This is a genomic window from Streptomyces sp. NPDC058231 (assembly GCF_042882275.1).
Lineage (GTDB): Bacteria > Actinomycetota > Actinomycetes > Streptomycetales > Streptomycetaceae > Streptomyces.
The window spans coordinates 1-46,967 of the sequence record NZ_JBHVWN010000058.1 but is presented as its reverse complement, the minus strand read 5'-3'; the positions used below and the strand labels follow the sequence as shown (position 1 = coordinate 46,967).

Below are 46,967 nucleotides of genomic sequence, written 5' to 3'. Positions count from 1 at the left end.
ACCTGCCACAACAGACACCCACTACCTCAGTCAGACCGAAGCAATCTGCCGCCCGAAGCACCAAGAAGCCTCCCTTGCGGGACGAAACGCTCTTTTACTGATCGTTTCAGAATGAGGTTCCGAGTCGTCTCAAGCAGTTGATGCTGCAGGCGGGTTGGAGCAGGCCTTGGTGGAGGTCGGCGCGTACCTCGTAGCTGATGCGCAGACGCTTGAACTGGTGGAGCCAGGCGAAGGTCCGCTCGACCACCCAGCGGGTCTTGCCCAGGCCCGAGCCGTGGGCGACGCCGCGACGGGCGATGAGCGGCTTGATCCCGCGCTTCCACAGCAGGCGGCGATACTTGTCGAAGTCGTAGCCCCGGTCGGTAAACAGCCTTCGTGGCCGTGTGCGCGGGCGTCCGCGCAGGCCCCGGATCGGTGGGTTCGCGTCAAGGAGCGGCAGGAGCTGTGTGACGTGGTGGCGGTTGCCGCCGGTCAGCGTGACGGCGAGCGGGGTGCCCTGCCGGTCAACGATCAGGTGGTGCTTGCTGCCCGACCTACCCCGGTCGACGGGCGAAGGGCCGCTGTGAGCCCCCCTTTCAACGCCCTGACGTGCGAACCGTCAATCGCGGCCTCGTCCATGTCCAGCAGGTCGGCCTCTCGCAACTCGGCGAGGAGGACCTCGTGCAAGCGGGGCCAGACGCCGGCCTCAGTCCAGTCCCGGAGCCGACGCCACGCGGTCACCCCTGAACAGCCAACGACCTGGATGGGCACATCGCGCCAGGCCACGCCCTTACGGAGCACGTAGACGATGCCAGCCAGTACGGCGCGGTCCGATACCGGCAGTCGTCCGGGGTGGTGATGGCGTCGGGCAGGCCGGGCTGGGAGAAGCGGAACTATGCGATCCCAGAGATCATCGGGAACAAGGTCGGAAGACACGTTGGAGAGTCTGCCCGACGCGTTGTCAGAAATTGCCCGGAATACCAGCGTCGATGCGACTGGCAGCAGCGGCCGGTCAAATTCAGCGCCAGCCACCGTGGCGAGGCTCCACGTGCTCGCCGAACGGTGGGTCGAACGTCTGCCCGTCGTCGTCGGTCACGACGTAGTCCGGTTCGGTCTTCGAGGCGGCTGCTTGCAACCGGATCACGAGGTCGGTGACCGGCACGATACGCAGCGACAGGGCTGCCGCCACCCGGGCAGCTTCGTTGTCGATGTCCGGGTTGTACTTGCCGCGGGACCGTTCAAGGTGTTGAGCGGAGACCTGCATGACCTCCACATCGCCACCGCCCGAGAATGAGAGGCAGTCCCGCCACTCCAGCCCGATGATGATCTCCAGCGCGTCCGCCAGGTCATCAGCGAGCAGACCGCCTTCTCCTTCGGAACTCGCGAACACCACCGGCCGGCGACCGTTCTCCTCGGCACACAGAAAGTACGCCCCACCAGCGAACTCCCCGGCGATCACCTCCAGCGGCGCACCCGAGGCAAGCCTCAAGCCATCGCCATTGTGCTTCCGGTGGATGTCGAAGCCGAACGATGACCGCAGCAGCAGATCAATCTCCGGGGTGGTCTGGATAAGGTCAAGCAGACGATCACTTGAGATCATGGCACGGACAATAGCGAGTGCCGCTGACGTGTCAGTGGCAGGGCGAACAGCCGCCCGTGTCCGGCGGTGGCGCGACCCCGGGATGGAGCACTCCAGGCTCAAGCCACACAACTCATTCTGAAACGATCAGTTACTCGACTGGCACGGCATCGACTGGGCCCCTTGCGAGGAGAACGTACGGTGGCTGAGGCAGAGGATCTTCAAGACGACGCAGCAAAACTGCGCAGCCAGCTCACCTACAAGACTTCCTGGTACGGCTCCCACCTCGCGGTCCTGGACCGCTGTGGCCGTCCAGCAAGACCTGATCGACGCAGGGGAGAAGGACGGCGGTCTGTGATGACGATCGCTCAGAAGTAGCGCAGACGAGCAGAGTTCCCGTCGATGAGCAACAGGCAGTCCTTGAGTGCGCGCAACGGCGACTCGTGGCCATGCACGGGCACGAGCATCAACTCCAGATCCTGCAATGGTTTGGCAACGCGAAACAAATTGGCTTCCGTCGGGATCGGGACCCCCGAGACACGATCCCGGCTCGCGACCCCGGGCCCCGAGGGACCGTCCGAGGCATAACCCTCACCGAAGCCGCCTTCGCGTCCCGCAGCATGGATCGATCTCGGCTGCCGCGCCACAGAGGCTGCGCAGCAGATTGCCCGGGTGCCACGCCGTGTCCAGCGCCCGGTCCGGGGAGGGGACAGGCGCCGCGGCAATATTTTGGAGGGCCTCGCGGGGCGGAAGCTGGGTCAGGGCGCGGGGAGGGACCAGACGTCGCGTGCCGGTCACCCCGCGCCCGTGCCCGTGGCGGCGTCGGGTGAAGGCCAACCCTCCTGCGCGGCGAGCGCCGCGTCGACGCCCCTGGGTGGGAGAACCATACGAACGGCTCGCCCGGTCCCGCAGAACAACGCAGGGAAGCTTGATCCCGATCATTTGCAACTGAACCTGGCGGGGGGGTTGGTCGTGCTGACGCCGTGCGGACTCGTCGGCAAGCAGGGCACGGAAGACCCGGTCCGAGATGCGGCGTTTGAGTACGCGGAGAGCCTCTTTGGCGGTCTTTCCGGCCGCAATCAGCTTGGCGTAGTAAGCGGCTCCCTCACCTGTTCCACGAACCTGCGTGACCGCGATCATGTGGAGGGCGTTGTTGATCGTCCGATTGCCCCCTCGGTTGAGTCGAACCCTGACCTTGTTCGAGGACCAGACCGGGATCGGCGCGGTGCCGTTGAAGCGCGCGAACGCGTCCTTCGATTTGAAACGGGCGGCGCCGGCGGTCTCGCCGAGGATTGCTGCGGCCCCGATCACCCCGCAGCCCGGGACATCCAGAAGGGCAGGCGCGAGATCGCGCACCAGGCGCCGCAGCCGCCCTTCCAGGGCATTGATCCGCTCAGTGAGCCCTCGACACTCCGCGATCAAGTCGATGGCAATCTCGACGACTACCGCCGCCCGACCAAGCAAGGTTGCCTCCAGCACGTCGAAGACACACAGGCGGCGCAGGCCACGCGAGGGGACGGGCAACTCGGGGTCGATCTCGTGAAGGAACCAGCGAAGCTTGTTGGCCGCGGCGGTCCGCCGGCGGACCAGCAGGCGACGGTGGTCGACTATGAGCTTCGCGTCACGGTAGGGGCCGTCCAGGCAGGCCTTCGGCAGGTCAGGCTCTCGCAGGGCGACCCGGGCCACCGCCGCGGCATCGATCGGATCCGACTTCCCGCGCTCGCGGGCCGAGCGACGCGCACCGGCCATCAGCCTCGTGTGCACGCGGACGACGGAGTGGCGGGCGGCCAGGAGGTCGACCTCGAAGCGACGGGTGAGGTGTCGGCAGTCCTCCACCGCAACCAGGACGTGGCCGAACTGCTGCATCCGCTCGCATCCTTGCTGATGACCAGTGGTGGTTGCGGCGATTGTGAGCTGGGCCAGCCTCCGTCCGAGCGGGTCGACAGCGACCAGGGTGTGGGTCTTCCTGTGAGCGTCGACGCCGACCACGATCACGAAGGTGCCTCCAACAGCGGGCGCGGGGATCCGATGCCGGGTCCACCGCGGGGGCACGCCTCAATCGGGCCGAGAGCACGCTCCTATCAAGCCACTCCACGGGGACGCCAGGGCCGGCGGGGCGGCACATCAAGGACAAGCCACCGCGAACGGGGCAGCGAAAAAGAGAGCCAACCCCGCCGGTCCTGCCACTCTGACACCACCCGGATGCCGGTGACCCTTACTTTGGCATTGACGCGAAGAAAGCTGTGGCCCGCTTGAGGACGTCGACATCCTCGCGCAGCCGGCGGTTCTCCTGCCGCAACGCGGCCAGTTCCTCGCGCTCACTGCTGGTCTGCCCGCTTCGCTCGCCCGCGTCGACCTCGGCCTGCTTGACCCAGTCCCGCACCGCGGTCTCGGTCAGTTCGAAGTCTCTGGCGACCTGCCCGACCGAGCGGTCACCCCGTCGGCACAGACCGACGATCTCGGCCTTGAACTCCGGCGTGAACGAACGGCGAGGGCGGCGAGGTTTCTTCTTCTTCCCCATGCTCTCCATGATGGACATCCTCCCGGGGCTGAGCCCCTGATCTCGAATGTCCGTCAAAGCGGATCGAGCTCAGGCGCCACCTCCTACGAAGCAGCGGTCAGTCTGGCGCCGTTCCTGCTCTGGGCAAGATCCGTTTGAAGACGGGCCCTGGAGCACGGGCCGGTGGCGAACTGCCCGTCGCCGGGGGGTGGGGCCGGCCGTGACGTCACCGGTCCCCGGACTCCGGGCTGTTAGCGGTTCAGGTGGGCGAGGAGGAGGTTGGGGTCAGTGGCCGGTACGTAGGCGGCGCTGTCGACGTAGACGGTGTTGCCGCGCAGGGCGATGGAGGTGGGGTTCTGGAGGCCGTCGGCTGCGGTCAGGACGATGGCGTGGTGGCCGTTCGGTTGGACGAGCGCGACCTCGCTGGGGCCGTTGAGGGCGGCCAGCAGCTGGTCGCCGTGGCCGGTGAAGGCGAAGTCGTCGATTCCGGACAGTCCGGCTGCCCGGGTCCGGACCGATCCGGCGCGTCCGTCCGGGAGGATGGGGATGCGCAGGACGGTGCCCTGGTCGAGGTTGGTGGCCCACACCGCCCCGCCGTGGACCTTCAGGCCGTTGGCGCCGAGGAATCCGGTGGAGGCCAGTTCGGGGGCGGTGGACCAGGCGACGGCGGTGCCGCCGGTGACGGGCATGCTCCAGATCGTGCCGAGGACGGAGTCGGTCGCGTAGAGGGTCCCGGTCCGGGCGTCCAGGGCCAGGCCGTTGGGGAGGCCGGTCGCCGGCAGCGCGGCGATGCGCTGCGGTTCGCCGCCGGGGCGCAGCCGCCACACGCCCGTCAGGTCGGCGGTGCCGGTGGCGTACAGGAAGTACAGGGTGCCGTCGTCCGCACGGACGATGCCGACGGTCAACGGGAAACGCAGCGCCGGGGTGTGCACGCCGCCGTCGGCGGGCAGCGGCAGGGTGGCAAGGACCCGGATGGTGCCGGTGGGGGAGATCAGGGCCACCTGGCGGGCGTCGGCGAAGGTGACGTAGGCACCTCCGCCGGGGGCCGGCGTGATGTTCTCCGGCCTCTGGCCCTTGGCCGGGTCGAAGTGCCGGGCGATCCGGGCGTTGCTCAGCGGGTCGGAGACAGCCGACGCCGGGGCCGGGCTGATCGTCGTGATCACTGCCGCGGACAGGGCGGCAGCCACAGCAGTGGTCCTGGACAGCTTCTTGAACATGATGCCTTCACTGTTTTCGGGCATGCGGCAGCGATGCGCCGACGCACGGGTTGGGCGGATGGCTCTGACCCGGGGCGCGGTGCGCCGAGGGCCGTTTCGGGCACGGTAGGTTGTCGGCCGTGCCCGGGTCCTTGTGGGTGTCGAGCCCGGTGGCGTGCCTGGTCAGCCGACGGCGGCCGGGGCCACGGGTCGCGCCGGATGGGCCTGGGCGACGGCCTGGTCGAGCAGGGCCAGCGCGGTCCGCGCGGGGGAACCGGCCTCGGTGGTGACGACCACGATGTTCTGGCCGGGCCCCTGGCTCCAGGTCTGCTGGGAGACGGTCAGCGGGCCGACCAGCGGATGCCGCATCTCGTAGTCGGCGACGGCGCATGGCCTGACCCGGTGATCGGCCCACATCGCGCCGAACTCCGGGCTCTTGGAGCTTAGTTCACCCACCAGCGCGTGGAGGGCGGCGTCGTCCGGGTACTGGCCCGCCACCAGGCGCAGATTCCCCACCACGGCCCTGGCTTTGCTCGGCCAGTCCGCGTACAGATCGCGGGTGTGGGCATCGAGGAACACCAGTCGGGCCATGTTGGGACGCGTGGCCGGGCGGTCGGTGGCACCGGGGTCCAGTTGTGAGGCGAACAGTGCGTGGCCCAGCCGGTTCCACGCCAGGACGTCGCTGCGGCGGCCCAGTACGATCGCCGGAACGTCTGCCAGCGCCTCCAGCAGTTGGCCGGTCGCCGCCGTCACGCGCTCCGGCGCAGGCCGTCGGGCCCGGCCGGCGGCCTTGGTCGACCGCGCCAGGTTGTGCAGGTGGAGGCGCTCGTCCTCGTCCAGCCGCAGCGCCCGGGCGATTGCGTCCAGCACCTCCGCCGAGGCGTTCAGTGACTGCCCCTGTTCCAGCCGTGTGTAGTAGGAGGCGCTCACGCCCGCCAGCAGCGCCAGCTCCTCGCGCCGCAGGCCCGGTACCCGCCGACGCTCCCCGTAGGTGGGCACGCCGAGATCCTCCGGACGCAGTTGGGCGCGCCGTGTCTGTAAGAAGTCCCCGAGCTGCACTTTGGCGTTCATGGATCCGAGTATGGGCTGAGCCGCGACCCGCAGCCTGCCCCTGGCGGGGATAGGCACCAACGGGTGTGGCTGCCCGGCGGAACCGGTGATGGCCTGGGCGTCGTCGAACCGGTACCGCACATCCAGGAGGACGCCTTGAGCGCCAGCATCAGCGACCACGACCCCATCGGGGCTCTGGACCCGTCAGCCTTCGCCTTCAGCCGACGCGCATGGGTCGACGCCACACCAGCCGGGGTATACGACCTGATCAGTGATGTCTCCGCGATTGCCCGTTGGAGCCCCGACGCCACCGAGGTGACGTACGACGAGGGTGCCGGGCCACAGGTCGGCGCCTGGTTCAGCGGCCGCAATCAGGGACGGGCGACAGTGGAGCAGCCGCTCCCAGGTCGTACGGGCCGAACCCGGCTTCTCCTTCGCCTTCGTGGTCGGCGGCGCCGAGGGCGGCATCGTCCGCTGGACCTGGACCCTGCGCCCGTGCGGGCGCGGGACCGTCGTCGAGCAGTCCTGGCAACTCCTCCGCCTTGACCCGGTGTTGGGCTCCACCCGGGCCGACCTTGAGGTACTGCGCGACTACATGGCGGACAGTGTTGAAACCACCCTGGTCTCGCTCGCCCGGTGGATCACCGCACCGGTGTCACCAGGTGGTGGTGTCGTCGGATCCGTGGCGGGTGAGATGAGAGCGGGCTGATTCGAAGAAGGCCGTGACCAGGCCGCTGTTTTCGCCGCCCCGGGTCGCGATCGCAACATTGCACGGCTCGATCCCTTCGACGGGAATGGCCGTGAGGTCACGCCTGAGCGTGCTGTTCCCACCGATTGTGCTGTTGGCAGGCGCAAAGGCGAGGGCCCGACCACCGGCGATGGCTTCGAGCTTGTCCTCGTGCGCCTCGACCAGCGGGCCGTCGGGCGCTGGGCGTCCGTCCGGCCGCGGGTCGATGCTCCAGAAGGCGTCGTAGGTGGCGTCCGCATAACGGACCAGTGGTTCGTCAGCGAAGTCGTCAAGAGTGATCGACTCCTTGCCCGCAAGACGGTGCGTCTTCGGCACCAGGAGCACCCGGGGCTCCTGGTACAGGACCGCCACGCGCAGTTGGTCGGTCGGGAAGGGTTCGCGGGCGATGACCACGTCCACGCGGTGGTCCAGTAGCCCCGGATGCACATCGTTCCAGTCCAGATGCAGGGTGCGCACCTCTGCCTCGGGACATCGGCGGCGCAGCTCGCGCACCGCGGGAGTGACGATGAGACCGCCCGCGTACCCAATCGTGACAGCGCCAGGCACGGCGACGGCCCGAGCCTGTGCTGCGGCCGACTCGGCGCAGCGCACCAGCGCTTCTGCCTGCGGCAGGAATACCCGTCCCGCCTCGGTGAGGGTGCTGCCTTGGCTCGTGCGATCGAGCAGACGGACGCCCAGCCGGTCCTCGAGGCGCTGGATCTGTCGGCTCAGCGACGGTTGCGCGACATGCAACGCGGCAGCTGCACGGTGGAAGTTGCCGTGCTCGGCCACGACCGTGAAATACCGCACCAGGCGAAGATCGAGGTCCACCGGGGACGAGGGGTTGCCGGGCACATCAGCATGCTACTCGCGATACTCGTTCCGTATCACGCGGTGCGAAATGGGTCTTGGACGCGGCACGCCTCCGGTTCCTAACGTCAAGACACGAGCCCGCAGCCTCCCAGCCCCGGGCCGACTCGCAACAACCAGGGGGACTTCCACCATGCGCATATTCGTCGCAGGAGCAACTGGATACGTCGGATCGTCCGTCGTCCAGGAGTTGCTCGAAGCCGGACACCAGGTCGTGGGCCTCGCCCGCTCCGACACCGCTGCCGCTGCTTTGACCAGGGTCGGCGTCGACATACACCGTGGTGACATCGATGACCTCGGCAGTCTGCGCGCCGCAGCCGCAGCCGCGGACGGTGTGGTGTACGCCGCCAACAAGCACATCTCCGAATCCACCGACTCGGCCGCGCGAGCGCAGGTCGAACTCAACGCGGTCGAGGCGATCGGTTCAGCGCTGGAAGGAACCGGCAAACCCTTCGCGGTCACCTCGGGAGTCATCGGCCGCACGCCAGGGCACGTGCTCACCGAGGACACCCTTGCCGCCGCCGACCCCATCCACGCCCTGCGGCTCCCGGTTGAGACGTCCGTCCTCGCCATGGGCGAGCGCGGCGTGCGTTCGTCCTCGATACGGCTGGCGCCGACCGTGCACGGCCACGGGGACGCACGCGGATTCATCTCGACCCTGATCGGCATCGCCCGCGCGACGGGCGTGTCCGCCTTCGTCGGCGACGGATCGAACCGCTGGCCATCGGCGCACCGACGCGACGTGGCGAACCTGTTCCGCCTGGCCGTGGAATCCGCCCCGGCCGGCACACCGCTGCACGCTGTCGCCGAGGAGGGAGTGCCGTTCCGCGACATCGCCGAGGCCATCGGCCGCGGCCTGGGTCTCCCAGCCGTCAGCCTCGCGACCAGGGATGCGAGTGAACACTTCAGCCTTCTCGCCCCGCTGGTCTCGCTCGACAGTCCAGCCTCCAGTGCACTGACCCAGCAGCGCTTCGACTGGCAGCCGACCCACCTCACACTGATCGCGGACATCGAAGAAGGGCACTACTTCAAGCATTGAGCACTTTCTGTCCTGAAGTCGCAGGTCACTGGGCTGGTGTGAGGTGAGGCGGGAAGGCTCGGGCTGGTCGGGCCTTCGACCTCACCCACTTCACCATCGACTGGGAGAAGCAGCGCGCCACCTGCCCCAACGGGGCAGTGAGCAGAAACTGGCGCCAGGCCCGGAGCAAGGAAGGCCTGCCGATCATCCACGTGACGTTCCGCCTGCCGGACTGCGCCCCCTGCCCGGTCAGAGCCCGGTGCACCCGCTCCACGCCCGGCGCCCGCGGGGCTCACCGACCACGAGCGACCTTCTCCGCCAGGAGCTTCGCTGGCGATCTCCTTGCCGTCGATGTAGGGCACGCCTGTCGGCTCGACGAGGAGCTGGAGGCATTCGTTGATGTGTGACGGCCTGGACTGCAGCACGAGCAGCGCCCTCCGCCCAGTTGCTCGCCCCCTCAGCCAGGGCCTGCATCTGCTGCAGCACGGACCGGTAGGCATGGTCCGTAGGCGTGTTGAACAGCGATGAATGACGCAGTCCGCCATCGATGAACGCGTGGTCCGTGCCGTTCAGGACCGCTTGCACGAGTGCGGGCAGTCGGGCCTCGGCCAGGTGTACGGCCTCGGAGTCCCGGGCGGCTGCGTTCACTTCCGCGTCACGGCATCGCTGTTCCAGCGCACCGAGCCCGCGGGCCTGCCGCCCGATCGTGCGCCGCGTACGCATCATTGCGACGGAGACTGCGATGGTCGACGCCACCCCGGCCGAGGCCACGACCATGGCGGCACTCTCTATCAGAGCGGACATCAGCCGGAGATGCGCGTGGTGTTGACCCACGCCACCTTGTCGTTGCCCGGCGTCGCAGACACGACGTACTTCGGGATGGCGTTCATCCGGTCGGCGAACGGGTCACCGGCTCGCTCGGGCCACGCCGCTGCCACCGTCTGCCAGGTGCGGCGCCCGAACAGCAGCGCCTCGGCCTTGGTCAACGCGTCGTCGAAGGCGCCGCCCACCACCTCCGGATCGAAGAAGGGGGGTGACCAGCCGCCCGGGGGCACAGCCGCCGGCCGTGTCCCCGTCGGATTCGCCCGGCGCCTGCACGATGCCGTCCAAGCTCATGAACTGACTGATCACGATGCGTATGGGCTCGCTCCCCGCGCTGTTCGGGCGCGCAACGGATACCGTCGCGCCGCCCGAAAATCATCGCGCGTGTTCGGCATCGGCGAGCGATGACTCCACGAACAAGTGGGCACTGCCCGAGTCGGCGCTCCGGCGGCCCGTCTCGACCGTGGTGAGCGAGAGGTGGCAGAAGCGTCCGGACCTCCCCGGCCGCATCAGTCCAGCAGCAGCTCAGGATCGTAGATATCGAGCCAGACAGCCAGGTCCAGGGTGCGCTCCAGCCCGCGCCGCGACGCCTGGGTGATCTGCGGGAGCTCACGGTGCGCGGCCCGCTTCAGCCGGTCCCGGTCCACGAGTTCGAAGACCCGGTGAGAAGGGCTGGCCAGCAGATCCTTGGCCTGCTCCTGCAGGGCGATCGCGTACTTCGGATCCTGTGTCGACGGATACGGGCTCTTCACCCGGTCGTACACCGACTGGGGGAGTACATCGCGAGTGGCCTCCCGAAGCAGACTCTTCTCCCGTCCGTCGAACGACTTCAGCGACCATGGCGCGTTGTACACGAACTCGACGAGCCGGTGGTCGCAGTAAGGCACTCGAACCTCAAGGCCGACGGCCATGCTCGTCCGGTCCTTGCGGTCCAGGAGTACCCGCACGAAGCGGGTCAGGTGCAGATGGCAGATCCGCCGCATCCGGTACTCGAAGTCGGACTCGCCGTCCAGGCGGCGGATCCCGGCTGTGGCGACCGCGTAACTGTGGCGGATGTACCCGGGCAGGTCGAGCGCGTCCGTCAGGTCGGGGCGCAGGACATCGGCGTCGTCCCCGAAGTGCTCCGCGAACTTCACCAGCCACGGGAAGGTGTCGGCGGCGCGGGCCTCCTCGTCGAAGAACTGGAGGTAGCCGCCGAACACCTCGTCGGCGGACTCGCCGGAGAGGGCCACCGTGGAATGCTCGCGAATCGCCTTGAACAGCAGGTACAGCGACGAGTCCATGTCGCCGAAGCCCATCGGCAGGTCACGGGCCCGGATCACCCGCGCTCGCACGTCGGGATCGGCGAGTGCCTGGGAGTCGAGCACGATGTCGAGATGCTCGGTACCGGCCGCCCGGGCCACGTCGTGCACGTACGGGGTGTCGGGCGTGGCGCGAAGCTCGTCCGCGACGAAGTTGTCGGCTTGCCCCACGAAGTCCACGGCGAAGCTGCGCACCGTCTCGCCGCGTTCCGCGAGATGCCGGGCGGCGATGGCGGTCATGGCGGACGAATCCAGACCGCCCGACAGGAGTGTGCAGCGCGGTACGTCGGAGACCAGCTGGCGGCGCACGATGTCGTCGAGCAGCTCGCGCACGGTGGCGATCGAGGTGGCCTGGTCGGCAGTGTGGGGCCGCGTCTCCAGGGTCCAGTAGGTGTGCCGGTGCAGCCCGTCACGGTCGACGGTGACGACCGTGCCGGGCTCGACCTCGTGCATCCCGTCCCACACGGCGTGCCCCGGGGTCTTCACGAAGGCGAACAGCTCACGCAGCCCGTCCCGGGTGACCGCGCGCCGGGCGAGAGGGTTGGCGAGGATCGCCTTCGGCTCGGAGCCGAACAGCACGCCGTCCGTCGTGGGGGCGTAGTAGAAGGGCTTGATGCCCATGCGGTCGCGGATCATCACCAGTTTCTGTGTGCGGGCATCCCACACGGCGAAGGCGTACATCCCGTTGAGCCGATCGGCCACCGCGTCCCCCCACTCCAGGTAGCCGTGGAGCACGACCTCGGTGTCGGAGTCGGTCGTGAACCGGTGTCCGAGACCGGCCAGTTCGACTCTGAGCTCGGGGTAGTTGTACGCCTCGCCGGAGTACACCATCGCCACGTCGCCCTGCGGGGTCCGGGCCGTCATCGGCTGACGTCCGCCCGGCAGGTCGATGATGGCGAGCCTGCGGTGCCCCAGGCCGGCCGGGCCGTCGAAGAATGTGCCGCTGTCGTCGGGGCCCCGGCACGCCATCGTCGCAGTCATCGCGTCCAGTACGGCGGACTCGGACCGCAGATCGCGGTCGAAGGAGATCCAGCCGGTGATGCCGCACATAGATGCCTCCTGCCTATGGCTCGACCTCGCGAGGCATCGCCGCGGATCTTCGCGTGCGCATCTTTCGCGACAGTCGAACAACGTGTATCGCGCACTTATGTGACGAGTGTGCGCCTCCCCGTTGCAATCATCAACGCGACGACACCCCGACGCCTCCGGGAGTCCCGCCGTCCAGACCTGGCGACCGTACGGCGAGCAGATCAATCGATTCCGTATGTCTGTGCTGCGCAGGGATTGCGTACGACCGGGTTGAGGCCCGTACGCGCCCGTTCGGCCATCGGCACACTCTTGATCAGCCCTGATGCCGACCGTGCTCTGCCTGGAGCACCTGCTGAAGTTCGCCGGTGTGCTGCTCCGCAAGATCCGGACGGTGGTGATACGCCGCCGGAGTGTTCTGGAACAGGGCCACGCCCCATGATCCGGAGCCGTATTCGGCGAGCAGGGTCGGCCCCTGCTCGCGCGAGATGGCCGCAGTCATTTAACCGCTGGAGTGAGAATCGCACCGGTTTGCCACTGTTCTGTGCCAAGCCGAGGGTGCTACCGGGGCCCGGCGGATGCTGAGGTTGGCGTCCCGCCCCATGAGCCACCTTCCTCCCGCTGCGTACTACGCCTCCCTGCCCAAGCACATCGCCGGTGCCGGAGTCATCTTCCACGACGCGGCGGGCCGCATTCTGCTGGTCCAGCCGTCCTACCGCACCGATGCCTGGGAGATCCCCGGGGGCGGACCGGACACGGGAGGCCTTAGGGGAGCACGAACCCGAATACGGACAGCAGAGCGAGCCCGGCGAAGACCAGCCCAAGCACGGCGGCGAGGAGCAGCAGGAGCGTGTGGGTGTGGTCCTGGGGGCCTGTCGGGTTCATCGGGTGTCCTTGGATTTGGGCCGGGAGGGTGGTGCGCGGCGAGCACCAGTGTGGTCAGACGGCCTGCTGCTGGCAAGCAGAGCGGTGTCAGCAGCGAAGACCACGAAGATCATCTTGTGCACTTCCAGTGCAACATGCAGTACCCACGGTCGAGGAAGCCATGGGCATCCAGGCCAAAGCCCTGCTGGTCCAGCGGCGTTGGAGGCTCTGAGGCAGAGGGCCTTCGGGGCGCAGGACTACTACTAGGGATTCGTGGGGCGAAGGCGACACCGACGAGGTCAGGGTGCGACCGTCGACGCTCGACCAGCTGTGGGAAGACGAGCAGGCTCAGGAAGAAGGGACACACTCGATCCTGCACATGCACAGGATGTTGCGGCCAGGTGAGGATCCTGACTACGGCACCGTGCAGCCCGTTCGGCCTGTCGAGGCTTACCGGATGGCCGGCACCGATCGCCTCACGCGGGCACACGTGAAGGCCGTAGAACCGCTTGCCAGTCGACGTTGGTTCGGCAGATGCACGGTTCTGCACGACGTTCATGGGTCTGGAGGAAATCTACTTCTGGGGCTTCTCCGGTGATTGAAAAGGGCCTAGCCGAGGTGTCTTTCCACGCGATAGCCGTGGGAGAGGTTGAGTGTGTCCGGCGGGCGGCGGTCTTCGACATCTTCCTGGCACCGATCATTGCTCTTGTTCTGGTCGGGCGCCGAGCTTGTCTCTGCGTGTGGGTGGAGCCCTGAACTACCCCTTTAGGGCGTGCAGATCTTTAACTCGTCCTTTTGACCTTGGTCTGGGTGGAGTCGGGAGCGAGGAACGTCGCGACATCGGCTGGTGTGCGAAGGCGGGCGGTAGAAGTGTTGATGTGGTGGCCGCGTACTTCCAGGAGTGGGCGGACCTCCTGGCCCTGACGGGTCAACTGCTCGGCGAGCTTGCGGGTGGAATTGGTGGTCCAGCGCAGCGGCGACATGGGATCTCCCCGGACGTCGGGCTCGACCGGCGTGAGGAGAGTGCCCCCCGAACGGCTGGGTGTGGTCACTGCGCTCGTCTCCCAGATTACGGCGCCGCAGCGGAGCTGGCCGGACTCGCTGAACACCTCCTGATACTCCGGGAGCATCGATACGCCGACCGGCCATAGGCACGAGGAGCCCGGTTCCTTACACCGGTCCAGAGAGCGGGTCTCCCCGTGCGCCCCACCCGGGTACGGATGCGGGCTGGAAGCGCGCGACGGGAGTTGTCTCGGCAGTTGCGCGGTGCGCCGCCGCGGCCGGCGAAGCACTGCGAGCAGGGGTGCCCGGGAACGCAATGAGCAGGCCCCGGTCAGCGGGGGCACTCGATGAGCTGCTCGGACCAGATCGTCTTGCGGTTCTGGCCATGGCGGCAGCCCCAGCGCTGGCCGAGTTGGGCAACGAGGAACAAACCGCGTCCTCCCTCGTCGGTGGTGTGGGCGCGCCGCAGGCGAGGCTGGGTGCCGCTGGAGTCGGTGACCTCGCACACCAGGACGTCGTGGCGAATGAGACGGAGGTCCATCGGCGCACGACCGTAGCGGATGGCGTTGGTGACCAGTTCGCTGACGATGAGTTCGGTGGTGAAGAGGAGGTCCTCGAGGCCCCACGTGGTGAGTTGGTGGGTTGTCCATTCTCGGGCTTTGGAGACGGCTGCAGGGTCGGCCGGGATTTCCCAGTGGGCGGTGTTCTCTGCCGGGATGGCGCGGGTGCGTGCGAGGAGCAGCGTCGCATCGTCGCGCGGCGCTTGGTCTGTTAGGTCGGCGAGGAGAACCCGGGCGGTTTCGTCCAGAGCGCGATCCGGACGGCAGGACGCGGCGAGGGCATCTGTCAGGCGCTGCAGGCCTTGGTCGATGTCGCGGTCGCGCTGTTCGACCAGGCCGTCGGTGCAGAGGGCGAGGACGCTGCCCGGCTCGAGGTCGATCACGGTGGTCTCGTACGGCATGCCGCAGACGGCGAGTGGTGGCCCCGGGGAGATCGCGACGACTTCGGCGGTTCCGTCGGGCCGGACCAGGACGGGGGGCGGGTGCCCGGCACTGGCTATGGCGCATCGTTGGGTGACCGGGTCGTAGACCGCGTACAGGCATGTGCCGCCGATGATGTCGTGGTCGCCGAGTGGGGCTTCGGCCGCGAGGCGCTGGACCAGGTCCGCGATCCGGGTGAGCAACTCGTCCGGTTCGAGTTCCAGGTCCGCGAGCGTCTGGATGGCGGCGCGCAGGCGGCCCATGGTGGCGCTTGCGGGCATGCCGTGGCCGACGACGTCTCCGGCCACAAGAGCCAGCCGAAGAGAAGGGAGAGCAATGGCGTCGTACCAGTCGCCGCTGATTTCGGCTCCGCCGCCTGCGGGCAGGTAGGCGCTGGCGGTCTCGGCTGCAGGGCTGTCGGTCGTGGCCGGGGGAAGGAGGCGCTGCTGCAGCACTACGGCCGCCCTGTGCTCCCGCGTGTAACGGCGGGCGTTGTCGATGGCGAGCGCACCCCGTGAAGCGATCTGTCTCATGAGATCCGCCTCGTCCTCGGTGAAGGGGTCGGATCGGCCGCATCGCCAGGCCGATATGGCGCCGAGTGTGAGCCCGCGGGCATGCAACGGTGCCACCATCACCGAATGGGCGTCCTTCGGGACGAGATACTCGACCAGTTGCGGGTCGCTGACCATGGCGATGAAGTCGTCACGGCCGAAGACGACTGTGTCGCCGTGTCGGAAGCTGCGCAGGAGGGGGTGGTCGGGAAGGGGCGGGACGGAGTCGCCGCGCTTGATGTCGGCCGGCCACACTGCGGTGGTCGGCGCAAGGGCCGCGTTGTCCATGTCTCCACCTCCCAGCTGCTTCGAGGGTTCTTCCCCGTCGAAAACGGAGTGCGCAAGGTCGACTGCGGCGAGATCCCCGAACGCGGGTACGAGAACGTCTGCAAGGTCCTGCGCAGTGCGCACGACGTCCAGGGAGCCGCCCACCTGCTCGGCCACCTCGCGGGCGAGATCCAGATGACGGCGGGCACGCAGATCGTCGGCGCTGTCGATGTACAGGGCTGCGACCCCTGCGGCGCGTCGTCGCGCGTCCTCCGGACGGAATGCGGACAGAGACAGCGCGTGCTGCCGGGCCGGATCGTGCCGCCAGCTCACTTGCGGGTTTCTGCGGACCACTGGGACACCGATTTCGAGCACCTGGCGCAGCACTGCCTCGAGGCTCTCGGCGTCCTCGGCGCCTAGCACGTCGCACAGCCGAGTGCCGGGTGCCACTGGACGGCCGCCGAAGATCCGGTTCTGTGCGGACAGTGCGTGAAGGAGCGTTGCGCCCTGCTCGTGGGCGGCGACGTGGTGTGTGGGTGAGACCAGGACGAGGACCTCCGCCGAGCCCTCCACCTTTGTGGCCCTGAAAGTGACATCGATGGTGTTGCCGCACTGGTGCCACAGTCGTACCCGGCCGGATTCCGGCATCTCCTTGGCGCCGCGCAGGTCGTCCGGGAGGTCGGCCACCAGTTCCTGCACGGGGCGGCCGCAGACCTCCTCTGCGCGGAACCCCGTCAGGTCTTCTGCCGTCCCGGTCCACCCCACGACCGCGCCTCGATCGTCGAGCACGGCGGCTGCCAGGCGGTCAAAGGCGTATCGACTGCCGCCGGGACCGGTACCGGAGGCGTTCGTCGCTCCTTGGGCAACGCCTGTCGAGTCGGTGTTTTCAACATTGGCTGTATTCATTCTTTGACTTCCCTTGCGAGAGCCTGTGGCTGCGAGAGATCGGCATTCGGTGGCGGCCGCGCCCTGGGAAGGCAGCGCGTCATACGGCGCCGGCCGTGAAGGGCAGCTCTTGCTCGGCCAGACGACCTTGCGGTCCGCCCCGAGCGGGCCCCACCTGCGCGGCAGCTGAGCGGATGGCCGTCGCGGCGGCGGACCGCCACGGTGCCGGACCAGCCACCCCGGGCACGGAACTCCTCGGCGTACGCGGAAGCCCGCGGGGCGTCGTCGGAGGCCTGCCCCCTCGGCATCGATCATTGCTATCGCCGCGTCGGGTATCTCCCTGGGGGCTCACCGGCTCGGCGAGTGGCGTGTGATCGGTGTTCGTCATCCGGTTCGTCCCATCGGGTGTAGAGGGGCTGAGAGCGTCGAACCAACGCGGGAGAGGTACACTTTCTTCATTCCTGATGAAATCATCAAATACGATCGCTTAGTCGTCAAGCCTGCTGAAGAGTGATGAAACCCTCAAGCATGAGTGAAGTGGACATATGGTCTTAAATCGCGCGTCGATCAGGGTCGCGTCGAACAGGTCCGGCTTGGACGTGGGGTGTTTGTAGAAGGAGCCGGCGGCTCAGCGCACACGTCGACGAGTCGGACCCTGAGAGCATGCGGCGCGAAACGCGGCGTCTGGGGAGGCGACCGTGAGGCATGGGACTGGCTCAGGTCCTTCCTCACCGCCGACGAACTGCGACGCCTCCTTCCCGAAATGCACTGACTGGAGGAGGACTGCTCGGAACCGGCGTCACCTCGACACTGAGGCTGGACCCACAGGCCAAAGCACACGGGGAACGGCTGCGCTTACGCAGCACCAAGAAGGTGCCACGATCTCCGGTGCGATCTGACGAGCCATGACCTCACATCACAGTTGGACGGGCAGGTGGCGCGGCCCGCGGAGCATGGCGTTCTGCCGGTAAGGCGGCGGGTCCTGGACCAGGCGCGCCGTGCCGAGGTGGGGGAGCAGCGCGCCCAGTGCGGCCTGAGCTTCGAGGCGGGCGAGGGGTGCGCCGTAGCAGAGGTGGATGCCGCTGCCGAAGCCGAGATGCTGGTTGTCCGGGCGGGTGGGGTCGAACCGGTCGGGCTCGTGGAACCGCCTGGGGTCGCGGTTGCCTGAGGCCAGCGCCAGAACGATGGGGGTACCTTGGGCGATCGTCGTGCCGGCGATGTCGATGTCGGCGAGCGGGATGCGCTCGCGCATGTGGACCGGGGGTTCGTAGCGCAGTAGTTCCTCCACCGCTTGCGGCAGCAGGTCGGGGTCGCGGCGCAGCTGGTCCAGTTGTTCGGGTTGGCGCAGCAGGGTGAGCACCCCGTTGGCGATCAGGTTGACCGTGGTCTCGTGTCCCGCGATGAAGAGCAGTACGGCGGTTTCCGCGAGTTCCTCCTGGGTGAGCCGCAGGGCAGGGTCCAGCTCGTTGACGAATGCGGAGAGCATGTCGTCGCTCGACTTGCCACGGCGCTGCTCGGCGAGGTTCACCAGGTACCCGCCCATCTCGATCCGCGCCTGGTCACCGGTTTGATTCGTCTCGGTGGTGTCATCTCCGGGCCTCACGTCGGCGGCTGCGACCAGAGCGTCGGACCAGGCCCGGAGCAGCGGCTCGTCCTCGCGGGGTACGCCGAGCAGGCGGCAGATCACCGTGATGGGCAGCGGGTAGGCGAAATCGTCGACGACGTCGAGCTGCCGGCCCGCCTCGAAGGGTGCCACCAATTCCTCGGTGATCTGGTCGATCTCGCCGCGCATGGCATCGACTCGGCCCGGGCTGTGCGGCGGGCCGAAGGGCCGCATGGCCAGCGTGCGCAGCCTGTGGTGCTCGGGGTCGTCGAGTCGCAGGAACGGCGGCTTGTGTGTCACCTCGTCACGGGTGCGGGGATCGACGCTCATCCGCGGGTCGTGGAGCAGAGCGGCGATCTCGTGGTAGTTGCCGACCAGGTAGCTGCCGTCTGCCTGCAGCACCACGGGACCGGCCTCGCGGAGTTCCGCGTACAGCGGATAGGGGTTGTGGCGGTTGGCGTAGTCAGTGATCCGTGCCAGGAGGGTGTCGGCGGTCATGCGTACGGCTCCTCGGGGTGAGGCGGGAGGTGAGTCAGCCGGTGGGTTGCACCACGGTCAGTCGACGGTCGGGCAGGTAACCGGTGAGCGCCACGGTGGGGCCGTGGGACAGCCCCTTGGGATCCGGCACGTCGGAGGGAAGCGTGATGTCGGCCGCGATCGCACGGTCCGCCGAGCCGGGCGGGGGTGGGAACGGAGCAGCCGTCTCGATCAGGTGCTTGTAGTAGTCGAGCGACTTGGCCATGTCGACGGTGACCGCGGCGGTGACCCGGCCCTGGTAGCCGTAGACCATCGCCAGACGGCGGGCCTCCAGGGAGCCCTGGGCGATGACCACGTGGTCGGAGAACGTGGGCACACCCACCGACTTGATGTTGAGCCCGAACTGGGTCGACCAGAACGACGGGATGGCCAGGTGCGGGCGCTGCAGGGGCCCCGGGTTGACCATGTTGTGGGCCGCCACCTTGGCCTGCTCGACCGCGTTGCCCCAGTGTTCCAGGGAGAGCATCTGGTAGCCGAACAGAGGGTGGGGGAAGCGGGAGACGTCGCCGGCCACGAAGACGTCGTCGGTGACGATTCCGTACATGTTGAAGGCCCGGCACCCGGCGTCGCAGGCGATCCCGCGCGGGCCTGCCGCCAGCCCGGACTCCGCCAGCCACTCGACGTTGCGGACCGCCCCCAACGCCACAACGCACACATCTGCGTCGACACGGCTACCGTCGGACAGCTCCGCACCGGTGAAGCTACCGTTCCCGCGCAGGGCGGTGACCGTCACCCCGCAGCGCAGGTCCACGCCGTGGTTACGCTGCATGACAGCCGCGAGCTTCGACAGGGTGCCACCGAGCGCGCCCACCAGGGGTGCGGGGCCGCGTTCGGCGACTGTGACCTCCAGTCCCCGTTCCCGGCAGGCTGAGGCGATCTCCGAGCCTGTGAAGCCGCCGCCGATCACCAGCACGCGCTCCGGCCCAGCGGCCAGCCGCTGGGCCAGCCCCCCGGCGTCCTCGCGGGTACGCAGGGTGAACACCCCGTTCAGGGCGGCTTCCTCCGGGTTGGGCCAGGGCCGCGCGCGGGTCCCGGTGGCGATCAGCAGCCGGTCGTACGGCAGTGACTCGCCGCCGTCCAGCAGCACCTGTTTCGCGAGCAGGTTCACACCGATGGCGCGCACACCCAGCCGCCAATCGGCGTTCGGGTCCTGGCGCATGGGCAGCCCGGTGGCGTCCGCCGTCGCCTGGCCGAGCAGCACCTGCTTGGACAGCGGCGGCCGGTCGTAGGGTGGGTGGGGCTCGTCTCCGACCACGGTGAGTGAGCCGGTGAAGCCCTCCTCGCGCAGCGCCTCCGCGGCCCTGAGCCCGGCCAGCGACGCGCCGACGATGACGATGCGGCCGTCCTTGAGGTCACCGGGCACCGGCGCTCACCTCCTCACCGAGGAGGATCGCCTGCACCGGGCACGCCGCCGCGGCCTGGCGCACGCGCTCGGCCTGGTCGTCGGGAACGGCTGTGGCGTACAGCAACCCTTCTTCACCGTGCAGCTCGAATACCTCTGGCGCGAGGAATACGCACTGCGCATAGCCCTGGCAGCGCGTGAGGTCCACAACGGTCTGCATCTCCACCACTCCCTCCGTTGCCGCACCCCCCTCGTTTCCAGCATGGGGCCGGACACGGGCCCCCGCATGCGAGGTGGCTGGTGCGGGTGAGCATCTTCTCGAAGGCCGGGCGGACTTGGTCCAGGCAGCCGACGCGGTCTGGGAGAGACGTCGACCTGTTCATGCCGCTGTCGGCCGTGCGGGCCATTTCTCGCAGCCTCGACAGTTCCATACGTTGTATGGTAAACCTGGGAAGGCACTTCCGTACGTCGTATGGAAGGGCTTGTCGGATCACGCCAGGCGCCGCACGTCGCCTACATGCGGCCGATGGTGCAGATCGCTCCAATCAGGAAGGAATGGTCATGAAAAATCTCACGAGGTGCGTTGCTGCCGTCACCGCTTCCTCCGTGGCGTTCGTGAGTGCCGCCGTTCTTGGCGCCGGCCTCACCACGTCGGCCGAGACTTCTGCATCCGCGCACGTCCAGCGCCCGACCGTCGGCGTCAGCGCCGCCGACTACCGCTGGGACCACCGAGTCGGCTACCTGCTCGAGCAGCGCTACTCCCGGGACGAGATCCGTGGCTGGCGCCACGACGGCCGGGATGAGATCAGCCGCGCAGCCGAGGTGGAGACGCCTTGGAGCGAAAGGCGATGGAGTCTTTGAAGACCGTGATACAGGGGGTGGCCGTGCAGCTTGTCATCTCGTGCAGCTACTCGCTGTCCATGTGCATGAGCCTGCGTTACGAGCCCACCGATCCCTACGTCGTCCGTGCCGCCTTTTTCACCGACACTGAGGAGCTGGCCGAATGGGTCCTGGGGCGTGATCTTCTGGCCGACGGCCTGAGAGGTTCCGCAGGCAGTGGGGGCATCCGGATCTGGCCGGCCGTCGGTCGTGGTGACGAAGCGATGTACATCGCCCTCGGGTCTCCCGCGGACGCCGCCTTGCTCGAGGTTCCCGTGCAGGACGTCAGGACCTTCCTGGAGCACACGGAGGCGCTGGTGCCACGGGGTACTGAGTCCGGACACATCGACTGGAACCGCGAACTGGCGAACCTGTTCACGAAAGGCTGAGGGAAGCCTCCCAACTGGCTTACGGATGGGGGGCTTTGTCCCGCTTCACAGAAGAGAAGGATTGAGAGCTCATGTCCCAGTACCAGCTTCGTGTCTACACACTGCGCAGCCCTGAGGCGCTCGTCGCCTACGAGAACATCTGGTCCAAGCACATTCCCGGTATGGCCAAGCACAGGATCGCCACACACGGCGTCTGGACGGTGCCCGCGGGTCCCGGTAGCGAGACGCCCCAGCTGTACGCCCTCGTTTCCTACCGGGAAGCCGACGACGTTCAGGAGCGACTGACGGCGTACCTGGACAGCCCCGAATTCCGCGCGGACATGGAGGGCTTCGACATCAGCCAGATCGTCGGGGTCGCCGAGTCCGTGCTGACGCCCACCGCCGCCTCACCCTTGCGGTGACGGGTATCGAGCCGCTCGAAGTCTCGGCGACCTTCTCGTTCGTGTCACAACGCTGTGCAACTCCGCCAAGGTGCTCGCCGGACGGCAACGGGCATGGACGAGACCGGCGAGGTCGGGGGGACGGCTGCAGTTGTCGAAGTTCCGGTTGAGTGCCCGTCATTACGGACGGCCGACGCCCGGTGACATGGCGGCCCGGCCGACCCGGGGTGAACACGTAACGGCATCACCGTGCGCCAGGCTGCTGCCGCGTCTGCAGATCGGCCCACCCAGTCATGCGCAAGGGTCGTCGTCCGCAGTGCGAGCGAGCCGCACGGCAGCGTCCAGGGCCCTGGTCACTGCCGGACGCTGCGGTTCCTGGGGCCGCACGAGGCCACGGATCACGCACACCATCTAGGCGCGAACCAGCAGCAAGACCGAGCGCGAGGTGGCGTAGGGCAGGGTGTGCCCATAGAGCGCGCACGCGGATCCGCCGACGGTATAGCAGCCATCAGGTCGTCACCCACAGATCGGTCGCCCGGCCCAGCCGCAGCACACCGCGCATCTGCAGCGGCCGCGTGGAGAAGGCCATCTCGGTATCTGATGGGCGCCTCCTCGTGCGCGGCAGGCTGCGCCTGCCCGACCACGGACCGTCCCCAGGCCGCAACGCTTCAGGACTGCAGATCAATGGCCGGCGACCTGCCGTCACCAGCGGCAGCGAGTCGGCTCTCCAGACCCGTGATGATCGTGTCCAGCGCCAGGCGGAAGACGCGGTTCTCGTCATGGTCTGGATCGGTGAGCCCGTCGTCGCCGGCAATGGGGGGTTTGAGGCTCGACCACTGGTGGAGCGCACCGTTGAGCTCGGCGGTGAGGACACCGGTGATGACGGCGCATACGAGAGCGGCGATCTGCGGGAGCTCGGAGTGCGGCACCCCAGCGGCGTCCAGGATCGCGGCGAGCGAAACCCAGAACGGGTCTTCGGGCTGGATGAAGTCCGCCTGGTGGCTGAATGAGTAGGCCATGAGCTTCGGGTGGCGGTGCGCCAGCGTCCGGAAATCCGTGGCGAGCAGGCGGATGCGCTCCTGCCAGGGAGCGTCCTCCAGTGTCACGGTGCGGAACCGGGTGCCGACCATTCTCGCCACGCCGCGCAGTACGGCGTCCTTGTTCGGCACGTGGTGGTACAGCGACATCGGGTTCGCATCAAGCGCGGTCGCGAGTTTGCGCATGGTGAGCGCATCGACCCCGTCCGCGTCGATGAGCCGCACGGCGGCGGCATAGATCCCGGCCTCGGTCAGAGGCACCTCTCTCTTCCTGGTTCCCCGCGGGGCACGCTTCACCTTTTCCATACTCCGTACGGTACCAGTTTCGTACAGCGTATGCGCACATGCGGCGGCATGGCGGTCGCTTCACCAGGCTGGCTGCAGTCGACTTTCCATACGTCGTATGGTACTACTTCCATACGGCGTATGTTTCTGTGATGCACCGCGGCATCGATTGGCGCCCCTGCCCATCCCATCCCTGCCTTAAGGAGCAAGCCATGACCACACATCCCAAGTACGACCTGCGACCCATCCGGTCTCCGCGCGGGGTCCCCTTCCTCGGCCACACGCCGCAGATCCCCAGCACCAATCCGGTGGAGTACTTCGGCGAGCTGTCCAAGCAGTTCCCCGAGGGGCTCTACGGTCTGGAGATCGCCGGCATCGAGCAGGTCTTCGTCTGGGACCCGGACCTGGTGGCCGAGGTCTGCGACGAGACGCGGTTCTTCAAGCAGATCGACAAGACGCCGCTGGCCCATGTCCGGGACTACACGGGAGCCGGTCTGTTCACGGCCCACCAGCACGAGGAGGAATGGGGCATGGCGCACCGAGTCCTCCTCCCGGCCTTCAGCCAGCGGGCCATGAAGGGCTACTACGGGCAGATGCTGGAGATCGCCCAGAACCTGGTGGGCAAGTGGGAGCGTAAGGAGGGCCGGCCGGTCAACATCACCGACGACTACACCCGGCTGACCCTGGACACCATCGCCCTGTCGGGGTTCGGTTACCGGTTCGACTCCTTCGCCAAGGAGGATCTGCACCCCTTCCTCAAAGCGCTGCTGGAGGCGCTGGTCGAGTCGCTGCGGCGCTCGCAGGAGCTGCCGATGATGACCAAGATGCGCAAGGCCGATGACAAGAAGTACCGCGCGAACATCCAGCTGATGCGGGACCTGGTCGAGAGTGTGATCAAGGAGCGCCGTGAGGGGAAGGGCACCGCTGAGGACGACCTGCTGGGTCTGATGCTGGAGGCCACCGACCCGGAGACCGGCAAGGGGCTGGACGACGACAACGTCCGTGACCAGGTGGTGACGTTCCTGATCGCCGGTCACGAGACCACCAGTGGTCTGTTGTCATTCGCCACGTACTCGCTGATGCGTAATCCGCAGGTGCTGGCCCAGGCCTACGCCGAGGTGGACCGGCTGCTGCCGGGCGACACGGTCCCGGACTACGACACGATCATGCAGATGGACGTGATCCCGCGGATCCTGGAGGAGACCCTGCGCCTGTGGGCTCCCATCCCGATGATCGGCAAGTCGCCGATCGAGGACACCGTCATCGGCGGCTGCTACGAGCTGAAGAAGGGAACGCAGGTCAACCTCCTCGAGGGCCCGCTGCACACCCACCCCAAGGCGTGGGACCGGCCGGAGGAGTTCGACATCGAGCGGTGGCTGCCGGAGAACCGGGTCAACCACCATCCGCACGCCTACAAGCCGTTCGGTAACGGCGTGCGTGCCTGCATCGGCCGGCAGTTCGCGCTCACCGAGGCCCGTCTGGCCCTCGCACTGGTGCTGCAGAAGTTCAAGTTCGCCGACACCGACGACTACAAGATGGACGTCAAGGAGGCGCTGACGCGCAAGCCCGGCGGCTTCGAACTGAAAGTGCGGTCCCGTCGGGAGCACGAGCGGACCGTCTTCGGCGCAGTGGACCTGCAGACCGACGACACGCAGGCGCAGGCCGCGGTCAGCGGTGTCGGGGTGAACCTGACCGTCGCCTACGGCTCCAGCCTCGGCTCGTGCGAGGACCTGGCGCGCACCATCGCAGACCGCAGCGAGCGCTCCGGGTTCGGCACCACCTTGGTCGGCCTGGACGAGCTGGGCGACAACCTGCCCACCGAGGGCCTGCTCGTGGTCGTGGCCTCCAGCTACAACGGCAAGGCCCCGGACAACGCGCAGCGTTTCGACGAGCTGCTCGCTGCCGGACTCCCGGAGGGCTCGCTGTCCAACGTGCAGTTCGCGCTGCTGGGTGCCGGCAACACCCAGTGGGTGGCCACCTACCAGGGTTTCCCCAAGCGGATCGAGGCAGGCCTGCTGGCTGCCGGCGCCACCCCCGTCATCGAGCGCGGCATCGCGGATGCCGCCGGTGACTTCGACGGCATGGCCACCCGCTGGATGGACACCCTGTGGACCACCCTGGCCGAGGAGTACGCGGCCGACACCTCCCAGGCCGGCGGCCCGCGCTACCAGGTGCAGCTGCTGACCGAGGCCGACGTGCGCCCCGCGATCGTCTCCGAGCAGGCCTACTCGCTGACCGTCGTCGCCGACGAGGAACTCGTGGCCGACGCGACCGGGCTGTGGGACTTCAGCATCGAGCCGCCGCGTCCGGCCGCGAAGTCCATCACCATCGAACTGCCGGAAGGTGTCACCTACGACACCGGCAACCACCTCGCCGTCTTCGCCAAGAACGAACCGGCCCTGGTCAACCGTGCGCTGACGCGGCTCGGCGTCGAGTCCAACCAGGTGCTGCGCCTGGACCAGCCCGCCGGTGGCCGCACGCACCTGCCGGTCGGCGTCCCCGTCACCGCAGGGATCCTACTCACCGAGTTCGTGGAACTGCAGGACGTGGCCACCCGCTCCCAGATCCAGACCCTGGCCGAGCACACCGAGTGCCCGTGGACCCGGCCGCAGCTGCAGGCCTACACGGCTGACACCGAGGAGGCCGAGGAGCGGTACCAGCGCGAGATCCTGGGCAAGCGGGTCTCGGTGCTGGGCCTGCTGGAGCGCTTCCCGGCGGTCGAGCTGCCTCTGGCGGTCTTCCTGGAGATGATGGGGCCGATCCGTCCCCGCTTCTACTCCATCTCCTCGGCCCCGCAGGCCAACCCGCGCCAGGTGCGGCTGACCGTGGGTCTGCTGGAAGGCCCGGCCCTGTCCGGCGACGGCCAGTACCGCGGCACCTGCTCCTCCTACATCGCAGGCCTCAAGCCCGGAGACGTCTTCTACGGCTACGTGCGGGTGCCCTCCCCGACCTTCGCCCCGCCGGCCGACCCCGCCACGCCGCTGATCCTCATCGGCCCCGGCACCGGCATCGCGCCGCTGCGCGGCTTCCTGGAGGAGCGTGCCCACCAGCACGCGACGGGCACCCAGGTGGGCCTGTCCCAGGTCTTCGTCGGCTGCCGCCACCCGGAGCACGACTACTTCTACCAGCAGGAGATGCAGACCTGGGAGCAGGCCGGGATCGCCCAGGTCCACACCGCCTACTCCGCGGTGACCGGCCACCCGGCCCGGTTCGTGCAGAACGCCATCGCCAACGCCGCCGACACCGTGTGGCAGGCCATCGAAGACGGCGCGTACATCTACGTCTGCGGTGACGGCCGCCGGATGGCGCCCGCCGTGCGCGAGGCGCTCGCCGCCGTCTACCGCAAGCACACCGGCAGCGACGACGAAGCCGCCCAGCAGTGGCTCGCCCAGCTCGAGGCCGACGAGCGCTACCAGCAGGACGTCTTCGCCTGACCCCCGGACCCCGGGAGGCGTGCGGCGTAATTGTCCCCCCGCACGCCTCCCGGCCACCGCTCACCTCGAGTCACCACACGGCACCCATCGGCCCTGCCTGCCGGATGCCGCTCTCAGAAAGCAGATCCTCATGGACACCATGCTCGCCGGACGCTTCCACTTGGACAGCAAGAAGTTCGCCGTGGAGGAGGTCCCCGTCCCCGTTCCGGGCCCGGGTGAAATCCTGATCGAGGTGAAGGCCGCAGGCGTCTGCCTGTCGGACGTCCACCTGCTCGACGGCTCCCTCGTCCCGCTGTTTGCCACCTCTGACACGGTCACCGTCGGCCACGAGGTCGCCGGTGTGATCCACACCCTCGGCCCCGACCTCAAGCGCGGCCTGACCGTCGGCACCCGCGTCACCCTGGAGGCCGGCAAGACCTGCGGCCAGTGCGCCGGCTGCGTGCGCAGCCGCCCCTGCACCCAGATGCGCACCGCCGGCATCGACTACGACGGCGGCTGGGCCCAGTACACCGTCGCCCGCGAGGACACCCTCATCCCCATCCCCGACAACCTCCCTTTCGACCAGGCCTCGATCATCCCCGACGCGGTCTCCACCCCCTACGCCGCCGTCGTCACCACCGCGGGCGTACGCCCCGCCCAGTCCGTCGGCGTCTGGGGCGTGGGCGGAGTCGGCGCGCACAACGTACGCCTCGCCCGCCTGGTCGGCGCCGCGCCGATCATCGCCGTCGACCCGCTGCCCAGCGCCCGTGAACGTGCCCTGGCCTTCGGCGCGGACTTCGCCCTCGACCCGGCCGCCGACGACTTCGCCGACCAGGTCCGCGCGGCCACCGCCGGACGAGGCCTCGACTTCGCCTTCGACTGCGCCGGCGTGCCCGCCGTCCGCGAGCAGGCCGCCGCCGCACTCGGCCTGGGCGGCTCCCTCATCCTGGTCGGCATCAGCCCCCGGCCCCTCACCATCACCGAGGGCCTGACCTTCAACTACCTGGGCAAGCAGGTGCGCGGCCACTACGGCGGTAGCCCCGAGTCCGTCACCGAGCTGGTTCGGCTGGCCGAGGTAGGCCGTCTCGACCTGGCCCCCTCCATCACCGACCACATCCCGCTCGCCGAGGCCGCCGACGCGGTCAACCGGCTGGAGAACAAGATCGGCGACCCGATCCGCCTCATCCTCGTCCCCTGATAACTGAACAGAAAGTTCATCAAGACCACCTCGGGCAGGGGTGAGTGGGCGCCGGTGCTTCAGGGAGCACCGGCGCCCACGGCTTCCCGCTGTCCGGGTCCGGCGCATACCGACTCCGGGGCAGGTGAAGTCGGGCAGGGCGAGCCGGGTGTACCTCTGCGTGGGACGCACCGGTGTACGGGCCGCCGCGGGAGGCGCCGAGGGCCATGTCCGCACGCGGCCTCACAGGCGGGGCGACGGGGCGGACTGCCCACCGACAACCCTCAGCACATCAAGAACGGGGCACGTTCATCCCTACGTGACTGGGCGCGTTCACGTTACGCCGAAAGGTGCTGCATCGTCATCCAGCCGAAGCCCCCGAGAAGCCTCGCGATCGTGTCGGCGGGCCGGGGGAGATGGTGCTCATACGACCTCAGGAAGACCTTCCACGTCCAGTTCTGCTTCTGCCGCGTCCGAGAAGAGCTCCGGCGTGCCCGGGGCGCACTCCGCCCAGACTGTTTTGCCACGGCGGGCATGGCGCGTTCCCCAGTGCTCGGCGAGTTGGGCGACGAGGAACAGACCTCGCCCGCCCTCATCGAAGACACGGGCCCGGCGCAGGTGCGGAGTCGTGCTGCCGGCATCCGCGACCTCGCACATGAGGGTGCGATCGTGGATGAGACGCAGCTGGATGGGAGGCCGGCCGTAACGGATGGCGTTGGTGACCAGTTCGCTGACGACCAGTTCGGCGGTGAAGTCGAGTTCCTCCAGTCCCCAGGTGGTCAGCTTCTCGGAGACGCTCGCTCTGACCCGGGCGACCTCGGCCGGGTCGGCGTCCACGTCCCAGGTGGCGACTTGACTGTCCCCGAGGGTGTGGGTGCGGGCCAGGAGGAGAGCCACGTCGTCCTGCGGTCGGTCTGCGGGCAGCAGCGCTTCGAGGACGGTGTCGCAGGTCGCTTCCAGGGAGGTGGAGGACCGCGCGAGGGCTTGGCGCAGTCGGGTGAGGCCCGCCTCGATGTCGTGGTCGAGAGCCTCGATCAGGCCATCGGTGTAGAGGGCGATGAGGCTGCCCTCGGGCAGGTCGATCTCCACCGACTCGAATGGCAGGCCGCCCAGGCCGAGTGGCGGGCCGGCGGGCAGCTCGAGGATGTCGGCGGTCCCGGCCCGGGTCATCACGGTGGGCAGCACGTGGCCCGCGCGGGCGAGGGTGCAGCAGCCGGCGACGGGATCGTACACGGCGTACAGGCAGGTGGCGCCGATGTCCCCCGCGGATTCGGTGTCCGTTTGGGCAGAGACTTCGGCGGATAGGCGGATGACGACGTCGTCCAGGTGGGTGAGGAGTTCGTCGGGCGGCAGGTCGGTATCGGCAAGGGTGCGCACGGCGGTCCGCAGCCGGCCCATGGTGGCGGCGGCGTGGATGCCGTGCCCGACCACGTCGCCCACCACGAGTGCGACCCGGGCACCGGACAGCTGGATGACGTCGTACCAGTCGCCGCCCACGCCGAGCTCGGCGGCGGCAGGCAGGTAGCGGCAGGCGACCTCCACGGCGCACTGGTCGGGTGTACCGCGCGGGAGCAGACTGCGCTGGAGGGTGAGGGCGGTGGCGCGCGCGTGCGTGTATCGGCGGGCGTTGTCGATGGCCACCGCCGCCCTGGCTGCGATCTCCTGGGCGAGGAGCAGGTCCTCGTCCCCGTACGCGTCGGGCTTGTGGCGACGGAAGAAGTGGGCGACACCCAGCGTGGTGCCACGGGCGCACAGCGGTACCAGCAGCATTGATGCGGACCGGCCGAGGTGGTGCCGTGAGGGCCGGCCGGTGACCAGGGCGCGAGCCGGTGGGGATCCGTCAGGATACCTGTGGAGCTGCTGCGGCGGAACCGGCGATTCCCCGTAGATCGCTTCCAGGTCGGTCGTCTCGGGGTAACCGTCCGTCACCGACCGCTGGACGACCCGGCGAACCACGAGTGTGCCCTTCGCGGGAGGCTCCTCTCCGGAAGACGTGTCGAGGAGGTCGACCGTGACGGCGTCGGCGAGGTACTCGGTGGCCAGGTCCGCCAACTCCTGGGCGGTGCGGGCGATGTCCAGGGTCGTTCCGATGCGTACGCTCGCCTCGTTCACCACCGACAGCCGCCACTGCACCTGGCGATCCCGCTCCTCCTGGAAGGCCAGGACGCCCGTCTCCGATGTGTGGTCCATGTACTCGGTCGACAGTGCGATCAGCTTGCGTGTCGCCGCGTTGATCGGCTCTGCATCGCTGGTCAGTCGGGCCAGCTCTTCGAGCAGCCGGTCGAGGAGAAGGCCCTGCGCGAGCCGGAAGGCGCGCAGCATCGCTGTGACCGGCTTCCCGCGCTGAGCCAGCCGACGCACGCGCTCTGCGTCGCCGGCCGGCGGATCGATCCGCCTTGGCTCGATGTCGTGCTCGATTCCGAAAAGCATGCTGATGACGTGCTCGGCTACGTTCTCCCGCGTCATCTGCGCGATGTCGGGTTCGTCCCACAGCTCCGGGACCTCGCGCCACAGGCATTGCTCTACGTCGCGGATCAGCTCGTCCGCTCGCAGGCTGAGTTCATGCGCGGCACGAGAAAGAAGACTGTCCGCGGTGAAGTCCACACTGACGACGTTACGCCGTCCTGGTGAACCGCGAAGCCGGCCGCATCCGGCTGCGCGGTGGCCGGGAGGAGCACGGTCTCAAGGGCTGGTCGGGGTCGAGGACGAGGGTACGCGCGGCCACCGGCGGACGGGGTGGCGCCCACGGCTTTCCGGTGTCCACGGGGCCCGGCGCAGCCGGTGCTCCCGGTCAACTGAGGTTCGGCAGCGGACGCCGGGTCACCTGGTGGGCGTCGTCCGGCGGGACACCGAGCATGCGCAGGACCATCTCGGCCAGGTCCGATGCGGCCTCGTCGCCATCGAGGTCGGGGCGGGCCAGCCGCAGCGCCACGAGGGACAGCAGGGTCCCGCCGAGGGCGGACAGGGCGGTGGTCGGGCTGGTGCAGGTGAAGCGGCCCGAGGCGATGCCGGTCTCCAGGTCGCGCAGGGCTCGAGGGGCGAGGCCGCGGTCCGTGTGGATCTGGGCCAGACCGCGGTCCCGCAGGATCCGCATGAGTTCAGGGTGGGAGTCGGCCATCTGGGCAGTGAGCCGGAAGCCCGCCGCGACGAGCTCGGCCGGGTCGTCGATTCCTTGTACGCGCTCGTCGATGACCTGCCCGAACTCGTCCAGGGCGTCCGTCACCGCGGCGTCGAACAGCTCCGTCTTGGACTCGAAGTGGTTGTAGAAGGAGCCGAAACCGACGTCCGCGCGCTCGGCGATGGCCTGGATGCTGGCGCTGGTGTCCCCGGTCTCCGCGAGGATCTGCCGGGCCGCACGGACGAACGCCTGACGGGTCTCGGCGCGGCGCCGCTCGAAGCGGTTCTTTGGCAGGGCTGACGTCGGCATACGGCGAGTGTAACAACCGTCGCGATGAGACTGCCATTACTGATGAAGTCATCAATTATTTGGCTCCACCCTATTGACGATGGTTACAGCAAAGTTGATGATTTCCTCATTACAGCGATGTTGCTTGGAGGACACCATGTCCCACACCCCCGTTAACAGGGCCGCCCCCCAGACGCCCCACCAAGACCTCCACAGTGAGTTGGGCGCCCTGCGCGGAGAGCGCCCCGGACGTTCTCGGAATCCCGTGATCAAGGTGGCGGATCTGGCCTGGCTGGAGTTCGAGAAGCCCGACCTGGACCGGGCCGAGGTCTTCGCCCGTGACTTCGGCTTCGCGATCGCCGCCCGCACCGAGCACGAGCTGTGGCTGCGGGGCACGTTCGCCGGCTCGCCGTGCATGGTGATCCGCAAGGGGTATACGTCCCGCTTCATCGGACCGGCGTTCCGCCCGGCCGAGCGGGCCGACCTGGACCGGCTGGCCCGCGTCACCGGCAGTACCGTCCGGGACATCGGCGTACCGGGCGGTGGGCAGTCGGTCGCCCTGCTCGATCCCTCGGGCCTGCCGGTCCGGGTCGTGCACTGCACCGAGCAGCTGCCCGCGCTGCCCGAGCAGGAGCCGCTGACCCTCAACTTCGGTACCGATCACCGTCGTACGAACGTCACCCAGCGTCCGCCCCGTGAGCCGTCCCGTATCCAGCGGCTGGGCCATGTGGTGCTGGAGACAAGCGTGTTCGCCCGCACCCTGGACTGGTACCTGGACACCCTCGGGATGATCGTGTCCGACTTCCTGTTCCTGGACGGGCAGCGCGGGCGTGGGCCGACGATGGCGTTCATCCGGTGCGACCAGGGGAGCGTGGCCGTCGATCACCACACGCTGGCCCTGCACCTGGGGCCCGGAACCGGCTACGTCCACTCCGCCTACCAGGTCACCGACCTCGACGCGATCGGCGCCGGCGGGGAGTACCTGACCGAGCGCGGTTACCAGCGCAGCTGGGGCATCGGCCGGCACATTCAGGGCAGCCAGCTGTTCGACTACTGGCGCGACCCCGACCACTTCATGCTGGAGCACTTCGCCGACGGCGACCTGTTCTCATGCGACCTGGAGCCCGGCTGGGCCCCGATGTCGGCGAGCGGCCTGGCCCAGTGGGGCCCACCGGTCACCCGCGACTTCCTGGGCACCAACCCGTCCCCCGCCAAGCTGCGCGAGGTCATGACGGCCCTGCGTGGCGACAACGAACTCGATCCCGCACGCCTGCTGGGCCTGATGAAAGCGATGAGCTCATGAGCACCAACGTTCTGCGTACCACCGACGGATGGTGGGTCGTCCGGGACGAGCGCGCCGTCCGCGTCGAGACCAAGGCGGCCACCACCGCCGAGCTGCTCGCCGACCGGGAGGCGGTCCGCGAGGCCGCCGGCTCCGCCGAAAACGGCACGCCCTTCGCCGACATGGTGGCGCTGCCTCCGGTCACCACCCCCTGCCGGGTGGTCGCCCAGATGGTCAACTACCGCAGCCACGCCAAGGATTCGGGCTTCACCGGCGATATCCCGCCCACCTTCTTCCGCAAGGCGTCCGGCTCGGTCAGCGGCGCCCAGGACACGATCATCCGCCCCGCGCACGTGAAGTTCCTCGACTACGAGGTGGAACTCGGCCTCGTCATGGGCGCGACCCTGCCCGTGGGCACCGTCGTCGAGGAGCAGGACCTGCCGCGCTACGTCGCCGGCCTTGTCCTGACCAACGACGTCAGCGCCCGCGACGTCCAGCTGACCAAGACCCAATTCTACGAGAGCAAGTCCTATCCGACCTTCACGCCGACGGGGCCGTACCTGGCCCTGCTGGAGCCCGGGGACTTCGCCCATCTGCTGAACCTGCGGCTGCGGCTGTCGGTCAACGGCGTGTCGCGCCAGGACCGCACGCTGGCCGACATGATCGTTCGCCCCGCACAGGCGCTCACCCTGCTCGCCCGATTCCAGACCCTCGACCCGGGCGACCTGCTGCTGACCGGCACTCCCGGCGGCACGGCCCTGAAGGCCCCGCCCAAGGCGGCCGAGAAGATCGCTGCGCTGCTGCCGCCCGCACTGAAGTGGAAGGCGTTCTTCAAGGGCCAGGCCAAGAACCCCAACTACCTGCACAGCGGTGACCTCATCACTGCCACGATCGCCACCCCGAACGGACGGATCGACCTCGGCGAACAGCGGACCCCCATAACGGACGCACCATGAAGGCCGCATCCCCGGTGGTGATCATCGGTGGGGGACCCGTGGGGGTCACAGCCGCCCTCCTGCTCGCCCGGCACGGAGTGCCCAGCCTGATCCTCGAACGCCACCGGGACATCTACCCCCTGCCGCGCGCCGTCGTCGTGGACGACGAGATCCGCCGGATCCTGCAGAGCGTCGGTGTCCACGAGGAATTCGCCGCCCTCGCCCGCCCGGCGCCCGGGCTGAGGCTGCTGGACGCCCGGCGCCGCGTGATCACCGAATTCCCGCGGTCCATGCACGGACTCCACGGCTTCCCACAGCTGAGCATGTTCAACCAGCCCGAGCTGGAACGCCTGCTGCGTGACGCCTTGGCGCGCCGTCCGGAGTGCGAGCTGTGGAGCGGGGTGGAGGTCGTGTCCGTCACCCAGTCCGACATGCAGAACACCGACGCACCCGACGATCCGACAGGTCCGGTCCGAGTCACCTTCCGGCGCGACGGCAGCGACGAGGAGGAGCACCTGTGGGCCGATGCCGTCCTCGGCTGCGACGGTGCGGGCAGTCTCACCCGTGACGCCATCGGCACCGACTGGGAGGACCTGCACTTCGAGGAGAGCTGGCGGGTCATCGACGTGCGCACCAGCCGCCCGGTGCGTACCTGGGAAGGCGCCGAGCAGATCTGCTGCCCCACCCGGCCGGCCACCTTCATGCGCGTCGGCGAGGACCGCTACCGCTGGGAGTTCCGGCTGGCCGACGACCAGAACCTGGACGGCCCGGACGGATGGGAGCGCCTGCGCGAGCTGGTCGCGCCCTGGGTGGACCTGCCAGCCTCGCAGGGCGACGACTTCGAGGTGATACGTCAGGCGCAGTACACCTTCCAGGCCCGTCTCGCCGACCGGTGGCGCAGGGGGAATGTCTTCCTGCTGGGCGACGCCGCCCACCTCACCCCGCCCTTCGTCGGGCAGGGTCTGTGCGCGGGCCTGCGCGATGCCCACAACCTCACCTGGAAGCTCGCCAGCGTTCTCCGACAGGGCGCACCCGAGGGGCTGCTGGACACCTACGAACGCGAGCGCAAGCCACATGCCCGCCATGTGATCCGCATCGCGGTCGCCGTCGGCTGGGCCATGACCGGCGGGCAGGACCGCGCTGCGGCGTTCCGCCGGGCCGTGGTGGGCGCGGTCTGTCGCATCCCCGGCGTGACCGAGGCGGTGAGCCGTGACCTCAGCCCCGCCCTGACCGCCAGTCCACTCGTACGGCGCCGCCCCAGGCTGACCGGCCGCGTGCTGGCCGGCACCTTCTGCCCGCAGCCCTGGGTACGGCACGACGGCAGGCGAGTGCGCCTCGATGACGTCCTCGGGTACTCCTTCGCCGTCCTGACCGCTGTGCCGCCCACGGCGCAGATGACGGCCGTGGCCACGGCACTGGGCGCCCCGACAGTCCACATCGACGACCTCGGCGACGACGGCACCCTGGTCACCTGGCTGGCACGAGGCCGGTCGGACGCCGTCCTGCTGCGCCCCGACCGCGTCGTGATGGACACCGTCCCGGCCGGCACCGGGGACTTCACGGACACCGCCGCCTGGGCCCCCCTGCTGCACACGGCCCGCCGTACCGCCGACGCCCCGCCCCTGACGAGGAACACCACACCATGACCACCCCGCACCCGGAACCCTTCTTCGCTCCCGACCCACACGTGGCCGCCCGCAGCCGCATTGTGGACTTCGCCGGATGGGTCGCCCGGCACAAGGGCGCCGACGGCGTTCTCGACCCCACCGACTACCAGGCCCTGCACCGCTGGTCCGTCACCGACCTGGAAGGTTTCTGGGCCGCGGTGTGGGAATACTTCGGCATCGACGCGGCGACTCCGTACGAGCGGGTGCTGGACGAGGAGACCATGCCCGGCGCCCGCTGGTTCCCCGGCGCCACCCTCAACTACGCCCACCACGCGCTGCGCAACCTGCAGCCGGACGCTCCCGCGATCACCGCGCTGGACGAGACAGGAGCCGGCTACGAGATCACGGGCCGGAAACTGCGATCCCGGGTCGCCTCCGTCGCCGCCACCCTGCGCGACCTGGGCGTCGGACAGGGCGACCGGGTGGTGGGCTATCTGCCCAACACCCCCCACGCCGTCATCGCCTTCCTCGCCACCGCCAGCCTGGGCGCGGTGTGGTCGGTGTGCGGCCAGGACTACGCACCCAAGGCCGCCGCCGACCGCTTCGCCCAGCTCGAACCCACGGTGCTGTTCACGGCGGACGGCTACCTCTTCAACGGCACCACACACGACCGCCGGGCCGCCTCGCTCGAATTGGCTACCACCCTGCCGACGCTGAAGGCCACGGTGCTCGTGGAGCACGTGGGCCTTGCCTGGCCCGAGGGCGGGCACCCGGGGCTGACGGTGCCCTGGGAGGACGCGGTCACCCGCACCGAGGACCTCTCTTTCGCCCAGGTGCCGTTCGACCACCCTCTGTGGGTGGTGTTCTCCTCCGGCACCACCGGCCTGCCCAAGGGCATCGTCCACGGGCACGGCGGGGTCCTGCTCGAGCAATTCAAGCTCCTCGGCCTGCACTGTGACCTGGGCGTGGGGGACCGCCTGCTCTGGTACACCACCACCCACTGGATGATGTGGAACCTGGTCGTCTCCACCCTGCTGACCGGTGCCGCCACCTGCACGTATGACGGCAGCCCTGCACCGCTTGCGCGACCGGACACCCTGTGGGACCTGGCAGCCCGCCACAAGGTCACCGTCTTCGGAACCAGCCCCCAGTACCTGCTGGCCATGAGCAAGCTGGGCATCGAACCCTCCGTGCACGACCTTTCGGCCATCCGCGTCATCGGCTCCACCGGCTCCGCTCTGCCCGCCTCCGCCTACCCCTGGGTCCGCGACCACGTGGGCGTCGGCGTCCAGCTGGCCTCCACCAGTGGTGGCACGGACGTCGTCTCCGCCTTCACCGGCAGCGCCCCCACCACCCCCATCTGGGCGGGCGAGCTGTCCGCCCCCAATCTGGGCGTGGCGCTGGCCGCCTACGACACGACGGGCACCCCTGTCGTCGACCAGGTCGGCGAACTGGTCGTCACCCGGCCCATGCCGTCCATGCCGCTGTACTTCTGGAACGACCCCGACGGCAGCCGCTACCACGACGCCTACTTCGGCGCCTACCCCGGTGTGTGGCGGCACGGAGACTGGATCACCCTCACCTCGCACGGCTCGGTGATCGTCCACGGCCGCTCCGACGCCACCCTCAACCGCAACGGCGTCCGCCTGGGCAGTGCCGACATCCACGACGTAGTCGAACGCCTCCCCGAGATCATCGAGGCCCTCATCGTCGGCGCGGAGGAGCCCGACGGCGGCTACTGGATGCCACTCTTCGTGGTCCTCGCCGACGGGGTCGGCCTGGACGACTCCCTGCGCGACCGGATCCGCGACGCGATCCACGCCGGCGCCTCACCCCGCCATGTTCCCGACGAGATCATCGCCGTACCGGCCCTCCCGCACACGAAGACCGGCAAGAAGCTCGAGGTACCCGTCAAGCGCCTGCTCCAGGGCGCCCCCGCCGAGCAGGTCCTGAACCCCGCGTCGGTCGACAACCCCGAACTGATCGCCTACTTCGCCCGGTTGGGCGCCGAGCGGGACAAGCGGTCAACACACCACACATGACGTCGGTCAGGGAACCACAGGCCCACGTGACACCAGCCGGTCCTGGTGCCCCGCCCGGCCCCGCAAACCCCGTCCCCACGGGGTGGTGCCGGGGCGGTCAAACGCCCCGGCACCACACACAACCGAAGCAGGAGAGAAATGATGAGCATGACCGACCGCGAACCGCAGGCCCTTGATGTCCTCGACGACGCGGGACGAAAGGTGCTGTTCACCGAGGCCCGCACCGCGAATACCTTTGCCGCAAGGGCTGTTGCCGACGACGAACTCGCCATGATCTGGGAACTCGCCCGCTGGTCGCCGAGCGCCGCCAACGGTCAGCCTCTGCGTGTGCTCTTCGTGCGTACCCGCGAGGGCAAGGAGCGACTGGTCGGGCATCTCGACGAGGGCAACAGGGCCAAGACGCTCAGCGCGCCGGCCGTGGCCATCCTGGCGTACGACGTCGACTTCCACGAGCAGATGCCGACAGTCTTCCCGGCCCGCGGCGACATGCTGCGAGCGGCGTTCGCCGGCCAGATCGACGCACGGGAGAGCATCGCCGTATACAACTCGGCACTGCAGACCGGGGTCTTCCTACTCGCGGTGCGCGCAGCTGGGCTTGCGGCTGGTCCCATGGCGGGTTTCAACAAGGCCGGCGTGGACGAGGAGTTCTTCGCCGGTACCAGCTGGCGTTCGCATCTGGTGGTCAACATCGGTCACCCCGGTGCCGACCCGTGGTTCCCGCGGCTGCCCCGCGTGCCCGTCGAGGATGCCGTCGCCTATGCCTGACCGCACTGCCGCCGCCTGGTCGCGCGGGATCCGAAGTCCGATCACCCGAGAGCGATCGGCGTGTAGGTGAGAGGCCGGCGCCCACCTTTTCACCCCTGTCGAGGTGGTGCGCACCCAGCACGCGCTGCCGCTGATGGAACTGACAGCTGGCACCCATCGGGCCATGGCCAAGCCCTGTCGTCACCGCGATGCCGCGTGTGACCAAGCAGATGGGCCGCGTCGCCGAGGAGGAAGACGCGGCCGCGGTGCCAGCGGTCGATGCGAACTCGGAAGCTGTATTCGGTAAATCGTGGGCCGCTGTCTCTCGGTTGGGGCTCCCACCGGTAGCGAAAGCTTCGGCCGCAGGTCGCGCAGATGGGTGAAGACCTCGCAGGAGCAAAGTCCGCAATGGACAAGTTCTCGACCTGCCGTTGACCGCAGGACATTTTGCAACGATCGCCCTCGGGCAACGCGCAGATTTCGTGCCGGCGACCCCCTTCGCCATGCGGAGTGTCGGCCGGCGCGAGGCCCGGTTCCCGGCGCCGCGTCGCCGTCATCACACAGGTGAGGCTCCCCCGGGTAGAGCGCCGTCGACTTTCCATACAGCGTATGGTATTAATGAAGAGGGTTCCGTACGTCGTATGGAACATCGGAGGAATCAGCGCACGGCACCTCTCTCGCATCCGGTGACGCGGTACAGAGCCGACCGACGCGCAGGAAGCAGAGCGGACCGCCCTGCTGCATTCGAATTCAGCACCGCGAATTGCATCAATGACCTGAGTGCCTGTTGCACTGACGGAGTGCTCTTAGTCGAAGGAGGAAAACCTGTGAGTAACCTTTCGAAGCGCATGTCTGTCGCAATCGCCTCCCTGGCGGTGGCCGGCGGAGCCGTTCTTGTTGCCGGGAGCACTGCGTCGGCCGTGACGGCGACGCCCGAACACGCTCAGCGCCCGGCCGTCAGCGTCGAGACCGACCACCACCGCTGGTGCAGTGATCGCGGCCACCGCTGGGGCGGCGACCACGACTGCCGCTGCTACCGCCTCAACGACTACCGCTGGGACTACGGCATCAGCTACCTGTGGGAGGGGCGCCGGTACAGCGACGACTGCTGCAGCGCCGGTCGGACGCGAAGGTTGCCTTCGTCCGGTAACTGATGCTGGTGGCATCTGACTGATGCAGTACCGCCTCTCTGTTCAGGCCTCGCTTGTTCCGATGTTCCGACGACAGAACTTCCGAGGGCCCTTCCCCTCCCTTATGACTCGGCACCGCGAGGTGAGAGCAATGAAGTCGTTGAAAACCGTGATGTGGTGCCCAAGGGGGCTTAGTCCGGAAACATGGACTTGGACGCTTCGCTGGCATACCTCACCGCCGACAGATGAAGGAACCCAACAACTCCGTACCGAGAGGCTGGCTGCTCAAGGCCCCCGCTCGCCGAGTTCTGTTAGCGTGCGCACCCTGGGGCTGGCACACTGAAATTGTGCTTCCCCTGTTGGCCGCTGCAGTTCAGGATGCGTCTCCATCGATTCCTGGCGCCGGCGTTGTGTCGGTTTGCGCGTTGATCTTTACCGTCGCATCGTTCTGGTGGATCAACGCCAGGCAAGGACACCTGAAGTCCTGGGAGCCTCATTCCTTTGCTGCGATTGTCCACCGGTCCATGGCTCGAGTGCGGCTTCCGCTCGTCCTTCACAACACCGGTGCCAAGCCGATAGTCGTGCAGGATCTCAGGTTGTCCTTCCCTGATGAGCCCGCCTCCCATCTGCCACTCCTGTGGATGTCTTCACCGTCCCGTCTCCAGCCCGGGCCGGAGGACGAGCCGAAGTTGCCGGCCGGATTCGCCGTGGCCGGCAGAGAAGCGCAACAACTCCTCATCGAGTTCGAGGCACCGTTTTCCGGATTCGTTCCGGAGCCCCGCGATTACAAGGTCCAGCTCCAGGCGAGGGTCGGCCACCGCAAGGGGTGGCGCACCCTTCTGACGTTCACCTTGAGGGCCGCCAACATCAGCGATCCCGACCGGTACACCGTCTACAGCAACGCAACTCTTGAACTGACGAAAGAGGACAAGCAGAGGGCAGACGCCGCGCTCCTGGAGCTGCTGGACGAGCAAGAGGACCTCTCTGCCCCGGGCGAGGGGAAGCAGCGGGACTCTTCGGATGACGATGGCAACACCGGCCCGAAACTCTAGCTTTGCGCTTTCGCGAGTGTGAGTTCCTAAGGGCTTACACGAGGGGGTGTCCGATAGGTGATCGAGGAAATAGAAAGCGATCCGCCTGTCGGGGGTGCGTTGCTCCGGTCAGCCGAAAGGTGCAGCCCATGTCTGCGGAACGCGCGAACCTCGACCCACACCCCGTTACTGCCCTGGTTACCGGGGCCACGTCTGGAATCGGCCGGGCGGTCGCCGAGCGGCTGGCCGCCGACGGAATGTCCGTCGTCGTGGCCGGCCGCAACGCCCAGCGCGGCGCCGAGACCGTCGAGGAGATCACCACGGTCGGCGGCCGCGCCCGATTCGTCGCGGCGGACCTGGAGGAACCGGCCGGCATCGACCGGCTCGCTGCGGAGGTCGGCGAGATCGACGTCCTGGTCAACAACGCCGGGCAAGCTGTCATGGCACCGACCGAGGAGATGAAGCTCTCCGACTACGACGCGATGTTCGCCAGCAACGTCCGCGCGCCGTTCTTCCTCGTGGCCGCCTCCGCCCCGGCGATGGCGGCAAAGGGATCGGGCAGCGTGATCAACATTGGCAGCATGGCCGGCAGCCTCGGCTTGGCCACCGCTGCCGCGTACGGCGCGACCAAGGCGGCGCTGGCGTCACTTCCTCGTGGCGGACCGACCCAGCAGGCAATGGCCGCTCGACGCTTCGGACGGCTACCGGTACACGGTCGATGACCGGGTCCCGGTCTCTGTACATCCGGGCCGGGTGGGACTGGAACCAGAACGGACAGCCCCGCCCCCTCCCACCGCACCGCCCACCGATCCGGAACCGACCAGGCGAAACCGCCGATGGTGGCAACGCGCGTGAGCGGATCAGCGCGCCCGGTTCCACCAGCCCACGCCCGGAACCGCCAGCACCCTGCTCTCCAAGGCCATAGCCTCCTCGCGGCTTTCGGTAAGAGCCCAGCACACGTACAGGTCAGCCCAGGCCAGTGCGGCGGGGGCTGCTCCATGGTGCTCCATGCCGCCAAGGACGGACAGAGGCGGAATGCTGGACGAGATGCCGACGATGCGCCCGGTAGGCGTGTGCTCGGCTACCAGGAACAGGAGCCGGCCGGTTCCGAACCGGCTGGTGAACGGGCCCCCTTCGTCGATGGTTTCGCTCATGGCATCGCGGTCGTCGAAGTCGCCGTGTCCTTTCATGGCGAGCGCGGCGAGATCGGTGAATGCCTTGCCTTCCCCAGGGCGGGTCTCCCTGACCTGGATGGTGGCGGGCAGTTCGTCGCGGCGGCGGCGTCGGCTTGCCGGGCTTAAGTCGTCCCACGAGCGTTCTCTCGGGTCGTAGGCCCTGGGGCCGCGCCGGTGTACAGCTCGCAGATCGGGTGCGTAGGAGCCTGCCCACCCTCTGGCGGAGAATTTCTAACACATGGTAAGTATTTGTGGACGCTTACCGAGGGCCGCGCAGCCGACCGCGCATCGGGGGTCTTGCCCCTTCCCTCGCAGAGACACCACCGACACGCCATTAACGAAAGGAACGAGTGTGGAGAGCATCACCAAGAACAGGCAGTCTCCCGAGGTGCTGCGCGCCATGATCGAGCGCGCCTACGGAGCCGGTCAGGTCCCGGCCGGGGACGGATGGGCGAGCGAGCTGGGGCACGGCTGGTTCAACGTCGCCTACCGCATCCGCCTGCGCGATGGCGCCGAGGTCGCCCTGAAGATCGCCCCGCCGCCCGGTGTGGAGGTGATGACCTACGAGCACGGCGCCATGTCGATCGAACTGACCACGCTGGACCTGCTGAGCACACGGACCGCCGTGCCCGTCCTCGCCGTCGACTTCGCCGACCAGAGCCGCGAACTGTGCGACGCCGACTACTTCTTCATGCCGTACATCGACGCCGACAACCTCGGCATCATCGCCGAGTCGCTTCCCGCGGCCGAGCGAGATGCCTTGATGGAGCAACTCGGCGCGGTCAACCGGGAGATCAACTCCGTCCGCGGTCAGCACTTCGGCCCGCTGGCCGGGCCCGGCCATGCCACCTGGCGGCAGGCGTTCACCACGATGATCGAGAACGTACTCGTCGATGGCGAGCGTCGCGGCGTTGACATCGGCTGGGAGTACGACACCGTGCGCGCCGTCGTGGCCGCACACGCCGACAGCCTTGACGAGGTCACCGAAGCCCGCTTGGTGGAGTGGGATCTGTGGGCCAGCAACGTCATGGTCCGCGACGGCAAGATCATCTGCATCATCGACCACGAACGCGCCTTCTACGGCGACCCCTTGATCGAGGCCGGTTTCACCGGAACCCAGATAGCCGCCTTCGGCGACCCGGCACCCTTCATGCACGGCTACGGTCGCGGCGAGCTGACCGAAACCGAGCAGACACGCCGCCGCCTGTACTGCCTCTACCTGCTACTGATCATGGTCATCGAAACCGTGTACCGCGGGCACACCGACACCAAGCAGTACGACTGGGCGCGCCCCCGCCTCGACGAGGCCATGGCTCTGCTCGGCCGCGCCCGCCGGTGACTTCCGCACAGACGCCGGCCGTCACGGACCACACGACCCGGCTCGGCACCGACCCGGTAGGCCGGCTGCTGTGGCGCGCCTGCACCCAGACCACCGCCGCGGTCGGCGTATACGGCATCTACGCCCTCACCAACGCCTGGTTCGTCGGCCGCGGCGTGGGCGACACCGCCATGGCCGCGGTCAACCTGGTCGCCCCGCTCCTGCTGCTCCTCGGCGCGGTGTCCACCACCGTCGGCGCGGGCGGCGCCTCCCTGATCTCCCGCGCCCTGGGCACGGGAGACCACCGGGCCGCCGCCCGCGCGGCGGGCAACTCCTTCGCCCTGTTCTGGGCCTGCGCCGCAGCCACCACCGCACTCGGCCTGGCCTTCCTGGACCCGCTGCTCACCCTGCTCGGCGCCACCGGTGAACTGGGCGCAACCGCCCGCCCCTACGCCGTGGTGCTGCTCTGCGGGGCCCTGGTATCCACCGGGTTCTCCAGCCTGGTGCGAGCCGAAGGCCGAATGGGGTTCTCAACCCTGCTGTGGCTCGTGCCCGTCGCCGTACAGATCACCCTGGACCCGCTGCTCATCTTCGGATTCGACATGGGTGTACGGGGCGCCGCGCTCGGCACCGTCGGCGGCCAGGCCGTGTCCGCGACGATGAGCCTGTGGTTCTTCTTCGTCCAGTCGCGCCGCCCCTACCGCGTCGGCCTGCGGGACCTGCTGCCCCACGGTCCGACGCTGCGAGCCCTGCTGGGCGTCGGCCTGCCCTCATTCCTGGCCGGCACCGGTGTCACACTCCTGGCTGTCCTCATCAACGCCACCCTCGCGGCCGCCGGGTCGGCCACCGCGCTCGCGGCCTACGCCGTCTGCGCCCGCCTGCAGACCTTCGTGATGATGCCGCACACCGGCATCAGCCAGGGACTGCAGCCCATCGTCGGCTACAACACCGGCCGCGGCCTGCCCGGCCGTGCACTCAAAGCCCGCAACTACTCCCTCCGCGCCTCCGTGCTGTACGGCCTGATCACCGCCGCTGCCCTCGCCGCTCTGGCCAGACCCCTGGCCAGCCTGTTTCTCAATGATGCCGACACCATCACCGCCGCCGGACAGGCACTGCCGGTCATCGCGATCGGGATGACCGTCGCCGGAATCGGCCCGCTGGTAGCGGCCTACGCCCAGTCACTGGGCCGCCCGGCACCCGCGTACCTCATCTCCATCGGCACCCTGCTTCTGATCAAGGTTCCCCTGATCGCCGCCCTCGGCCGACTGGGCACCACAGGCGTCTGGACCGCTCTGGCAGCCGGCGAAGTGGCCACCGCAACAGTCGCCCTCCTGCTGCTGCGACACCTGCACGCCGCTACGCCGAAGGCTCCTTAAGGAGCTGTTCCACGTGGGAACGCAGCACCCCGGCCATGTCCACCTCATCCGGACTTGTCAGCCACTGCACCTGCAACCCGTCCATCAGTGCCACGAACCCGGCCGCCGCCACCCGGGGATCGACCCCCTCCCGCAACGCCCCCTGCTCCGCCAGCTCCCGCAATGCACGGTGCACATACTCCCGCGTGGTCCTGTAGTGATCCGTGAAGTACTGATGCGCGGGATGATCCTCAGAGAACGCCTCCGCCGCGAGACGCACGTACAACTCCACTATCCCCGGATGCCGGGCATTGTGATCGGCCAGGTCGACCAGATGCTGCACCGCCGCCGTGGGGGAGTACTCCTTCGGTCCGAGCCGTGCGGTGTCCTCCTCGTCGCGGCGCTCCAGCACCGCCGCCAACAGCGCTTCACGGCTGGGGAAGTAGTAGTGGAGGCCCACGTGGCTGATGCCGGCACGCTTGGCGATCTCCCGCAGCGAGGCGCCGTGATAGCCCACGTCCGCGTACACCTCAGCAGCCGTCGTCACGATCTGCTCACGGCGCGCCCGCCCTTTCGCATACCCACGCGAAGACGCAGGCACCTTGACTTCCGCATCAGACATACCCCCATCATCGCAGCGGCAGTGATCAGAAGGCCGCGCATAAGCTGCCTCAGCGCGCTACCGGTCGACGTGATCCGCCGTCCTTGGCGCATCCGCCAGCACCGATGCCTTCGCCTACGGCACCTTCGCCGCGACGATGACCATCGGCCGTCTGCTCGCCGACCGCCTCTCCGCACGGTTCGGCTCCATGGCGATGATGCGCGACTGCGCCGCCATCGCGGCCGTGGGCATCTCCCCGTGGACATGGCGGGATGGGCGGTGAGCACGCGATCGTGTTCTCGGCTGCCGGGGCTCGGCCCCCTCCACGTGGAAGCCGGCGCGAGTCCGGCTCGGCCGCACCTGATCACCAGCGGACGAACGACCTGATCAGGACGATGGCAGCCTGAGCGCGCACCTGGCCGGACAGACCAACTGGAACGCTCCTTACCTTGTTAGCGGGTTGATTCCGGTCCTTCGTACGATCGGCAGACCCAGAGGTCTGGGTGTGGCTGAAAGCGCTCATGCCGTGGTTGTGGCTTTGACTGATTGGCCGCCCAGTGCCCCGCGACGACACGGCCACTCATTGGGATCAGCGAACAGAGATCGCTTCGTAAGGACATGTCGGCGTGGTCGTCTGCAGGGAACCAGTCAACCGATCGACGAGGGAGGCTCGGGTGCCCGAGCTCTGGGCGGGTACGGATGCCGGCAAGACCGCGCACCACTGCACGGTGATCGACACGGACGGGACGAAGGTGCTCTCGCGCCGGGTGCCCAACAACGAGCCCGAACTGCTGGAACTGATAGGCGATGTCCTCGCGCTGGCCGGGGAGGACCCGGTGACCTGGGCAGTCGACCTGAACGCCGGCGGGGGCGCTCTGCTGATCGCTCGGCTCGTCAGCCATGGCCAGCGCCTGCTCTATATCCCCGGCCGCACCGTTCATCACGCGTCCCGCGGATATCGAGGGGACGGCAAGACCGATGCGAGGGATGCCTACGTCATCGCCGATCAGGCACGGATGCGCCGGGATCTGCAGCCTTTGCAGGAGTGGGACGAGATCGCGGTGGACTTGAAGATCCTCACCGCCCGCCGCTACGACCTCGCTGCCGACCGGACCCGGGTCATCAACCGGATGCGAGCCCAGCTGCTGGAGTATTTCCCAGCTCTGGAACGGGCCTTCGACTACGCAACCTCCAAGGCGGCGCTCGTTCTGTTGACCGGCTACCAGACGCCAGCCGGCCTGCGCCGGATCGGCGCGAGCCGGCTTACGACTTGGTTGAAGAACCGCAAGGTTCGTGGCGCCCAGGCGATGGCCGAGGCAGCAGTCACTGCGGCGCAGGCTCAGCACACCGCCGTGGCCGGAGAGAAGACTGCCGCGGCAGTGGTCAGCGCCCTGGCCAGGGCGGTGCTGGCTCTGGACGAAGAGTTCGCTGGCATCGACGCACAGATCGCGGCCCGATTCCACGAACACCGCGATGCGGAAGTGGTCCTTAGCATGCCCGGCATGGGCCCGTTGCTGGGGGCGGAGTTCATCGCCTGCACCGGCGGTGACATGGACGCATTCGGCAGCTCCGGCCGACTTGCCGGCGTCGCTGGACTCGCACCGGTCCCACGGGACTCAGGACGTATCAGTGGCAACATGCGCCGACCACACCGCTACCACCGACGACTCCTGCGCGTCTTCTACCTCTCCGCCCAGATCGCCGCCCGCTTCTGTCCCACGTCCAAGGCCTTCTACGACCGCAAGCGAGCCGAGGGCAAGAGCCACAAGCAGGCAGTCCTCGCCCTCGCTCGCCCGTCGCCTCGATGTCCTTTGGGCTCTCATTCGGGATCAACGCCCTGCTGGACTCCCCAACCGCCCCAGTCCGGTGTGGTCGGCGCATGACGATCAAGCTCAGCGGCCCTCTCGGGACGCGAGACTTACCGGTCAGCCCCGGCAGCAGGGGCAGGCGCCCAGCTCAGCGCGTGGCCGAAGACTCGTTCGGGCCGTCGGCACCGAGATTCTCGGCACAGGTGAGCCGCTCCACGAACTCTTTGAAGTCCGCAGCCAGGGGGAGTTCTGTGTTCTCGTCCGTGTCGAACCACGTCACCGACGGCTCACCCCGTCGGCCGCAGCCCCGGTAGTCGAGTGCGATCCAGCAATGTCCATCGCCCGAGAGCAGAACGAGAGGGGACGGGAGTTCCCACTCCTCCATCAAGTAGGGCGTGTCCAGCAGCGACGACTGATTCTCGCGCTGGCCGATGCCCATCATCTCTTCGAGCGGAACGTGGTCCTTGCTCCATGACGTCGGCACCTTGGTCGGAACCGCGTTCCATTGAGCCGCCACCTGGCCACCGTTCTGGAAGCGCAAGATCTCCAGCAATGAGGACGGCAAACGGACGCCGAGTTGAACCTCGGCCTCTTCGACGGCCGCGTCGGTCAACGGTGGCTGAACCCCGTAGAAACCCTTGCCCCAGAACGTCGCCTTGACCTCGTCGAATCGAGCCATACACGCATCCTACGGTCCTCTGCAGCGTCACTCCGCAGGCCGCCGCTCACACGCGCAGGCGGCTGACTTCCAAAGACATCGACGAAAGCCTCCTCGCCTAAGGGCTTGCAGAGAAACAACCCGTCTGTTCCGTGATGATCCGTCATCATCGTGCTATGGGAGTTGTGGAGGGGGCTGTGGCGTCGTTGGCCGCGA

Annotated in this window: 37 protein-coding genes and 5 pseudogenes; 20 read left to right on the top strand and 22 right to left on the bottom strand. The window is 68.3% G+C overall.

What is annotated here, in order from left to right; all coding sequences use genetic code 11:
* Nucleotides 1-106: 106 nt before the first annotated feature.
* From ACFVXE_RS29495 to ACFVXE_RS29470, 6 genes are all read right to left on the bottom strand, one after another.
* Nucleotides 107-915 (bottom strand): IS5 family transposase gene (locus tag ACFVXE_RS29495; RefSeq protein ID WP_389675698.1). Its coding sequence is split into 2 segments (ribosomal slippage): nucleotides 107-576 and nucleotides 576-915, totalling 810 coding nucleotides; the frame shifts between segments, so codons are not numbered across the junction.
* 82 nt (nucleotides 916-997) lie between these two features.
* The gene (locus tag ACFVXE_RS29490) at nucleotides 998-1,579 is read right to left on the bottom strand and encodes a hypothetical protein (protein WP_389675693.1); all 582 of its coding nucleotides are present in this window, start codon (nucleotides 1,577-1,579) and stop codon (nucleotides 998-1,000) included.
* A gap of 570 nt (nucleotides 1,580-2,149) precedes the next feature.
* Nucleotides 2,150-3,553, bottom strand: a complete 1,404-nt coding sequence (locus ACFVXE_RS29485; RefSeq protein WP_389675691.1) for an IS110 family transposase — start codon at nucleotides 3,551-3,553, stop codon at nucleotides 2,150-2,152.
* Between the two features lie 220 nt (nucleotides 3,554-3,773).
* A complete protein-coding gene (locus ACFVXE_RS29480) occupies nucleotides 3,774-4,088 on the bottom strand; it encodes a transposase (protein ID WP_389675690.1) in 315 nt (104 codons plus the stop codon).
* A gap of 221 nt (nucleotides 4,089-4,309) precedes the next feature.
* Entirely contained in the window at nucleotides 4,310-5,299 is a 990-nt protein-coding gene (locus tag ACFVXE_RS29475; protein ID WP_389675688.1) for an SMP-30/gluconolactonase/LRE family protein, read from the bottom strand.
* A 138-nt stretch (nucleotides 5,300-5,437) separates the two neighbouring features.
* Nucleotides 5,438-6,325, bottom strand: coding sequence for a helix-turn-helix domain-containing protein (locus ACFVXE_RS29470; RefSeq protein WP_389675687.1), 888 nt, complete (start codon nucleotides 6,323-6,325; stop codon nucleotides 5,438-5,440).
* A 63-nt stretch (nucleotides 6,326-6,388) separates the two neighbouring features.
* On the opposite strand from ACFVXE_RS29470, the gene ACFVXE_RS29465 reads away from it, so the two are divergent.
* Entirely contained in the window at nucleotides 6,389-6,850 is a 462-nt protein-coding gene (locus ACFVXE_RS29465; RefSeq protein ID WP_389675686.1) for an SRPBCC family protein, read from the top strand.
* A gap of 109 nt (nucleotides 6,851-6,959) precedes the next feature.
* Here ACFVXE_RS29465 and ACFVXE_RS29460 read toward each other — a convergent pair whose 3' ends face one another.
* The gene (locus tag ACFVXE_RS29460; protein ID WP_389675684.1) at nucleotides 6,960-7,886 is read right to left on the bottom strand and encodes a LysR family transcriptional regulator; all 927 of its coding nucleotides are present in this window, start codon (nucleotides 7,884-7,886) and stop codon (nucleotides 6,960-6,962) included.
* A 148-nt stretch (nucleotides 7,887-8,034) separates the two neighbouring features.
* Between ACFVXE_RS29460 and ACFVXE_RS29455 the strand changes: the two genes are divergently transcribed.
* Nucleotides 8,035-8,940 (top strand): SDR family oxidoreductase, encoded by a 906-nt coding sequence (locus ACFVXE_RS29455; protein WP_389675683.1) that lies wholly within the window; start codon nucleotides 8,035-8,037, stop codon nucleotides 8,938-8,940.
* Nucleotides 8,941-9,035: 95 nt separating this feature from the next.
* Nucleotides 9,036-9,326, top strand: a complete 291-nt coding sequence (locus ACFVXE_RS29450) for a transposase (RefSeq protein ID WP_389675696.1) — start codon at nucleotides 9,036-9,038, stop codon at nucleotides 9,324-9,326.
* Nucleotides 9,327-9,725: 399 nt separating this feature from the next.
* Here the strand turns inward: ACFVXE_RS29450 and ACFVXE_RS29445 are convergent.
* The 8 genes and pseudogenes from ACFVXE_RS29445 to ACFVXE_RS29410 all read right to left on the bottom strand — a co-directional run.
* Nucleotides 9,726-10,059: pseudogene (locus ACFVXE_RS29445) on the bottom strand (dihydrofolate reductase family protein); the annotation flags it as partial.
* Between the two features lie 191 nt (nucleotides 10,060-10,250).
* The gene (gene asnB, locus ACFVXE_RS29440) at nucleotides 10,251-12,092 is read right to left on the bottom strand and encodes an asparagine synthase (glutamine-hydrolyzing) (protein WP_389675682.1); all 1,842 of its coding nucleotides are present in this window, start codon (nucleotides 12,090-12,092) and stop codon (nucleotides 10,251-10,253) included.
* A gap of 292 nt (nucleotides 12,093-12,384) precedes the next feature.
* Nucleotides 12,385-12,570, bottom strand: coding sequence for a hypothetical protein (locus ACFVXE_RS29435; protein WP_389675681.1), 186 nt, complete (start codon nucleotides 12,568-12,570; stop codon nucleotides 12,385-12,387).
* Nucleotides 12,571-13,840: 1,270 nt separating this feature from the next.
* Nucleotides 13,841-13,954 (bottom strand): annotated as a pseudogene (locus ACFVXE_RS29430) (hypothetical protein); the annotation flags it as partial.
* 311 nt (nucleotides 13,955-14,265) lie between these two features.
* A complete protein-coding gene (locus ACFVXE_RS29425) occupies nucleotides 14,266-16,638 on the bottom strand; it encodes a SpoIIE family protein phosphatase (protein ID WP_389675679.1) in 2,373 nt (790 codons plus the stop codon).
* Nucleotides 16,639-17,533: 895 nt separating this feature from the next.
* Entirely contained in the window at nucleotides 17,534-18,718 is a 1,185-nt protein-coding gene (locus ACFVXE_RS29420) for a cytochrome P450 (protein ID WP_389675678.1), read from the bottom strand.
* A 34-nt stretch (nucleotides 18,719-18,752) separates the two neighbouring features.
* Nucleotides 18,753-20,120 carry an NAD(P)/FAD-dependent oxidoreductase gene (locus ACFVXE_RS29415; protein WP_389675677.1) on the bottom strand — a complete coding sequence of 456 codons (1,368 nt, stop codon included), beginning with the start codon at nucleotides 20,118-20,120 and terminating at the stop codon, nucleotides 18,753-18,755.
* Nucleotides 20,110-20,319, bottom strand: coding sequence for a ferredoxin (locus ACFVXE_RS29410; RefSeq protein ID WP_389675695.1), 210 nt, complete (start codon nucleotides 20,317-20,319; stop codon nucleotides 20,110-20,112). The genes ACFVXE_RS29415 and ACFVXE_RS29410 overlap by 11 nt, the downstream gene beginning before the upstream one ends.
* 341 nt (nucleotides 20,320-20,660) lie before the next feature.
* Here ACFVXE_RS29410 and ACFVXE_RS29405 point away from each other — a divergent pair, with 341 nt between their 5' ends.
* From ACFVXE_RS29405 to ACFVXE_RS29395, 3 genes are all read left to right on the top strand, one after another.
* The gene (locus ACFVXE_RS29405) at nucleotides 20,661-20,960 is read left to right on the top strand and encodes a hypothetical protein (protein ID WP_389675675.1); all 300 of its coding nucleotides are present in this window, start codon (nucleotides 20,661-20,663) and stop codon (nucleotides 20,958-20,960) included.
* Nucleotides 20,933-21,367 (top strand): SsgA family sporulation/cell division regulator, encoded by a 435-nt coding sequence (locus ACFVXE_RS29400; protein ID WP_389675673.1) that lies wholly within the window; start codon nucleotides 20,933-20,935, stop codon nucleotides 21,365-21,367. Before ACFVXE_RS29405 ends, ACFVXE_RS29400 begins: the two co-directional genes overlap by 28 nt.
* Nucleotides 21,368-21,438: 71 nt before the next feature.
* Nucleotides 21,439-21,768 (top strand): NIPSNAP family protein, encoded by a 330-nt coding sequence (locus tag ACFVXE_RS29395; protein ID WP_389675671.1) that lies wholly within the window; start codon nucleotides 21,439-21,441, stop codon nucleotides 21,766-21,768.
* Nucleotides 21,769-22,415: 647 nt separating this feature from the next.
* Here ACFVXE_RS29395 and ACFVXE_RS29390 read toward each other — a convergent pair.
* Complete coding sequence (locus tag ACFVXE_RS29390; protein ID WP_389675669.1) at nucleotides 22,416-23,045, bottom strand: TetR/AcrR family transcriptional regulator; 630 nt, start codon at nucleotides 23,043-23,045, stop codon at nucleotides 22,416-22,418.
* A 236-nt stretch (nucleotides 23,046-23,281) separates the two neighbouring features.
* Here ACFVXE_RS29390 and ACFVXE_RS29385 point away from each other — a divergent pair, with 236 nt between their 5' ends.
* Together ACFVXE_RS29385 and ACFVXE_RS29380 are read left to right on the top strand one after the other, a co-directional pair.
* On the top strand, nucleotides 23,282-26,503 hold the full coding sequence (locus tag ACFVXE_RS29385; protein WP_389675667.1) for a bifunctional cytochrome P450/NADPH--P450 reductase: 3,222 nt from the start codon (nucleotides 23,282-23,284) through the stop codon (nucleotides 26,501-26,503).
* Between the two features lie 130 nt (nucleotides 26,504-26,633).
* The gene (locus ACFVXE_RS29380) at nucleotides 26,634-27,680 is read left to right on the top strand and encodes a zinc-binding dehydrogenase (RefSeq protein ID WP_389675665.1); all 1,047 of its coding nucleotides are present in this window, start codon (nucleotides 26,634-26,636) and stop codon (nucleotides 27,678-27,680) included.
* Nucleotides 27,681-28,082: 402 nt separating this feature from the next.
* Here the strand turns inward: ACFVXE_RS29380 and ACFVXE_RS29375 are convergent, their stop codons facing one another.
* Nucleotides 28,083-30,263: a SpoIIE family protein phosphatase gene (locus ACFVXE_RS29375; RefSeq protein ID WP_389675664.1), complete on the bottom strand. Its 2,181-nt coding sequence runs from the start codon at nucleotides 30,261-30,263 to the stop codon at nucleotides 28,083-28,085.
* A gap of 187 nt (nucleotides 30,264-30,450) precedes the next feature.
* A complete protein-coding gene (locus ACFVXE_RS29370) occupies nucleotides 30,451-31,086 on the bottom strand; it encodes a TetR/AcrR family transcriptional regulator (protein ID WP_389675662.1) in 636 nt (211 codons plus the stop codon).
* Nucleotides 31,087-31,222: 136 nt separating this feature from the next.
* On the opposite strand from ACFVXE_RS29370, the gene ACFVXE_RS29365 reads away from it, so the two are divergent.
* The 5 genes from ACFVXE_RS29365 to ACFVXE_RS29345 all read left to right on the top strand — a co-directional run bounded on the left by ACFVXE_RS29365 (nucleotide 31,223) and on the right by ACFVXE_RS29345 (nucleotide 37,696).
* On the top strand, nucleotides 31,223-32,368 hold the full coding sequence (locus ACFVXE_RS29365) for a VOC family protein (RefSeq protein ID WP_389675660.1): 1,146 nt from the start codon (nucleotides 31,223-31,225) through the stop codon (nucleotides 32,366-32,368).
* Nucleotides 32,365-33,303, top strand: a complete 939-nt coding sequence (locus ACFVXE_RS29360) for a fumarylacetoacetate hydrolase family protein (protein WP_389675658.1) — start codon at nucleotides 32,365-32,367, stop codon at nucleotides 33,301-33,303. The genes ACFVXE_RS29365 and ACFVXE_RS29360 overlap by 4 nt, the downstream gene beginning before the upstream one ends.
* Nucleotides 33,300-34,928 carry a bifunctional 3-(3-hydroxy-phenyl)propionate/3-hydroxycinnamic acid hydroxylase gene (locus ACFVXE_RS29355; RefSeq protein WP_389675656.1) on the top strand — a complete coding sequence of 543 codons (1,629 nt, stop codon included), beginning with the start codon at nucleotides 33,300-33,302 and terminating at the stop codon, nucleotides 34,926-34,928. Before ACFVXE_RS29360 ends, ACFVXE_RS29355 begins: the two co-directional genes overlap by 4 nt.
* On the top strand, nucleotides 34,925-36,931 hold the full coding sequence (locus ACFVXE_RS29350; protein WP_389675654.1) for an acetoacetate--CoA ligase: 2,007 nt from the start codon (nucleotides 34,925-34,927) through the stop codon (nucleotides 36,929-36,931). The genes ACFVXE_RS29355 and ACFVXE_RS29350 overlap by 4 nt, the downstream gene beginning before the upstream one ends.
* A 141-nt stretch (nucleotides 36,932-37,072) precedes the next feature.
* On the top strand, nucleotides 37,073-37,696 hold the full coding sequence (locus ACFVXE_RS29345; RefSeq protein ID WP_389675652.1) for a malonic semialdehyde reductase: 624 nt from the start codon (nucleotides 37,073-37,075) through the stop codon (nucleotides 37,694-37,696).
* Nucleotides 37,697-37,902: 206 nt separating this feature from the next.
* Here the strand turns inward: ACFVXE_RS29345 and ACFVXE_RS29340 are convergent.
* Nucleotides 37,903-37,986 (bottom strand): annotated as a pseudogene (locus ACFVXE_RS29340) (FAD-dependent monooxygenase); the annotation flags it as partial.
* 516 nt (nucleotides 37,987-38,502) lie between these two features.
* On the opposite strand from ACFVXE_RS29340, the gene ACFVXE_RS29335 reads away from it, so the two are divergent.
* The 3 genes from ACFVXE_RS29335 (at nucleotide 38,503) to ACFVXE_RS29325 (ending at nucleotide 40,558) form a co-directional block, all read left to right on the top strand.
* Complete coding sequence (locus tag ACFVXE_RS29335) at nucleotides 38,503-38,829, top strand: hypothetical protein (RefSeq protein ID WP_389675650.1); 327 nt, start codon at nucleotides 38,503-38,505, stop codon at nucleotides 38,827-38,829.
* 323 nt (nucleotides 38,830-39,152) lie between these two features.
* Nucleotides 39,153-39,857, top strand: a complete 705-nt coding sequence (locus ACFVXE_RS29330; protein ID WP_389675648.1) for a hypothetical protein — start codon at nucleotides 39,153-39,155, stop codon at nucleotides 39,855-39,857.
* Between the two features lie 128 nt (nucleotides 39,858-39,985).
* Nucleotides 39,986-40,558 carry an SDR family NAD(P)-dependent oxidoreductase gene (locus ACFVXE_RS29325; protein WP_389675646.1) on the top strand — a complete coding sequence of 191 codons (573 nt, stop codon included), beginning with the start codon at nucleotides 39,986-39,988 and terminating at the stop codon, nucleotides 40,556-40,558.
* A gap of 138 nt (nucleotides 40,559-40,696) precedes the next feature.
* Here ACFVXE_RS29325 and ACFVXE_RS29320 read toward each other — a convergent pair whose 3' ends face one another.
* Nucleotides 40,697-40,990 carry a hypothetical protein gene (locus ACFVXE_RS29320; RefSeq protein WP_389675644.1) on the bottom strand — a complete coding sequence of 98 codons (294 nt, stop codon included), beginning with the start codon at nucleotides 40,988-40,990 and terminating at the stop codon, nucleotides 40,697-40,699.
* A gap of 373 nt (nucleotides 40,991-41,363) precedes the next feature.
* Here ACFVXE_RS29320 and ACFVXE_RS29315 point away from each other — a divergent pair, with 373 nt between their 5' ends.
* On the top strand, nucleotides 41,364-42,350 hold the full coding sequence (locus ACFVXE_RS29315; RefSeq protein WP_389675642.1) for a phosphotransferase family protein: 987 nt from the start codon (nucleotides 41,364-41,366) through the stop codon (nucleotides 42,348-42,350).
* Nucleotides 42,347-43,705 carry an MATE family efflux transporter gene (locus tag ACFVXE_RS29310; RefSeq protein ID WP_389675640.1) on the top strand — a complete coding sequence of 453 codons (1,359 nt, stop codon included), beginning with the start codon at nucleotides 42,347-42,349 and terminating at the stop codon, nucleotides 43,703-43,705. Before ACFVXE_RS29315 ends, ACFVXE_RS29310 begins: the two co-directional genes overlap by 4 nt.
* On the opposite strand, the gene ACFVXE_RS29305 is transcribed toward ACFVXE_RS29310, so the two are convergent.
* Nucleotides 43,686-44,306, bottom strand: a complete 621-nt coding sequence (locus ACFVXE_RS29305; RefSeq protein WP_389675638.1) for a TetR/AcrR family transcriptional regulator — start codon at nucleotides 44,304-44,306, stop codon at nucleotides 43,686-43,688. The two genes, ACFVXE_RS29310 and ACFVXE_RS29305, sit on opposite strands and share 20 nt — an antisense overlap.
* A gap of 79 nt (nucleotides 44,307-44,385) precedes the next feature.
* Here ACFVXE_RS29305 and ACFVXE_RS29300 point away from each other — a divergent pair.
* Nucleotides 44,386-44,553: pseudogene (locus ACFVXE_RS29300) on the top strand (MFS transporter); the annotation flags it as partial.
* Between the two features lie 406 nt (nucleotides 44,554-44,959).
* Nucleotides 44,960-46,168, top strand: a pseudogene (locus ACFVXE_RS29295) (IS110 family transposase).
* A gap of 73 nt (nucleotides 46,169-46,241) precedes the next feature.
* Here ACFVXE_RS29295 and ACFVXE_RS29290 read toward each other — a convergent pair.
* Nucleotides 46,242-46,772, bottom strand: a complete 531-nt coding sequence (locus tag ACFVXE_RS29290; protein ID WP_389675636.1) for an SMI1/KNR4 family protein — start codon at nucleotides 46,770-46,772, stop codon at nucleotides 46,242-46,244.
* Nucleotides 46,773-46,967 lie beyond the last annotated feature (195 nt).

Excerpts from the sequence above, each read along its gene's own strand:
- ACFVXE_RS29490 (WP_389675693.1), bottom strand. The coding sequence starts at position 1,579 with ATGATCTCAAGTGATCGTCTGCTTGACCTTATCCAGACCACCCCGGAG.
- ACFVXE_RS29480 (WP_389675690.1), bottom strand. The coding sequence starts at position 4,088 with ATGGAGAGCATGGGGAAGAAGAAGAAACCTCGCCGCCCTCGCCGTTCG.
- ACFVXE_RS29475 (WP_389675688.1), bottom strand. The coding sequence starts at position 5,299 with ATGCCCGAAAACAGTGAAGGCATCATGTTCAAGAAGCTGTCCAGGACC.
- ACFVXE_RS29470 (WP_389675687.1), bottom strand. The coding sequence starts at position 6,325 with ATGAACGCCAAAGTGCAGCTCGGGGACTTCTTACAGACACGGCGCGCC.
- ACFVXE_RS29455 (WP_389675683.1), top strand. The coding sequence starts at position 8,035 with ATGCGCATATTCGTCGCAGGAGCAACTGGATACGTCGGATCGTCCGTC.
- asnB (WP_389675682.1), bottom strand. The coding sequence starts at position 12,092 with ATGTGCGGCATCACCGGCTGGATCTCCTTCGACCGCGATCTGCGGTCC.
- ACFVXE_RS29435 (WP_389675681.1), bottom strand. The coding sequence starts at position 12,570 with ATGACTGCGGCCATCTCGCGCGAGCAGGGGCCGACCCTGCTCGCCGAA.
- ACFVXE_RS29425 (WP_389675679.1), bottom strand. The coding sequence starts at position 16,638 with ATGAATACAGCCAATGTTGAAAACACCGACTCGACAGGCGTTGCCCAA.
- ACFVXE_RS29420 (WP_389675678.1), bottom strand. The coding sequence starts at position 18,718 with ATGACCGCCGACACCCTCCTGGCACGGATCACTGACTACGCCAACCGC.
- ACFVXE_RS29410 (WP_389675695.1), bottom strand. The coding sequence starts at position 20,319 with ATGCAGACCGTTGTGGACCTCACGCGCTGCCAGGGCTATGCGCAGTGC.
- ACFVXE_RS29405 (WP_389675675.1), top strand. The coding sequence starts at position 20,661 with ATGAAAAATCTCACGAGGTGCGTTGCTGCCGTCACCGCTTCCTCCGTG.
- ACFVXE_RS29395 (WP_389675671.1), top strand. The coding sequence starts at position 21,439 with ATGTCCCAGTACCAGCTTCGTGTCTACACACTGCGCAGCCCTGAGGCG.
- ACFVXE_RS29385 (WP_389675667.1), top strand. The coding sequence starts at position 23,282 with ATGACCACACATCCCAAGTACGACCTGCGACCCATCCGGTCTCCGCGC.
- ACFVXE_RS29380 (WP_389675665.1), top strand. The coding sequence starts at position 26,634 with ATGGACACCATGCTCGCCGGACGCTTCCACTTGGACAGCAAGAAGTTC.
- ACFVXE_RS29370 (WP_389675662.1), bottom strand. The coding sequence starts at position 31,086 with ATGCCGACGTCAGCCCTGCCAAAGAACCGCTTCGAGCGGCGCCGCGCC.
- ACFVXE_RS29365 (WP_389675660.1), top strand. The coding sequence starts at position 31,223 with ATGTCCCACACCCCCGTTAACAGGGCCGCCCCCCAGACGCCCCACCAA.
- ACFVXE_RS29360 (WP_389675658.1), top strand. The coding sequence starts at position 32,365 with ATGAGCACCAACGTTCTGCGTACCACCGACGGATGGTGGGTCGTCCGG.
- ACFVXE_RS29355 (WP_389675656.1), top strand. The coding sequence starts at position 33,300 with ATGAAGGCCGCATCCCCGGTGGTGATCATCGGTGGGGGACCCGTGGGG.
- ACFVXE_RS29350 (WP_389675654.1), top strand. The coding sequence starts at position 34,925 with ATGACCACCCCGCACCCGGAACCCTTCTTCGCTCCCGACCCACACGTG.
- ACFVXE_RS29345 (WP_389675652.1), top strand. The coding sequence starts at position 37,073 with ATGAGCATGACCGACCGCGAACCGCAGGCCCTTGATGTCCTCGACGAC.
- ACFVXE_RS29325 (WP_389675646.1), top strand. The coding sequence starts at position 39,986 with ATGTCTGCGGAACGCGCGAACCTCGACCCACACCCCGTTACTGCCCTG.
- ACFVXE_RS29320 (WP_389675644.1), bottom strand. The coding sequence starts at position 40,990 with ATGAGCGAAACCATCGACGAAGGGGGCCCGTTCACCAGCCGGTTCGGA.
- ACFVXE_RS29305 (WP_389675638.1), bottom strand. The coding sequence starts at position 44,306 with ATGTCTGATGCGGAAGTCAAGGTGCCTGCGTCTTCGCGTGGGTATGCG.
- ACFVXE_RS29290 (WP_389675636.1), bottom strand. The coding sequence starts at position 46,772 with ATGGCTCGATTCGACGAGGTCAAGGCGACGTTCTGGGGCAAGGGTTTC.